32 protein-coding genes and 2 pseudogenes are annotated in these 45,537 nt (G+C 72.9%); 14 read left to right on the top strand and 20 right to left on the bottom strand.

What is annotated here, in order from left to right; all coding sequences use genetic code 11:
* A pseudogene (locus ACFFR3_RS29645) lies at positions 1–316 on the bottom strand (arsenic resistance protein); the annotation flags it as partial.
* Here ACFFR3_RS29645 and ACFFR3_RS29640 point away from each other — a divergent pair.
* The 6 genes from ACFFR3_RS29640 (at position 301) to ACFFR3_RS29615 (ending at position 5,949) form a co-directional block, all read left to right on the top strand.
* Positions 301–489: a hypothetical protein gene (locus ACFFR3_RS29640; RefSeq protein WP_345408196.1), complete on the top strand. Its 189-nt coding sequence runs from the start codon at positions 301–303 to the stop codon at positions 487–489. The pseudogene ACFFR3_RS29645 and the gene ACFFR3_RS29640 overlap by 16 nt on opposite strands.
* Positions 490–672: 183 nt before the next feature.
* Entirely contained in the window at positions 673–1,254 is a 582-nt protein-coding gene (locus tag ACFFR3_RS29635; RefSeq protein WP_364384474.1) for a hypothetical protein, read from the top strand.
* A 196-nt stretch (positions 1,255–1,450) separates the two neighbouring features.
* Positions 1,451–1,609 (top strand): hypothetical protein, encoded by a 159-nt coding sequence (locus ACFFR3_RS29630; RefSeq protein WP_364384471.1) that lies wholly within the window; start codon positions 1,451–1,453, stop codon positions 1,607–1,609.
* A 241-nt stretch (positions 1,610–1,850) separates the two neighbouring features.
* Complete coding sequence (locus tag ACFFR3_RS29625; RefSeq protein ID WP_364384468.1) at positions 1,851–3,830, top strand: phosphopantetheine-binding protein; 1,980 nt, start codon at positions 1,851–1,853, stop codon at positions 3,828–3,830.
* Positions 3,827–4,957, top strand: coding sequence for a saccharopine dehydrogenase NADP-binding domain-containing protein (locus tag ACFFR3_RS29620; protein ID WP_379484209.1), 1,131 nt, complete (start codon positions 3,827–3,829; stop codon positions 4,955–4,957). The genes ACFFR3_RS29625 and ACFFR3_RS29620 overlap by 4 nt, the downstream gene beginning before the upstream one ends.
* 32 nt (positions 4,958–4,989) lie before the next feature.
* Positions 4,990–5,949 (top strand): NAD(P)/FAD-dependent oxidoreductase, encoded by a 960-nt coding sequence (locus tag ACFFR3_RS29615; protein ID WP_345408186.1) that lies wholly within the window; start codon positions 4,990–4,992, stop codon positions 5,947–5,949.
* A 56-nt stretch (positions 5,950–6,005) separates the two neighbouring features.
* Here the strand turns inward: ACFFR3_RS29615 and ACFFR3_RS29610 are convergent, their stop codons facing one another.
* From ACFFR3_RS29610 to ACFFR3_RS29585, 6 genes are read right to left on the bottom strand one after another with little or no spacing between them, the layout of a single operon-like run.
* Positions 6,006–8,513 carry a methyltransferase gene (locus ACFFR3_RS29610; RefSeq protein ID WP_345408184.1) on the bottom strand — a complete coding sequence of 836 codons (2,508 nt, stop codon included), beginning with the start codon at positions 8,511–8,513 and terminating at the stop codon, positions 6,006–6,008.
* Positions 8,503–10,944: an ABC transporter ATP-binding protein/permease gene (locus ACFFR3_RS29605; RefSeq protein WP_379484208.1), complete on the bottom strand. Its 2,442-nt coding sequence runs from the start codon at positions 10,942–10,944 to the stop codon at positions 8,503–8,505. Before ACFFR3_RS29605 ends, ACFFR3_RS29610 begins: the two co-directional genes overlap by 11 nt.
* Positions 10,931–11,884, bottom strand: a complete 954-nt coding sequence (locus ACFFR3_RS29600; protein ID WP_345408182.1) for an ABC transporter permease — start codon at positions 11,882–11,884, stop codon at positions 10,931–10,933. Before ACFFR3_RS29600 ends, ACFFR3_RS29605 begins: the two co-directional genes overlap by 14 nt.
* A complete protein-coding gene (locus ACFFR3_RS29595) occupies positions 11,884–13,410 on the bottom strand; it encodes an ABC transporter substrate-binding protein (RefSeq protein ID WP_379484207.1) in 1,527 nt (508 codons plus the stop codon). Before ACFFR3_RS29595 ends, ACFFR3_RS29600 begins: the two co-directional genes overlap by 1 nt.
* 30 nt (positions 13,411–13,440) lie before the next feature.
* Positions 13,441–19,968: an SDR family NAD(P)-dependent oxidoreductase gene (locus ACFFR3_RS29590; RefSeq protein WP_379484206.1), complete on the bottom strand. Its 6,528-nt coding sequence runs from the start codon at positions 19,966–19,968 to the stop codon at positions 13,441–13,443.
* Positions 19,965–23,828: a non-ribosomal peptide synthetase gene (locus tag ACFFR3_RS29585; protein ID WP_379484205.1), complete on the bottom strand. Its 3,864-nt coding sequence runs from the start codon at positions 23,826–23,828 to the stop codon at positions 19,965–19,967. Before ACFFR3_RS29585 ends, ACFFR3_RS29590 begins: the two co-directional genes overlap by 4 nt.
* Before the next feature lie 367 nt (positions 23,829–24,195).
* Between ACFFR3_RS29585 and ACFFR3_RS29580 the strand changes: the two genes are divergently transcribed.
* Together ACFFR3_RS29580 and ACFFR3_RS29575 are read left to right on the top strand one after the other, a co-directional pair.
* Positions 24,196–24,495, top strand: coding sequence for a hypothetical protein (locus tag ACFFR3_RS29580; RefSeq protein ID WP_345408166.1), 300 nt, complete (start codon positions 24,196–24,198; stop codon positions 24,493–24,495).
* A gap of 206 nt (positions 24,496–24,701) precedes the next feature.
* Positions 24,702–25,019 (top strand): hypothetical protein, encoded by a 318-nt coding sequence (locus ACFFR3_RS29575; RefSeq protein WP_345408164.1) that lies wholly within the window; start codon positions 24,702–24,704, stop codon positions 25,017–25,019.
* 300 nt (positions 25,020–25,319) lie between these two features.
* On the opposite strand, the gene ACFFR3_RS29570 is transcribed toward ACFFR3_RS29575, so the two are convergent.
* A complete protein-coding gene (locus ACFFR3_RS29570) occupies positions 25,320–25,754 on the bottom strand; it encodes a hypothetical protein (protein WP_345408162.1) in 435 nt (144 codons plus the stop codon).
* A gap of 91 nt (positions 25,755–25,845) precedes the next feature.
* Between ACFFR3_RS29570 and ACFFR3_RS29565 the strand changes: the two are divergent.
* Positions 25,846–26,043: pseudogene (locus tag ACFFR3_RS29565) on the top strand (DUF4158 domain-containing protein); the annotation flags it as partial.
* A 242-nt stretch (positions 26,044–26,285) separates the two neighbouring features.
* On the opposite strand, the gene ACFFR3_RS29560 reads toward ACFFR3_RS29565, so the two are convergent.
* On the bottom strand, positions 26,286–26,876 hold the full coding sequence (locus ACFFR3_RS29560) for a TetR/AcrR family transcriptional regulator (protein WP_364384439.1): 591 nt from the start codon (positions 26,874–26,876) through the stop codon (positions 26,286–26,288).
* 76 nt (positions 26,877–26,952) lie between these two features.
* On the opposite strand from ACFFR3_RS29560, the gene ACFFR3_RS29555 reads away from it, so the two are divergent.
* Positions 26,953–27,990, top strand: coding sequence for an FAD-dependent monooxygenase (locus ACFFR3_RS29555; protein WP_379484204.1), 1,038 nt, complete (start codon positions 26,953–26,955; stop codon positions 27,988–27,990).
* A gap of 218 nt (positions 27,991–28,208) precedes the next feature.
* Here the strand turns inward: ACFFR3_RS29555 and ACFFR3_RS29550 are convergent, their stop codons facing one another.
* Positions 28,209–28,538: an MFS transporter gene (locus ACFFR3_RS29550; RefSeq protein WP_345408156.1), complete on the bottom strand. Its 330-nt coding sequence runs from the start codon at positions 28,536–28,538 to the stop codon at positions 28,209–28,211.
* A gap of 78 nt (positions 28,539–28,616) precedes the next feature.
* Positions 28,617–29,090 (bottom strand): DUF6653 family protein, encoded by a 474-nt coding sequence (locus tag ACFFR3_RS29545; RefSeq protein WP_345408154.1) that lies wholly within the window; start codon positions 29,088–29,090, stop codon positions 28,617–28,619.
* Positions 29,091–29,212: 122 nt separating this feature from the next.
* Between ACFFR3_RS29545 and ACFFR3_RS29540 the strand changes: the two genes are divergently transcribed.
* Entirely contained in the window at positions 29,213–29,695 is a 483-nt protein-coding gene (locus ACFFR3_RS29540) for a GbsR/MarR family transcriptional regulator (RefSeq protein ID WP_345408152.1), read from the top strand.
* Between the two features lie 378 nt (positions 29,696–30,073).
* Here ACFFR3_RS29540 and ACFFR3_RS29535 read toward each other — a convergent pair whose 3' ends face one another.
* Positions 30,074–31,579: an FAD-dependent oxidoreductase gene (locus tag ACFFR3_RS29535; protein WP_345408150.1), complete on the bottom strand. Its 1,506-nt coding sequence runs from the start codon at positions 31,577–31,579 to the stop codon at positions 30,074–30,076.
* A gap of 229 nt (positions 31,580–31,808) precedes the next feature.
* Positions 31,809–34,733, bottom strand: a complete 2,925-nt coding sequence (locus ACFFR3_RS29530; protein ID WP_379484203.1) for a helix-turn-helix transcriptional regulator — start codon at positions 34,731–34,733, stop codon at positions 31,809–31,811.
* A gap of 133 nt (positions 34,734–34,866) precedes the next feature.
* Here ACFFR3_RS29530 and ACFFR3_RS29525 point away from each other — a divergent pair, with 133 nt between their 5' ends.
* Genes ACFFR3_RS29525 through ACFFR3_RS29515 form a run of 3 tightly spaced genes read left to right on the top strand, consistent with a single transcriptional unit; the run spans position 34,867 to position 38,476 of the window.
* Positions 34,867–36,297: an MFS transporter gene (locus ACFFR3_RS29525; RefSeq protein ID WP_345408146.1), complete on the top strand. Its 1,431-nt coding sequence runs from the start codon at positions 34,867–34,869 to the stop codon at positions 36,295–36,297.
* 44 nt (positions 36,298–36,341) lie between these two features.
* The gene (locus tag ACFFR3_RS29520) at positions 36,342–36,974 is read left to right on the top strand and encodes a hypothetical protein (RefSeq protein ID WP_379484202.1); all 633 of its coding nucleotides are present in this window, start codon (positions 36,342–36,344) and stop codon (positions 36,972–36,974) included.
* Positions 36,971–38,476, top strand: coding sequence for a multicopper oxidase family protein (locus ACFFR3_RS29515; protein ID WP_364384416.1), 1,506 nt, complete (start codon positions 36,971–36,973; stop codon positions 38,474–38,476). Before ACFFR3_RS29520 ends, ACFFR3_RS29515 begins: the two co-directional genes overlap by 4 nt.
* A gap of 62 nt (positions 38,477–38,538) precedes the next feature.
* On the opposite strand, the gene ACFFR3_RS29510 is transcribed toward ACFFR3_RS29515, so the two are convergent.
* From ACFFR3_RS29510 to ACFFR3_RS29480, 7 genes are all read right to left on the bottom strand, one after another.
* Positions 38,539–40,155: an ABC transporter permease gene (locus ACFFR3_RS29510; RefSeq protein ID WP_379484201.1), complete on the bottom strand. Its 1,617-nt coding sequence runs from the start codon at positions 40,153–40,155 to the stop codon at positions 38,539–38,541.
* The gene (locus tag ACFFR3_RS29505) at positions 40,152–41,042 is read right to left on the bottom strand and encodes an ABC transporter ATP-binding protein (protein WP_364384410.1); all 891 of its coding nucleotides are present in this window, start codon (positions 41,040–41,042) and stop codon (positions 40,152–40,154) included. Before ACFFR3_RS29505 ends, ACFFR3_RS29510 begins: the two co-directional genes overlap by 4 nt.
* 8 nt (positions 41,043–41,050) lie before the next feature.
* Positions 41,051–42,259 carry a cytochrome P450 gene (locus tag ACFFR3_RS29500; RefSeq protein WP_345408137.1) on the bottom strand — a complete coding sequence of 403 codons (1,209 nt, stop codon included), beginning with the start codon at positions 42,257–42,259 and terminating at the stop codon, positions 41,051–41,053.
* Positions 42,260–42,268: 9 nt separating this feature from the next.
* Positions 42,269–42,925, bottom strand: a complete 657-nt coding sequence (locus ACFFR3_RS29495; protein ID WP_345408135.1) for a TetR/AcrR family transcriptional regulator — start codon at positions 42,923–42,925, stop codon at positions 42,269–42,271.
* A 380-nt stretch (positions 42,926–43,305) separates the two neighbouring features.
* A complete protein-coding gene (locus ACFFR3_RS29490; protein WP_364384404.1) occupies positions 43,306–44,346 on the bottom strand; it encodes a PP2C family protein-serine/threonine phosphatase in 1,041 nt (346 codons plus the stop codon).
* 115 nt (positions 44,347–44,461) lie between these two features.
* Positions 44,462–45,253 carry a potassium channel family protein gene (locus ACFFR3_RS29485; protein ID WP_379484200.1) on the bottom strand — a complete coding sequence of 264 codons (792 nt, stop codon included), beginning with the start codon at positions 45,251–45,253 and terminating at the stop codon, positions 44,462–44,464.
* Positions 45,254–45,284: 31 nt separating this feature from the next.
* Positions 45,285–45,537 (bottom strand): glycine betaine ABC transporter substrate-binding protein (locus ACFFR3_RS29480; protein ID WP_379484199.1); only part of this gene is annotated, 253 nt, incomplete at its 5' end.

Below are 45,537 nucleotides of genomic sequence, written 5' to 3'. Positions count from 1 at the left end.
TGATGGTGTGGCCTTGCAGGGCGAACAGGATGACGATGGTGAACAGCAGTCCGTGCAGGGTGATCGGGCTGATGCGCGGCAGGAAGCGCTGCTCGTACCAGGCTCTGCCCTTGGCGCGTTCGCCGAGCTTGCGTGAGGCGAAGGCCGAGACGTCGAGCGCGGCCTGCGGCAGGCCGAGCCAGCCGGGCAGCACCTGCAGGTAGAACCAGCCCAGCGCGCCGAAGGCGATCACCTGGAAGATGGAGTTGAGCGCGACTCGCTCGGCCGGTGCCGTGGGTCTGGCAGCCTGGGTGGACGTAGATGCTGTGCTCGACCACGCCCACATTCACCGGACGGGACGACACCGCAGAAGCCGCCACCCAGCCGAGCACCTCGCCGCAGTCGCCATCGGTCGCCACGTACCGCAGATGCGGCAACCGGCTCGTGGTGAAGCCCTCCCAGGGCGCGGTGGTCTCGAAGCTGGCCTGGCCGGTGTCCAGCCCGGCCTGATAGATCGCCAGCATCTGCTCGGCGTCGCTGTCGCGCATCGGCCGGATCTCCAGGCCGGGCCCGATGGCGGGCTTGACGGTCTGGACGATGGCCGAGTGCACCCCGTCGCCGTGATCGGCGGTCAACGTGATGTCGACCTGGACGAAGCCTGCCACGGCCAGCAGGCCCCGGTACTCCTGCACGGTGAGCGATCCGGCCGCGCAGCCGATACGCCGCAGGCTGGGCTTCTTCCTCGTACGACGCCGCCGGGCCGTACTGGGGCTGGCCCTGGCGCTGTTCGTGCTGGCCGGAGCCCTGGTGGCGGAGGCGGTGCCGCGGCTGTCGCTGGCCAGGTTCGAGGCGCCCGGGTCGGGGTTCGACCGGGCGGCGGCCCAGCCGGCCGCGCGGTTCGGCGCCGACAGCCCCGCCCTGATCTTCCTGGTGACGGCCCGCAGCGGCACCGTGGACGACCAGGTCGTCGCAGCCGAGGGCCACGGTGCTGCCCGCGCTGGTGCCCGGGAGCACCGCCGGGACCGAGCTGCTCGAGGTGCGCTCCGGCGGCGAGGAGGTGTTCCGGGCCACGGTGCCGCTGGCCAGGGGTCGCCACGATCACGCGTGCCCGGCGGGCTCTCCCCGCCGGGCTCACCATTGACCCGCATTGACACGTCGCGCTCCGAGCCCGGCTGCCGAGGAGGCGGCTTCGATCCGGCTCCACAACAGGCTCACGATCAACGCCTCTTGGACCGATTGATCGACGCTACGCAATTCCCCGGAAACCATCACTGAACGGCGTGAAGTCAGGAGTTCAACGACGGGCGACCAAGAGCGCCGTCCGTCTCCGCTGTCTCTGGTAGCACTCCCAGGAGTCGTTCCCGTCCCGGCAGGTCGCCGGGACGCGCCGGTTCGCGGTGGCCCGGCCAGCCGGAGAACGCGGGCTGGCCGCACTGACCTGCGACTTCGTCCCGCTGATCAGCGGGAGCCGGTGGCGGTGATCGGCGGCAGGCACAACGTCACCGCCCCCGGCGAGCCCTCACGCTCACGCCGGCCGCGCGCCCGCGCCCTGCTCTGGGGCGACCTCTACCCGGCCGTCGTCGCCTCCTTGCCGCCGGCCGCCGAGGTGCCCCTAGCGAAGCCGGCCTGACAGCCGATCAAGCGGTTGAAAGGTCTGCGGATCAAGGACAGCGCCCTGAAGGACGCGTTCCGAGATGGAGCCTCCTGCACCAAGAACGACAACCATTGTCATTGTGCCATGATCGCCGCAAACCGTCCATCGCTATAGAAATGATTATCGTTTGCATCTATTCTGGCGGGGCACCGATGGACGGACGGCGGGCCTGCCCGCGCGTCGTCCTTCCATGAAGACCCGGTTGATCGGAGATCGCATGTCCTTGTCCCACGCCCCGCATGACGACCTCGAAGCCGAGCTGAGCCGGATCTGGGGAGAGTTGCTCGACGTGGACCCCGAGGAGATTCCTGCCGACGCCGCATTCCTGCGGCTGGGCGGCGACTCGGTCCTGGCCGTACGCATGTCGGCCATGGTCCGCAGGCGGATGGCGGTGGAGCTGGCGCTGTCCGACGTGACGGTGGAGATCACCTTGGCCCGGCTCGCGGAAGCGATTCGCCGGCGCAGGGCCGGCGGGAACGGAGCACAACGCGCCCTGCCGGTGGAGATCGAGCGTCGTGCGGACCCGTCGGCGCCGTTCCCGCTGATGCCGCTCCAGCAGGGATACTTCGTCGGGCAGCACGACGGCTGGGAGCTGTCGTACGAGTCGGCGCACTTCTACGCCGACTTCGGGCTCGCCGGCCTGGACGGCGACGAGGCCCCGGAGGCGCTGGAGGACGCGCTGGCGCGGCTCGCCCTGCACCAGCCGATGCTGCGGGCACGGATCACCCCGCAGGGAGAGCAGTACGTCCTCGCGCCCGACGCGCCCGGCGGGATCCCGCGGCCCCGCGTGTACGACCTGCGCGCGGCCGGCCCGCAGGAGGTGCAGGCGCACCTGCTGGCCGTCCGGCACGAGATGCGCACCACCGGGCCGAACCCGCTGCACGGACCGGGCCTGGACATCCGGCTCAGCCTCCTGCCCGGCGATCGAGGGCGGCTGCACACCGGCGAGAGCCTGCTCATCATGGACGGCTGGTCGGCGACCCTCCTCAACCGCGAACTGCTCACCCTGGCCGCCGATTGGAACGCCGTCCTCGCCCCACTGGACGTCGACTTCGGCGACTACGTGACCTCGCTCGGCCGGCTGCGTGACAGCGAGCCGTACGCCGCGGACCGCGACTGGTGGCACGCACGACTCGGAGACGTGCCGCGCCCGCCCGCCCTGCCGCTGCGCGCCGACCCCCTGGACGTGCGGGCCAGCACCATGGAGACCCTGGAGAACCACGTGGCGGCGGACCGCTGGGCGGCGCTGCGCGACCAGTGCGCCCGCCGGGAGGTCACGCCGTCCGCCGCGATGCTGACCGCCTTCTCCGTGGTGCTCGCCCGCTGGGCCGGTCACCGGCGGATGCTGCTCAACTCCCTGCAGCTCAACAGGCTGCCGTTGCATCCCGACATCCATCGCGTCATTGGCGCGTTCGCCACCACGATGCTGATCCCGCTGGAGCCGGCGCGGGGCCGTACGTTCGCCGAACTGGCGGCGGAGACGCAGCGGACCTTCACCGAGCACGCGGCGCACAACCTGGTCTCCGGCGTGGAGGTGTCACGGGAGCTGGCCCGGCGGCGTGCCACCACCCGCCCGGTCGCACCCGTGGTCTTCCAGAGCACCCTCGGCATGGACGCGGCGATAGGCGCGCAGGCGGAGTCCGCGGGACCGCTGGGCGATCTGAACTTCGACGACTTCCACCAGCAGCTGCGCACCCCGCAGGTGGCGCTGGAGGCCCGCTTCTACGAGCTGCGCGACGAGCTGGTCCTCGTCTTCTCGCTGGTGAAGGAGCTGTTCGACACCGAGCAGGTGGACGCCGCCTTCGCCGACCTGCTGGCGCTGGTCGAGACGCTGGCCGACGAGGCGGGCTGGGACCAGGTCGTCGACCTGCCCGCCGCGGCGGCTGCCGAGCCCGCGCCCCGCCTGACGCTGGACCGGCTGCCGGAACCCGATACCGACCATGGTGACGGTCCGCCGGTCGACGAGCTCGAACAGCGGATCTGCACGGTCTGGGAGGAGGTTCTCGGCGTCCCCGTGCTCGACCGGGGCGCCGGCTTCTTCTCTCTCGGCGGCGACTCGCTGCTGGTGGTCCGCACCTTGGCCCGGATCGCCAAGGAAACGGGCGGCGCGCCAAGCGTGCGCGAGTTCCTCAGCGCCCCCACGGTGGCGGGCGTGGCGGCGGCGGTCCGGGCACGCCTGGCGGACGCGCGGCCATGACGGTGATCGGCGTCCTCGGCGGCGCGGGAACGGTGGGCCGGGTGGCCGTGGACCGGCTGGCCGGCGAGAACCTTGGTGAGCTGCGCATCGGCGGGCGGGACATCGACCGGGTGCGCGCCGTCTGCCGTGCGACGCCGGGTGCGGCCGTTCCCCGGCGGGTGGACCTGCGCGACCCCGATGAACTGCGCGCCTTCTGCGCGGGCTGCCGGGTCGTGGTCAACTGCGCCGGGCCGTCCTACCAGGTGCTCGACACCGTGGCAGGGGCCGCGCTGGCGGCAGGAGCGGACTACGTCGACGCCGGCGGGGACGTGACGGCCATCGGCGCCTTGAAGTCCGCCGCCCCGCCGGAACTCGCCGAGCGGGCGGCGGTGTTCTCGGCCGGGGTGATGCCGGGGCTGTCCGGGCTGCTGCCGCGCCTGCTGGCGACCGGACCCCTGGCCCGGCTGGACGGCTACGTCGGAGGCGCCGCCCGCATCAGCGCCTTGTCGGCGGTGGACGTGCTGCTGACCCGTGGCCCGCGCTTCGGCACCGCCCTCGCGGCCTGGCGGGACGGACGGATCGCGCCCGGTGCCCTGGCCCCCCTGCATGAGGTGACGTTGCCCGGCTTCGCCGGGCGGGTGCACGCCTGGCCGTTCCTGTCGGCCGAGGTCGCCGGACTCGCCACTGAGCTGGACGTCGCCGAGGTGCGCAACTACACCGTGTACGTCACCGACGCCATCCCCCGGGCACTGGCGGCGGCGTGGGCGGACGACGCGCCCATCGAGGAGCACGTCCCCTCGGTCGTGGCGGCGGCCGAGGCCGACCTCGCCGCCACCGGCCCGTACTACACGCTGCTCTTCCAGGCCGTGCCCGCTCCAGGGCCCGCTCCAGGGCCCGCTCCAGGGCCCGCTCCAGGGCCCGCTCCAGGGCCCGCTCCAGGGCCCGGACTTATGGCCCCGCGCCGCCTGATCCTGCGGACGCCGGACTCGTACGCGCTCAGTGGCGTCGTCGCGGCCATCGCCACCGGCGAGGTGCTGGGCGGCCGGGTCAAGCCGGGCGCCTGGTCCGCCGCCGAATGCCTGGACGCGGCCGCCGTCTTCGCCCGGCTGGCCGGAGACCCGCTCGTGACGCAGGCCGAGATCCGCTAGCGCCCCTCCGTTTCCGAGCATGAAGGATGAAAATGATCAACGGTAAGAGCCAGACGAGATACGACGTAATCGTGGTCGGCGGCGGCCCCGCGGGGCTGAGCGCCGCCCTGGTCTTCGGACGGCAGCGACGGCGGGTCCTGGTGATCGACGGGGGCAACGTGCGCAACGCGCCGGCCTCCGAGATGCACATGTATCTGAGCCGTGACGGGTTCCCGCCCGCGCGGCTGCTGGAGCTCGGCAGAGCGGAGCTGGCGGCCTATCCGTCCGTGGAGCTCCGGCGGGGCGCCGTGCGGTCGGCCCGCGGCAAGAAGGACGACTTCGAGGTCGAGCTCGACGATGGAGCGGTCATGTGGGCGCGGCGGCTCGTCCTGGCCACCGGGCAGGTGGACGAGCCGTACCCCATCGAAGGGCTGAAGGAGCGGTTCGGGCGCGGCGTCTACCACTGCCCGTTCTGCCACGGATGGGAGACGCGCGACCGGTCCCTGGCCGTGATCACGCGCGTCCCCGCGGAGAGCTCGCTCGCGCTGTACGTCGCCGACCGGTTCAGCGACGACGTGGTCCTGTGCACGCACGGCCCGCTGGAACTGCCCCCTGTGCTCGCCACCAAGTTCGGCGAGCAGGGCGTCCGGGTGATCGACACCCCGATCGTCCGGGTGACGGGCGAGCCAGGCGCCCTGGAGCTGCACTTCGCCGACGGCAGCACGCTGGCCCGCCAGGACCTCTACCACCGTGCGCCCACCCGGCAGCACTCGGCGCTGGCCGCCGAGCTGGGCTGCGAGCTCAACGCCGACGGGACCGTCCGGGTGAACGAGCTGCAGGAGACCACGGTGCCGGGCGTGGCGGCGGCGGGTGACACAGCCAAACTTCCCGCCGTCCCGGACGCTCCCACGCTGGTCTCGCTGGGCGCCGCGGACGGGGTGCGCGCGGCGGTGTGGATGGACGGCGACCTGTTCCGTTCCGACCTCGGCCTGACCCGTTCTGACCCGTCCTGACCTGTCCTGACCTGGGGGTGGTGGCCGGAGCTCCAGGCTCCGGCCACCACACCGGCTCACCCCCGGCGGGCCACGAACAGGTGCAACCCGGTGGCGGCGAGCGGGTGATCATCGCCCGGCAGCGTGAACATCGGGTCCAGGCCCGCCTCGCTCAGCACCTCGAGCCATTCCTCGCGGGTGAGGAACACCCGGTCCCCGGCGTCGCGCGGATCGCCGGGATCGAGCCGCGGCCCGCCGGTTCGCGGCGACATCAGGAACTGCATCGAGGTCAGGATGGCGGGCATCTCCCGGCAGGTCTCCACGAAGACGAACAGACCGCCCGGCGCCAGCAACCGGCCGAGTGCGGCGACCGCGTCCGGTGCGTGGCGGGCGTTGTGGAGCACGTTCGCCGACAGCAGCACGTCCTGAGAGCCTGGCGGCACGCCCTGACCGGCCGGGCCGGCGTTGATGTCGAAGAGCGCGAACCGCACCCCGGGCCGGTCACCGAAACGTTCCTGCCCCAGTGACAGGAAATAGCGCGACACGTCGGTGAACAGGTAGTCGATGTCCTGGCCGGTCAGCGCCCGCAGCGCGTCCACCGTCGTGCCACCGACCCCCGCGCCCAGCTCCAGCACCCGCAGCGGCTCCGCCCGTCGTCCGGCCGCCCAGCGCAACGTCTCTCCGGCGGCGGCGTTGAGGTAGCGGTTGACGGTGTTCTCCCGGTACGCGCCATCGGCCGTGCTCATGTCGTCGCCGGCGAACAGCAGCGCCTGCACCGGCACCTCGTCGCGCAGCAGTTCGGGCAGCCGGTTCATGGCGGCCAGCAGGAACCGGGTCGTTTCCGCCGGATAGCCGATCGCGGCGCCGTCGGCCTCCAAGCCCCGGCCCGCCGCGACGACCTCGTCCCTGCGCACCTTGCGCAACCCGTGGAAGCGGCCCTGCGCGTCGCGACGCAGCAGCCCTTCGCGCGTGAGCGCCTCCAGCCAGCGGCGCAGGATCCACCCGTGCCGCTCAGCCACCTTCAGCGCGTCCATGATCTCGCCGGCCGTGGCGCCGTCCCTGATCAATCCGGCCGGACGCAGGGTGCACGCCATCGCCAGCAACGCCGCCTCGTCCAGCCGGTGCAGGAAACCCGGCAGCCGCGCGGCGTCCACGTTCGCGACCGCCTCGGCGGCCCGCGCGGCGGCGCGTCGCCGTATGTCCGCGTCCCCGTCCTGATCCTCGCCGGTGTCGGTGGCGGGTGGCTCGACCACGACGGCGATGTCGCGCTGGGAGGGCACCGACCGGCGCAGGACGGAACGCGAGATCTCCTGGAGCCGGCGGTGGGTGAACGCGATGAACGGGTCGTGCGCCGTCCCGCCCACAAGCTCTTGCACCGGCCGGGCCGCGGCGTCGGCCGGGCCGGCCACGCCCAGCGTCGCCGGGTCGCCGGGATCCGCCACCACCGCGGCGCCGGGACCGGCCGCGGCCCGCAGCAGGGACGGCGCCACCGCTCCCGGCCGATCGGGCCCGAGCACGGCGTTGGGGATGCCGCGCACGTGCACCGGCTCACCCGACAGCAGGGCCGTCAGCGCGCCGAGACGGTCGTCGCCGGGCAGCGACGTCCAATCGACCTCCTTCGGCACGGGAGGCGGGCCGGCGTCCACCCGCAGCACCGCGTCGAAGCGGTAACGGGTCAGCTCCGTGTCGTCGGTCATGGTCTTGGGATGGACCCGCAACCGGGCGGTCCGCCCGCTGTCCCGGGCCAGGTCCGCGGCCAGCCGCGCCAGTAGCGGCGGGTCGAACAGCAGTTCCTCGTCGCGGGCGGCACGGTCGGCGGCCCGCCGCGCGATCTCTCCGGCGGCGGTGGACGGGGCGGTGGCTTCCTCCACCCAGCGGGCGTAGGCGTGCAGCAGCCGGGAGTCGCGGACGTCACCGACGATCACCGAGCCGCCCGGCGCGACCAGCCCCATCACGTCGCCCAGCACCACCCGCAGGTAGTCCACGCCGGGGAAGCACTGGGTGACCGAGTTCAGCACCACGCAGTCGGGACGGCCTCCGGGCGCGCCGATCTCCTCGAGCGCGGCGCGGACCGCGGGGGTGTTCGCCTCGTGGGCCGCCGCCCGCACGATCGCGGTCCGGGGAAGGCCACGGGCACGGAGGGCGGCGACGGCGGCGGCCGAGACATCGGTGCCCACGTAGCCCTCGACGTGATCGAGCAGGCGGTGCATCAGCAGCCCCGTGCCGCTGCCGAGTTCCAGGATCCAGCGCGGACCGGTGCCGAGCACCAGGTCGACGGTGTGATCGATCCACTCGCGCATGTGGGCGATGGGCAGCGGGCGGCCCGTGTCGGATGCGCGCCAGCCGGACAGGTCCAGGTCGGGGGCGTGCCGGGCGTCGTCGTGGGTGTAGGTCCAGTCGTAGACCTCGCCCCAGTGTTCCAGGTACTCGGTGACCAGGCCGCCGACGGGCCGGATGGTCAGGGCGGAGTGGTCGGGGCGGACGTGCAGGCGACCGTCGGCGCCCGGCCGGGCTTCGCCGATCCAAGGGTGGGCGAGCAGGGTCAAGGCCGCTTCGGCGAGCGGGGATTCCGGATCAGGGTGCACGGGTGTGGGTCTCCGTTCCGATGGCTTCAAGGGACAGCCGGTGGCCCGCCAGGTACAGCACGCGGTCGGCGCGGGCCGCGACCTCGCGGTCATGCGTGACCAGCAACACGGCCAGGCCGCCGGCGCGCAGGCGTTCCAGCAGGCCCAGCAGCCTGGCGGCGGTCACGCCGTCCAGCGCTGAGGTGATCTCGTCGGCGAGCAGCACGGTGGGGCCGGCGGCGAGCGCGCGGGCGAGCGCGACGCGCTGCCGCTGCCCGCCGGACAGTTCCCCCGGTCTGCGGACGGCCACGGCCGGGTCGAGCCCCACCTGCCGGAGCAGCCGCGGCACTTCGGCGTAGGCGTGGGCGCGGGGGAGCCGGCGAAGGACGCGCGCCGGCCGGGCGAGCGCCGTCGCCACGCGGTGGGCGGGGTTGAGCGCGCCGGCCGGGTCCTGGCCGACGAGCTGCACGGCCCGCAGCGCCGTACGGGGCCGCCGGTCCAGCGGCCAGACGAGGGGAAGCCCGCCGGACCACAGGCCGCCCGCCTCGGGAGGCAGCAGGCCGGCCAGCGCGCGCAGCAGGGTGCTCTTCCCGGCGCCGGAGGGCCCGAGGATCGCGACCAGCTCGCCCGGCCACAGGGTCAGCCCGGCGCCGGCCAGCAGCGTCTCGCCGCCTCGCGTCAGCCGCACCCCCTGCATCTGGAGCAGGGGCTGCTCGCCGCGAGCGGGTCGCGCGGCCAGGAGAGCGGAGCCGGGGGCCGCGATGCCCGGCACGACGACGGACGAGAGAGCGGGGGCGCGCTCCGTGGTGTCCGGAACTCCGGCGATCGAGGGAGCCGGGGCAGAGCCGGTGGTCGACGGGGGGCTCGTGGGCGGTGCGCCGATGGTCAGGACGCGGTCGGCGACGCGGGACACGAACTCCGCGTCGTGGGAGATCACGAGGGTCACCGACCGGCCGTCGCCGCGGCGCCGTCCGATGGCCTGGACGACCAGGTCGAGGGCGGCGGGGTCGAGCCCGCTGGTGGGCTCGTCCAGCACCAGCAGGCCGGGTTCGCCGAGCAGGGCGCGGGCGAGCGCCACCCGCTGAGCCTGGCCGCCGGACAGCTGGTGGGGCGGGCGGTGCCACAGCCGGTCGGCGTCCAGGCCGAGCGCCGTCAGCATGGCCCGCACGTCGGCCGGTCGGCGAGAACGGTCCTCACCGACCAGGGCGCCCACCCCGAGCAGCGGATTCAGGGAGCCGGCCGGGTCCTGGTCGAGCAGGCCGGCGTGCGCCCTGCGCCACCGTCGCGCGGCCCGCCCGGGGCGTACCGGGCTCCCGCGCCAGGTGACGACGCCGTCCGTCCTGCGCAGCCCGGGACCGAGGATGTCGAGCGCGGCCCGGACGAGCGTGGTCTTCCCGCCGCCGGACGGGCCCGTGATCGCGACGACCTCTCCGGGACCGGCGTGCAGGGCGCCTCGCGTGACGATCGGCCGCCCGCGGCCGTCGGCGACGGTGAGCCCCGCGACCTCCAGCACGGCGCCCCCGGCCGTCCGCCCGGCCGTCCGCCCGGCCCGGGCCGCGGAGGGGCCGTCGCGCCTAGCGGGCACGGAGAGGTCGTGCCTGCCGGGCACGAAGGGGTTGTCGCGCCAGGCCCGGGGCACGGTGCGCGGGCCGGGCGAGGCGTCGAGCGCGGCCGACAGCAGCAGGGACGCCAGGGCGAGCACGGTGAGCGCGGCGGCCGGGGCCACCAGGGCCGCCGGATTGAGCGTCGCGCCCGGCAGGTTCTCCCGCAGCATCGATCCCCAGTCGGGCGCCGGCGGCTGCGGCCCCAGGCCGAGCATGCCGAAGGCGGCGGCCAACTGCACCGCCATGACGAAGCGGAGCACCACGTCCGCCGAGGCCAGCCCCGCCACCGACGGCAGGACCTCCCGCACGACGATCGAGACGGCCGTCTCACCCCGGCAGCGGGCCGCCTCCACGTAGTCGGTGTGGCGGGCCTGCCGTACCAGGTCACGCACCATCCGCAGGCCCAGCGGTGCGCCGCCGCACACCGTGCCGGCGACCACGGCGGCCGGCGCCGGTAGCGCGACGGCGAGCACCAGCGCCGTCAGCATGAACGGCGCGGCCAGCAACAGGTCGGCCAGCGCCGTCAGCCACCGCCCGGTCCGCCCGCCCGCCCAGCCGGCGACCAGCCCGCCCGCGACGCCCGCGAGAGCGGCCGTCATGGCCGCGACCAGCGCCGTCAGCGTGAGGTCGCGGCCCCCCGCCAGCACGCGCGACAGCACGTCACGCCCGGCCACATCGGTGCCGAGCGGCCAGGCGGCGCCGGGCGGCGCCCACGGCATGCCGATCGACGCGGCCGGATCGTGCGGCGCGAAAGCACCGCCGCACACAGCCGCCAGCACGGTCACCGCCGCCAGCCCCGCGGCCAGTCCCGTGGCCAGTCCCGTGGCCGCCCCGTCACGCCGGCGCACGGACACCTCCCCGTTCCTGATCCGACCACGCGCCGAGCACGTCCGCGACCGCCGACCCGGTCAGCACCACCACGGCGGCGAGCATCGCCACGGCCTGCACCACGGGGGTGTCACGGGTGCCGATCGAGCTGACCAGCAGCTCTCCCAGGCCGGCGTAGCCGAACATCATCTCGATCACCGCGGTCGCCGCGACCAGCGCGCCCCCCGTCATGGCCAGCACCCGCACGGCCGGCGCCAGCAGGAAGGGCGCGACGTGCCGCAGCGCCACCCGGTGGCGCGGCAGGCCGCGCGCCACCGCGTCCCGTACGTGCGGGCGCCGCACCGTGTCGGCGACCGCGCCGCCGAGCAGTCCCGCGCCGAACGCGGCGGCCGGCACCGCGAGCGAGAGCGCCGGGAGCGTCAGCCGCTCCACGTCGAACACCGGCGCGTCCGCGGCGGGCAGCAGCGACACCGGCGGCAACCAGCCCAGCACCACGGCGAACACGACGATCAGGCCGGTCGCGAACACCACCTGCGGGACCGCCGCCACCGCCGTCACCACGGTCGACAGCGGCTCGCGCCATCGCGGCGCCGCCGTGCCGACCAGCCAGGCCAGCAGCAGCGTCAGCGGAACGGCCACCGCCAGCGCACAGCCCGCCAGGGTGAGCGTGGCGGGCAGCCGCTCGGCGACGATCTGGGCGACCGGCCGGTCGGTGACGAGCGAGGTGCCCGCCTCGCCCCGGCACAGCCCCGCCAGCCAGGACAGATAGCGCTGCCAGGCGGGAACGTCCAGCCCGAGCTCGGCCCGCAGCCGTTCGAGCTGCTCGGCGCCGGCCCGGCCCCCGGTACGAGTCCGCGCCGCGTCCGAGGGCAGCAGCTCCGTCGCGCAGAACACCAGCACCGACACCGCGACGAGCAGGACCAGCGCCCGTGCCAGCGCCACACCGGCGACACGTGTCATCACCCGTCCAGCCGGACCTGCTCGATGAAGGCCAGGTCGAACCCGGGTCCGTCAGGCAGGCCGGAGACGCGCGACGAGGTCAGGTCGAGGCCGTCGCCGAGACCCCACACCACGTATCCGCCCTCCTCACGCAGTTCGCTCTGGAGCTTTCCGAGCGCCTTCCGCCGGCGCGTCTCGTCCTCGATCGCCATCGCCTCGTCGTAGGCGGCGTCCCACTCGGGGCGGTGCCAGGCGGTCTCGTTGGTGGGGGAGTCGCTGAGCAGGGAGACGCGGGCGACGTCGGTGAACGGGATGCCGCCGAAGAAGCCGGTGTAGAAGTCGCTCTGGGCGAACACCTTGGTCCAGTAGGCGTCCGGCGGCTCGGTGGTCACCCGCACGGTGATGCCGGCCTCGCCGAGCTGGCCGGCGAACAGCGTGGCGGCGGTGTCCATCCCCGGGTAGGAGGTGGTGGTGGCCAGCTCCAGGACCAGGCCGTCGGCGTGTCCGGCCTCCTTGAGCAGTTCCTTGGCGCGGGCGACGTCCCTCGCCCGCTGCGGCACGCCGGTCGGGCTGGAGGGATCGGCCGGGGTCAGCAGGTCGTTGCCGAGCTTCCCGTACCCCAGGAAGACCTTGTCCAGCAGTTCCTGGCGGTCGGTCGCGAGTTTGATCGCCTCCCGCACGCGGGGGTCGTCGAACGGCTTGCGATCCAGCCGCATCACGAACGGGTACATGGTGACGGCCGGGCGGTGCACGACCTTCAGGTTCGGGTTCCCCGAAACCTGGCGGACGGCGGCGGGGCTGACGCTGCTCGCCACGTCCGCCTGACCGGAGATCACCGCCTGCGCGCGGGCCTGCGGGTCCGGTACGGCCATGAGCTCGATCCGCGGCGTCGGCGGCGGGTCGCCCCACCACCGGTCGTTGCGTTCGAGCACGGCCCGCTGCGCGTTCCCGCTGGTCATCCGGTACGGGCCGGAGCCGGTCACGGGGCGGTCGAAGGCAGTGGTGCCCTCGGGAACCACGAACGTGAACGACGCCAGCGCCCGCGGCACCTCGGCGTACGGCTTGACGGTGACGAGTTCGAGGGTGTGCTCGTCCACGACCCGGGAGGCGTCCATGTCGAACATCGCCATCCGGCCGAAGTTCTCGGCGGCCTTGTCCGCGATGCGGCGCAGCGAGAACAGCACGTCCGCCGCCCGCACGGGCCGGCCGTCGGTGAAGGTCACGCCTTGGCGCAGCCGGATCGTCCACGTCGTGAGCTTGTCGTCGGCCTCGAAGGAGGTGGCCAGCCGCGGCTCCAGGGTGCCGTCCGGCTGGAGGGTCGCCAGGACGTCGTACATCAAGGCGAAGCGGGTCAGGTCGGACTGGTTGCCGACTCCGCCGTGCGGATCGTAGATCGCGGTGGCGGGGGCGCCGACCGCGACGTACCGCAGCGTCTGGACGGTCTGACCCGCCGGGGCGGCGGAGCCGCCGGCATCGCCGCCGCATCCGGCCGTCACCATGGCCAGACCGAGCGCGAGAGCGCCGAGGCGTGCGGGCAGGGAGATCATCAAAGGGTTTCCGTTTCTCGTGCGGTTCGGTCAGTATCGGGCGAGCACCCGGTTGATCAGCTCGGCGAGCCGGGCGATGGCGGGCGGGCGCAGCACGCCGTAATGGTCGGTGTCCAGCCCGTGGATCTCCAGCGGGCCGGCCAGATGGCGGCCCCAGCCGAGGTCGGGCAGGTCCGGCGGGGTGTCGTCCACGCCCATGCCGATGCCGGAGTTGCGCGACGCCCGCCGCTCCGCCCGGACCAGCAGGGCGGTCGCGGCCGGGTCGGCCAGCCGCCGGGGCGTGTGGGCGCCCAGGCCGCGCAGGTGGCGGGCGAAGACGGCGACCCGTTCCCGCGGGTCCTCGCCGCGGCCCAGGAGCCGGTGCGCCCGCAGCCGCGCCGCGACCGTCTCCCACCGCTCATCGGCAGGTGTCGCGAGCAGCGCCGCACGCTCCTCCGGCGTGCCGACGCCCAGGTCGAGCCCGAGGTACGCCTCGAACGCGCCGAGCTGCCGTGCGGCCGCCTCGGCCATCTCGTCGCCGGGCAGCGGCGTGATGTAGGTCGGGTCGTTGGAGTCGACCATCAGCAGCAGCCCGACGGCGGCGCCGTCCTCGTGCAGCTGACAGGCCACCTCCTGGCCGAGGCTGCCGCCCATCGACCACCCGCCGAGCAGATAGGGCCCGTGCGGGCGGTGCCGCCGGATCGCCTCCCGGTAGCGGCGGGCCAGTCCGGGCAGGTCGTCCGGGGCGGGTGCCCCGGCCAGCGCGGGGTCGGTGAGCGCGACGACCGCGAACCGCTCGTCGAGCAGCCGCGACAGCTCGGCGTAGCACAGCACGTCCCCGCCGGACGGGTGGAGGAGGAACAGGGTCCGGTCGCCCGTGCCCTCCCGCATCGGCACCACGAGGTCGTCGTGGCCACCGGACACGGCGGCCGGCTCACCCCGCGCCGGAGGAACGACGCTCTCGTCCCACGCCGAAGGCTCGATGGCCAGGCGGCGCACCCGGGCCGCGTACCGGGCGAACATCTCGTCCACCTCCGCGTCCGGCAGCAGCCCGGCGACGGCATCCCACTGCAGCAGCAACTCCTCGCGCTGCACCAGCACCTGGTGGTCCAGCCACGTCTGCGGAGTCTGGCTGAGGGCGTGCACCTGCTCGCCCACCCACTGCAGGTCGGGCCGGCCGCCGACGAGGTCCTCCAGACCCAGGGCGCTGGTGAACACCACGGGCACGGAACCGGCGCGGCCCTGCCCGGAGGCGCGTTCGGCGAGGAAGTCCAGCGCCGAGTAGGCGCGGTGGTCGAGGTCGGAGAAGAGCCGGTGCTGGGTCCGCTCCGCCTGCTCGGCGAACGTCCCGGCCGCCCGCCGGTCCACTTCGTGCAGCAGCAGCGAGGTGAAGTCGCCGACGACCCTCTCGACGTCGGAGTGGATCGGCGGGCGGTCGAACAACGTGAGCGTGAGGGCGAAGTGCGCGCTCCCCGACCACGCCGCCAGCGTCTCGGCGTAAGCGGTCAGCAGGACGGCGGCGGGGGTCAGCCTGCGCCGGGCCGCCTCCAGCGTGAACTCCGTCCACTGCCCGGCCGTCAGCCGCGCGGTGCGGCGGACGAACCGCGGAGCACCGTCGGGCACGGTGACGGGCAGCGGTGCGGGGCCGGGCAGCGTGTCCAGCCGGGCCCGCCAGTAACCGGCGGCGCGCCGCCAGTCGTCGCCTGCGCGGGCCCGTTCCAGGGCGCGCACGCAGGCGGCGAAGTCGACGCCCGGCTCGGGCAGCGGGGTGCCCGGGTGCTGGTAGAAGTGGCGGACCTCCCGATCGATGATCCAATAGCTGCCGGCGTCGCAGACCAGCACGTCCACGCCGATGAACAGCCGTACGCGTCCCTCCGGCAGCAGGGCGGCCTGGATCTGCACCAGCGGCCAGCGATCGGCCGGCCCCGGATCACGGGAGATCCGTTCACGCAGCCGCGCCAACCGCTCGGCCGCGGCCGTCGCGCCGGCTTCCCTCAGGTCGTGCACCCGGATCCGGTACGGAGGCACGTGGTCGAGGACCTTCAGCCGCCCCTGGCGGGTGACGATCGCGCGCAGCATCGCGTGCCTGGCGATCACCTCCCGCCAGGCGCGCTCGTACCGGGCAAGGTCCAGATCCGGACAGTCGTACTCCAGGTAGAACTGGCAGGCTATGTCGCCCAGCGCGTAGCCGCCCTCGCGGCCCACCCAGTAGGCGTGCTGGACGCGGGTCATGGGGAAGGTGCCGTCCGTGTCCTCCTCGCGTGCCGTTGTGACCTCGGGCTCGGCGGGCCGGACCGGCTCGCGGACGGTCAGCAGCCTGGCGAGCGCGCCGACCGTGGGGTTGGCGATCAGGTCCCGCAGCCGCAGCCGCACCCCGTGCGATTCCCGCAGCAGGGCGAGAATCCGGGTGGCCAGCAGGGAGTGCCCGCCGAGGGCGAAGAAGTCGGCGTCGGCCGAGGTCACCGGCACGCCCAGCAGCTCCGTCCACAGCTCGGCCACCGTCCGCTCGGCGGGGGTGAGCGTGCTCTCCTGCCCGGGGCCGGCGCCCTGCCGAGGTGGCGGGGTGTAGGCGGCCTGGGCGGCGCGTTCGCTCAGGCCGGTGGTGGAGACCGCGACCACGGGCGGGCGGGTGCGGCGGCGGGTCACGATCCGGTCCAGCGCCGCCATCCCGGTCCGGGCCCCGAGCGCGAACGCCAGCCGCACCGTCCGCTCCGTCCCGTCGGGGCCGACCTTCCAGGCGTCCCACACCACGCTGACCCATCGGGTCGCACCGGTGCCGGTCTCGGCTTCGGCCAGGGCGTCCAGGTAGCGGTTGGCCGCGCAGTACGGTCCCATGCCGATGCCGCCGACGAGGGTGCCCGCCGAGGACATCAGCACCACGTCGCGGGGCCTGCGCTCGGCCGCGATCCGCTCGACCGCCCCGCGTAGCGCGAGCGCTCCGGCGATCTTGGCGTGCACGTGCTCCGTGACCTGGCCGGGGCCGGCCGCGCGCAGCGGGCGCAGGTCGGCGGTCGCCACCACGCCGGCCGCGTGCACGACCAGGTCGATCGGCCCTCCGGCCGACAGCTCCCCGAGCAGCGCGGCCGTGCCCTCGGTGTCGGCGGCGTCCAGCCGCCGGACGTCGACGGGCAGTCCTTCCTCGGCCAGCGCGCGCAGGGACGAAGCGCGGCTTCGGGCGGCGGGATCGGCGTCGTCGGGGGAGGGCCGCCCGCTCCGGGAGGTCACCACCACGCGCATCCCCTTACGGGCCAGATGAGCGGCGGTGGTGAGTCCGACGTCGCCGAGCCCTCCGATGATCAGCGCCGTGCCGCCCGCGGAGGCGTCCGGGGCCGGTGCGGGCCGCCAGGGGCTGATCGCCCGCAGCCAGCGTGCGCCGCCGCGCAGGGCCGGCTCGGCTCCCGAGTGCTCGGTGACGAGGAGGTCGGCGAGTTCGGCGGGCACCGCCTCGGCCAGGTCGGTGTGCTCGTCCACGTCCAGCACGCGCCAGCGCACACCCGGCTGCTCCTGGGCGATGACCCTGGGCAGGGCGTGCAGCGCCGCGGTGGCGGGATCGGGTCGGTCGGCGCCGCTGACCCGCTGCGCTCCCCGGGTGACCTGCAGGAGCACCCGGGCTGACCGCTCTCCGGTGAAGAACCTCTCGGCCAGCCGGGCGTGCGTCAGCACACCGTCGGTCACCGCCTCGGGATCGGCGCGGTGCGTGGCCCGCCGGCCGGCCAGCACCACCACGCCCGTCCACTCGGTGCCGGGACACTCGTCCGCGCGTGCCGCGGGGATCGCCTGAGCACCGGCCGCGGACAGCGCCTCGACCACGGCGGTGACCTCGGCCTCGTCGTCGCCGGCCACCGCCCACCGGCCGTCCGGCGCGGCCGCCGGATCGAGGGGGGCGACCTGCGTCCAGACCGGGATCTGCAGCGGCTCGTCCTCGTCCGGCTCCTGCGCCGCGGTGACGGATCGGGCGGGCCGCTCGGGAGGATCGATCCACAGCCGCCGCCGCAGGAACGCCTGCCCCGGCAGCGCGACCCGCCGGCGCCGGTGGTGCATCGCCGCGAAGTCGGGCTCCACGCCGTGCGTCCACAGCCGGCCGGCCGTTTCGCGAAGGGCCGCCAGATCGCTGTCGTCCCGGTCGGTCGCCAGAGTGGTCAGCGCCGCCCGCAGCCGTGGCAGGCGGTGGGCCCGGGTCAGGGCCGCCAGCGCCCCGCCGGGCCCGACGTGAAGGAGCACGACCGGCGGCCCTGCGGCCGGGTCCACGGCTGTGCGCAGTGCCTGGGAGAACCGCACCGGCTCGCGGAGCTGCCGCACCCAGTGGCCTGCCGTGCACAGCTCCGTGAAGACCGCTTCCCCTGTCAGCGTGCTGACCACCGGCACCGCCGGTGTGGCGGCGACCAGCCCCGTCGCGGCCGCCTCCAGCCGGGGCAGGGCCGGTTCGACGAGCCGCGAGTGCGCCGCCCCGTCGAACCGTAGCCGAGCCGGCTCGTGTCCGGCGTCCCTCAGCGTCTTCTCCAGCGCCGCCACGGCCGGCTCCGGGCCGGAGACCACGCACGCGCCGGGGGCGTTCAGCGCCGCCAGGTCGATGTCCGGATGGCGGCGCAGCAGGTCGCGGGCCTCGTCCTCGCCGAGCGGCACGGAGAGCATGGCACCGTCGCCGGCGGCTTCGGCCATGGCCAGGGAACGGACGGCGACGAGCCGTACCGCGTCCGGCAACGGCAGCGCTCCGGCGACCACGGCCGCGGTGTACTCGCCGAGGCTGTGCCCGAGGACCACGTCGGGGCGTACCCCCCAGGTCTCCAGCAGCCGGGCCGTCGCCAGGCTGACCGCGAACAGAGCCGGCAACCCCGGCACCGGCCCGCGTACGTCGTCCTCCGCGCCGCGGATGACCCCGCGGATGTCACGGCCCAGGTGGGCGGAGAACAGCTCGGCGCACTCGTCCACGCACGCGGCGAACGCCGGCTCGGCGTCGTACAGGGTGGCGCCCATGCCGGCACGGGCGCTGCCGCCACCGGGAAAGGCGAACACGAGCCGCGGCGGCACGTCGGGCACGGCGACCGGCGCCGCATCGCGCAGCGCGGCCGCGAGGCTCCCGTCCTCGGCGACCACGCTGACCCGATGACGCTGGTGGCGACGGCCCTGCTGCAGCGTGTACGCCAGGTCCGCCGGCAACAGGGCGGGCGTGCTCTGCGCCCAGGCGGCCAGATCGGCGACCGTCCGCTCCAGTGCCTCGGGGGTGTGCGCCGACAGCACCACGGGGTGCGGCCGGTGGTCGGCGGGCGGCTGGGGCCGCTCGGGCGCGGGCCCGACGACGACGTGGGCGTTGGTGCCGCCGATGCCGAACGAGCTGACTCCGGCCAGCTCGGGACCGTCCCACCGGCGCGTACGGCTCACCACCTCGAACGGCGACCCCGCCAGGCCGAGCAGCTCGTTGACGGGCTCCGCATGCAGCGAGGCGGGCAGCACGCCATGCCGGATCGCCAGCACCGTCTTGATGAACGACGCGATCCCGGCCGCGGAGTTGGCGTGCCCGAGATTGCTCTTGACCGAGCCCAGCCCGCACCAGGCGGGGCCGGCGTCGCCGAACACCTGGCGCAGCGCGGCGACCTCGATCGGATCGCCCAGCCGGGTGCCGGTGCCGTGTGCCTCGACGTAGCCGATCTGACGGGGGTCGACGCGGGCGACCCCCAGGGCCTCGGCGACGGCGCGGGCCTGGCCGCGTACCGAGGGGGCGGTCAGCCCCGTCTTGTCCGCTCCGTCGTTGTTGACGGCCGATCCGTGCACCACCGCGAGCACCGGGTCGCCGTCGTCCAGCGCGTCACGCAGCCGCCGCAGCACGAGCGCGCCCACGCCCTGGCTGTAGACGATGCCGGTGCCCTCAGCGGAGAACGGGCGCACCTTGCCGTCCTCGGAGTAGATGCCGTCGGGAGTGGCCAGGTATCCCCGGCCCTGCGGGACGATCAGGGAGACGCCGCCCGCCAGCGCCGTGTCACACTCACCCGACAGCAGAGCCTGCACGGCGAAGTGCACCGCGACCAGCGACGTCGAGCAGGCGGTGTTGACCGAGACCGCCGGGCCGGTCAGGTCCAGCCGGTAGGCGACCTGCGCGGGCAGGTAGTCGGTCTGCGTGGAGATGGCCGTCTGCAGGCTGCCGCCCGGATCCTCGCCGCCGCCGGTGGGGTCCCAGCGTCCGTACAGGTTGGCCGCCAGGTAAGCGCTCGGCGCCGCCCCGGCGAAGACCCCCACCGCTCCGGCGCCGCGGCCGCCTCCGTGCCCGGCCTGCTCGAGCGCCCGCCAGCAGATCTCCAGGAACAGCCGCTGCTGCGGGTCCATCAGCGCGGCCTCGCCGTCGGTGAGACCGAACGGCTCGGGATCGAACAGGTCCTGGCCCTCGATCAGCCCGGCCACCGGCACGTACGCGGGGTCGCGGCGCAGCCTGCCGGGCACCCCGCGCGCGGCCAGCTCGTCGTCGGTGAGCCACGTCAGACCTTCACGCTCTTCGACCAGCAGCCGCCACAGTGCGTCCGCGTCGGGCGCGCCGGGGAAACGACAGGCCAGACCGGTCACGGCGACCAGGTCGTCATGGGCGTTCATCGGGTGCCCTCCTCGGCCTTGAGCCGGGCCAGCCGCCTGGCCTGGGCCCGCCGCGTGGCGTCGCCGTTCCCGGCCGGCGACGGAGGCGGGACCGCCGCGCGGCGTTCGGTGATGTGCAGCGCGAGCGCCCGGACCGTGGGGTGGTCGAACAGGTCCACGACGGTCAGGCGCGGGTCGAGCAGCTCGGTCAGCCGCACGTGGGCGCGGACCAGCGTCAGCGACGTGGCCCCGAGCCGGAAGAAGGGCACGCTCGGATCGACGTCCGCGCCGTCGAGCAGCTCGCTCAGCACCCGGCTCACCACCTGCTCCACCTCGGCGTCCGGCCGCACCGCCGCCGGCCTGCCGGGCGGCGCCGCGAGCCTGGTTCCGGCGTCCGGCACCGGCGTGCCGGACGGGGGCGCGGCCCCCGCCTGCGGTCCTGCCGGATGGGGTCGGCCGGGGGGCGTGCCGGGGCCCTCCGTGTCCGGCGTGCCGGGCAGGACCGGCAGCTCGATCAGCGTGCCGTCGGCGGCCAGCCGCTCGCCGAGCGTCAGGCCGCCGGGCGCCGCCGTGCGCAGGCGTTCCGCCCAGCCTCCGGCCGCGGCCATGGCGCGCGCCGGGGACAGCGTTCCGGCGGCGATCCGCACGGTGATCTCCAAGCCGTCCTCGACCGCCTCCCGGATCAGCGCGACGAAATCCGGCTCATGAGCCGCCGGTGCGGGCGCGGGCGGAGCGGCCGCCTGGCGCCGGTAAGGGTTCGGCAGCGTCTTGTAGTCGATCTTGCCGTTGTCGGTGAGGGGGAACTCGTCCACCAGCACGAACCGGCTGGGCACCATGGAGTCGGGCAGGCGCTCCCGCAGGCGGGCGGCGATCTCCTCGTCGGCGGGCGGCCGTGCGGGATCGGCCGCGGCCACGTACGCCACCAGCCGTGGCCGGTCGTCCGGGCCGCGCACCGACAGCGCCACCGCGTGCTGAACGCCCTGGACGCGGCGCAGCACCGACTCCACCTCGCCCAGCTCGATCCGATGCCCGCGGATCTTGACCTGCCGGTCCATCCGGCCCAGGAACTCGATGGTGCCGTCGAAGCGCCAGCGTCCCAGGTCACCCGTGCGGTACAGGCGCCGGCGCAGGACCGCGTCGGTGATGAAGCGCTCGTCGGTCTGCCGCGGGTCACCGACGTAGCCGCGCGCCAGCCCGTCCCCGCCGATGTGCAGCTCACCGGCTCGTCCCACCGAGCACGGGCGCCCTTGGTCGTCCAGGATGTGGAAACTCTGGCCGGGCAGCGCGCGGCCGTACGGGATGCTTGCCCAGGACGGAGACACCTCGCCGATCGGGTGGCAGATCGACCAGATCGACGCCTCCGTGGCACCGCCCAGGCTGATCACCTGGGCGTCCGGCGCCAGGGTACGGATGCGGTCGGGCAGCGTGACCGGGATCCAGTCACCCGACAGCAGGACCAGCCGGAGCGACGCGAGCGCCCGCCGGGCCCGGTTCGGGTCGATCTCGGCGTACTCGACCAGCATCTCCATCAGCGCCGGAGCGGTGTTCCACACCGTCACCCGATGGCGTTCCATGAGGTCTAGCCAGTGGCCGGGGTCGCGCCCGCGGGCGGCGTCCGGCAGGACGAGCGCGGCGCCCGCGCCCATCATCCCGAAGAAATCGTGGACGGACAGGTCGAAGCTGAAGGCCGACAGCGCCAGCACGCGGTCCTCGGGGCCGACGGGGAACCTCTCGCTCATCGCGTCGATCGTCGTGCGCGCGGCCCTGTGCTGGATGCCCACGCCCTTGGGCCGCCCGGTCGAACCGGACGTGAAGATCACGTAAGCGAGGTCGTCCGGGCTCGGCCGGCGGACCGGTGCCGACGGCTCCTCCTTCTCCAGGTCGGGCAGCCGGTGCACGCTCACCGTGCCGGGCCAGGAGGCAGGCCCGCCATCCGGGGGCACCAGCGCGTGGCGGATGTCGGCCTGCTCGCAGACGGAGGCGATCCGCTCCTGCGGCCAGGCCGGTTCGACCGGCACGTATCCCGCGCCGCTCGCGCAGACACCGAGCAGGGCGGTCACCTGGTCGACGCTCTGGGGGAAGGCGACCGCGACGAGATCGCCGGGGCCGACGCCCAGGGAGGCAAGGACGGCGCCGATGCGTTCCGCCCGCCCGGCCAGCTCTCCATGGGTGAGGTCGCCGCCCGCGGCGAGCAGCGCATGCCGGTCGGGCATGGCGCCGACCACGGCGCGCAGGGGATCGGTCAGGAGGGGACCCACGTCCGAACGGCCGTTCAGCGGCTCGTCGGCCAGGAACGACGGGTCCCAGCCGAGGGCGGCGTCGTGCCAGGCGCCGGGCTCGGCGGCCAGCCGGCGCAGCAGCCGGTGGTGCGCGTCGCGCATGCCTTCGACGAACCCGTCGGCGAACAGCCCCTCGACCGCGTCCCAGCAGATGCGCAGCCTTCCGTCCTCGTCGTGGACGATGTGGTCCAGAGCCACCTGAGGAGTTTGGGAGACACCGAAGACCTCCTCGCCCAGCCAGCTCGCCGGCGAGTCCTCCGGCGCCAGGCCGATGCCGCTGGTGAAGACCACTGGATGGTCGGGGGTGAGCCGGGCCGGCGTCGCGGCCGCACGCATCACCTCGACGGCCGAGACGGCACGGTGCTCCAGGTCGGTCCAGAAACGCCGGTTGACCTGAGCCGCGAAGTCCTCGAACCCCTTCCAGCGCCGCAGGTCCGCCCGCGGGAGCTCGACGAGGACCGTGGTGGTGAAGTCGCCGACGACGTGTGCCAGCTCGGGATCGTCGGGGCGGTCGAACAGCGTGGTGTTCAGGCAGAATGCCTCGTCGGCGCCCCAACGGGCCAGCACCAGCCCGAACGCGGCGAGCAGCACCCCGGTGGGGCTCAGCCCGCGCCGTGCCGCCTGCTCCTTCAGCGCCTGCCATTCACCGCTGTCCAGCTCGGCGTACGTGCGATGGAACCGGTGAGCGTGCACGTGCGCCAGGTCCTTCGCCCACGGCAGGCGCGGGCCGGGTGGCAGCGACGCGGCCCGGTCCCTCCAATACTTTAGGTCGCGTTCCCGTCGTCGCGCCTCACCGGGATCGGCCTGCCGGTGGCGGACGACCTCGGCGAAGGCCGTCGGTATGGAGGGCAGTTCGGTGCCGGGATCGGCGACGAGCCGTCCCCATTCGGACATGATCTGCATCCACCCGCTCATGTCCAAGGCGAGGATGTCGGTACCGAAGAAGATCCGGGTGCGGCCGTGGGGCAGGAAGGCCGCCCGGACGTCGAACAGGGGCCACCGGTCGGCGGGGCGCAGCTGGTGGGAACATTCGTGGCGCAGCCGGCGCACGCGCTCGCGCACCTCGTCCGGCCCTGCCCCGCGCAGGTCCTCCACGGCGATCTCGTACGGGCCCGCGTCCGGCAGGATGTGCTGACGGCCCTGCCGGTCGACGATCATCCGCAACATGGGATGGCGTCGCACCAGCCGGTTCCATGCCCGCGTCAGGTTCGCCAGGTCGGCCTCGGGATCGCCGGTCTCGCGGTCGTACTCCCGGTAGTAGTAGGTGGCGACGCCACCCAGCGGGAAGGCCGGATCCCTGCCGATCCAGTAGGCGGTCTGCAAGGGGGTGAGGGGGAAGCCCTCCTCTTCGGTCGTTCCTTCCGGGTCGGCCATGCCGGCCGTGACGGTGCGGACCGTCGCGGCGCCGAGAAAGGCCGTCATCGGCAGGTCGAGGCCGAGATCGCGGAGCCGTCGACGCAGCCGGACGGCTGTGAACGACTCCAATCCCAACGTGGTCAGCGCAGTGTCGGCGGCCACTTCCGCGGCCGGGAGCCCAAGGACCTCTGCGACGAGATCCGTGACGTCCTCAACGGATACGGGGGAGGGGGGCGCTTCCGGCATGGGTCTCCTCCAGATATACGCACGACGGCCAAGAGCAGCACAGTCTCACTCAGATGTGCAGTGATAATCATTATCATGTTCTTTTGTCCGCCTCTAGAGCCTGTGCTCGCTATCGGCCTGTTTGGAGGAGAAATGTCGGCTTCGGGGTGGCTGCGCAGGGTGAGCGACGCCTCCTCGACCGGAGCGCCGTCGCGGCCTCGCGCAGGTGAGCGTCTCGCACCTCCTGCCGCCGAGGGCGCGAGCGCGGCTGGGGCCGCCGTACCTGAGTCAACACATCCTCAACGAGTCCTCCACATGCCCCGCCTTACCGTCGATTCCGCAAGGTCAGACAAGGTGTTCATCCATCTCAGGAGAGGAAGCGATCGTCATGCGGGTTCGTATGACCATGGCCGCACTCGCCGCAGCCGCGGCGGTCTCGCTGGCGCCGGGCGCGGCGGGCATCTCGGCGGCCTCCGCTCGGCCAAGCCCTGCCGTCACGAGCAGCGTCTCCGCCTCCCTCACCGCTGCTTCGACCGCAGCGGCGAAGTGGCACTTCATGGGAGTGTTCGCCGTCAAGCAGGCGTGCCAGGTCGCGGGGCGCTACTACAAGGCCATCGGCTACGCGAAGGACTACAAGTGCAACAAGATCCTGGTGGGGCCGCTCCACCGCCTCTACATCCGGAGGTGAGCCGGCGCGGCGGGCCTCCCGACGGGAGGCCCGCCGGGGATCAAAAAAGCCTCACTGACGGACCATTTCTTTTCCGGACCATGAACCAACCCCCCTGCGGCCGGCCCGTCAAATGCCCGCAAAAACCCGATGCCATTCACTATGGCCATCCGTCAATGCTGTGGCTATCATCAAGCGGTGATGATCGACTCCGCAGGAGGTAGTTGATGGGTCGCATCAAGAAATTCGCCGTTTCGGCGGCCGCCGCGGCCGGGATCGCCGCCGCGACGACTCTCCTTTCGCCGGCTTCTCCCGCTCAGGCGGCGATCTGCAGCACAGACGCGCAGATCGGCACTCCCGGCGGCACCGGCTGGGCGCTGTGCAGCGGCACTGGAGTGACGCAGACGCGGGTCGTGCTCTTCTGCCAGAACAGCAGCGGTGGCTACACCACGCTGTACGGCCCATGGGTCGCCGATTCCGTCAAATCAAACGCTAAATGCAGCAGCACTTCGTGGCCGATCTCGGTCGGATATCAAACGCTTTGATCCGCCACCGGCTCATGGACGCGATAAATAGCGTTAATCGCGTCCATGAGCGCAGCACTGGAATGCGCCGGAAATAGGCCGCACACCCGGTCGGGCGGGTCCGGGCGCGCTCAAATCCATGGATGTACCTGTCCCGGTCCACGGGGGACGGCGGGCCTGTTTCGGCCCACAGGCGCTTCTTGGTCTGCGCTGCTTCGATGGGGCAGGCGTCCCGGACGCCATCGCCGCCGAGGTGTGGCCCGTGGCGGCGTGATCACCACGCTTCTCGCCGTGATCCTCTCTGCAGGCCGTCACCCGCATTCAGCCCGCGCTGACGGACCTCCTGCGGGCGCTCGTCCCCGTACGCCGAGGGCTCCTCCACGGGCCGCCCCCGGCGAAGGCGTACCTGACGCCCCGCCTGGCCGATGGCGCGGGGCCTACTTCGACTCGACGCGTCCGATGGGCGGGATGGCGGCGGCGAGCGCCGCGGTGGCCCGCGTCCACGCCGGGTCCTCGGGGTAGAGCTCGCTGCGCAGGTAGGCCCAGATGAGCGCGCGTACGGCGCTCGGCGTCGAAGATCTCCGGGAGGGTCTTCGGCCCCGGCGCCGCCGTGTAGGCATCGCCGCGCCAGTCCTGCCGGTCGGAGAAGGAGGCGTTCCAGTCCTTCTCGCCGACGACGACGAGCACCTTGGGCGTCATGCCGGTGAAGTCGGTGCCGGTGAGGGCGGCGTGAGGCTGCGCCGCCGGGCCGTTCATGTCCTCGTCGCGGCCGGGGCGGCGATCATGGCGCGGGCGCCGAAGCGGTCGTCGACGGGGCGTGACGAGCATCCGAACGAAAAGTCCCGTCTTGAGTGATGGTGAGGCGGCCGGCGGCTTCTCTGGTGCTCCGTCGCGGGCGGAGCTGGAGCGGTTCTTCTACCTGGACGACGCGGATCGGGCGCTGATCGCCGAACGGCGTGGGACACACGCCCGCCTCGGCTTCGCCCTCCAGCTGACGACAGCCCGCTACGTCGGGCGCTTTCTGACCGACCCGCTGGACGTGCCGACGAGGTGCTGGTGTGCCTCGGCGAGCAACTCGGGATCGAGGATGTCCCGCACACAGATCGGCTGCGTCCACGGGAATGATGTACGAGTTCGGCCCCGTCATAGGCGTGGTGCCGTGAAATGAGGATGAGTGTCCCTTCCGCATGAGGACGGCTGACAGGGCCCGCGCTGACCTCTGGCACGGCACCTTGGTCGGGACGGTTTCCAGTGGAGTCGTTCGGGTCTTCGTGTCGTCGAACGGTGTCATCGGCCTGCTGGGGGATACACGGTGTCGATGAGGTCGGTCAGGAACGCGTCGAGGTCGTCGAGGCCGTACGCCGTGAGCGTTTCGGGCGGTTGGGTGAGCAGGTACGTCAGCGCGCTGTTCACGCACATTGTGACCATGGCGGCGCTTCGCCGGGTCGCGGGCAGGTCGGCCGCTTTGTGCGCTTCCAGGTGCAGTGCCAGGTCGGCGCGGGTGAGCTCAGCCATCGTCTCCTGCAGGCGCGGCCGACGCGCGGCCTCGGCATGCAGCTCGATGTAGGCCAGGACTCTGGACCTGTTGGCCGTGAGGGCACGGTCGAGCAGTTCGCGTAGCAGCGCGACCAGGTGCCTGCGCCCTTGGATGCTGGCGGCTTTCATCACCTGAAGATCGGCCCAGTAGCGCTCGACGCAGCGCTCGGCCGCCCCCTGCAGGAGGGCGTCGCGGTTGGCGAAGTAGTTCTTGGCCGTGCCCTCGGGCAGCCCGGCCTCGTGGTCGACTGCTCGATGGGTCAGCCCTCTGCCGCCCTGACGGGCCAGCACCTCAATCGCGGCGTCACGCAGCAAGTCACGCCGATCCCGGTTCTCCGCCATGGCCCTCATCATCGCAGCTTGTCCGTTCACCACATTAGTGGTACCACAGATGTGGTACTCGATGAAGGGAAGAGCGATGAACGGAACCGCCGCGATCGTCGGAGCCGGAATCGGCGGACTGGCGACCGCCATAGGACTGCGCAGGATCGGCTGGGAGGTGACCGTGCTCGAACGCTGGCCGGAGATCAATCCTGAAGGCACGGCGCTCGGCATACGTCCCGACGCTCAGGCCGCCCTCGCCCAGCTCGGCCTGCGCGAGGAGCTGCTCCGCCGTACCGTCCCCTATCGCCAGGCCGTCATCCGTACGCCGCAGGGCGAGCGGATCGCGGACCTCCCGTTGGAACGCATCGAGCGCAAGGGCGGCGCTCCCGTGCTCATGCTGTCCAGGACCTCCCTGATGAACATGCTGGTCGACGCCTTGGGGGACACGGCGATCAAGACCGGTGCGAAGATCACCGATCCGGAAGCTCTGCGTGGGCGGCATGACCTGGTGGTGGGAGCGGACGGGCTGCGCAGCACCGTGCGTGAGGCCTGTTTCGGTGCCACGGTGCGGCCACGTTACGCCGGGATCGTGGCATGGCGGGGCGTCGCGCGGTTCAACCCGCCGTCGTACGGCGAGACCTGGGGGGCCGGACAGGTGTTCGGCATCACGCCCCAGGAACCGGGGGCGACCAATTGGTACGCCGCGGTGGCGACACCGGAAGGCCATCGGGAGACCCTCGACGAGCTGCGCGCCCGCTTCGCCGGCTGGCACGACCCGATCACGCGCCTGCTCGCCGAGGCCGATGAGGAGGCCGTGCTGCGGCATGAGATCTACGACCTGTCCCCGCGCCTGAAGTCCCTGATCGCCGGCAACGTGGCGCTGGTGGGTGATGCCGCGCACGCCATGACCCCCTCCCTCGGGCAAGGCGCGTGCCAGGCGCTGCTGGACGCGGCCGCCCTCACCATGTGCCTGGAGAGCGCCGGCGACGTGGGATCGGCGTTGCGTGCGTACGACGCCCGGCGCAGACGGCCTGCTCAACGGGTCGTGGCCATGTCCCGCCAGATGACGAGGTTGGCCGGCCACCACCGGGAAGGCCCCCGCAACATCCTCATGCGCCTGCTGCCCGCCTGACTCGCCTTCACCGATGGCCGGGCGAGGGTGGTGAGCAGTACGGAGACGTTCGCCGTGAGCAGGACGACCGCCGTGGCCGCGGCGGGCCAGGACGATGGTGGTGCGGCGGCTTCCTGCCCGGTCATATGTGCGCCGTAGAAGATGGTGGCGTTCCATGCACGGGTCGCCGCAGGCCGCCGTGTGACATCCGACACGTAAGTCATGCAGAGACTGCTCCCTCAACTTCTCGCGTCCGGGGCGGATGAGCAGTCAAGCCGAGGCCGTGCGCGACTTTCCGGAGTCGGGTACAGCGAAAGCCCGGAGATCAGCAGGCGCTGGCGGCCATAGCGGTCGGATAGGTCGCCTGCGGTCAGCAGCAGGCCGGCGTAGGCGAGGGTGTAGGCGCTGATGATCCATTGGATGTCGGCGGGGGTGGCGTGGAGCGCGCTCATCAGCGCGGGGACGGCCAGGTTGAGGATGGTGTTGTCGATGACCAGGACGAGCAGGCTCAAGCAGAGCGCTACGAGGATCCACCAGCGGCGCGGGTGCGCGGTGCCCGGGACGTGCATGAGGCTCTCCACACGTAGGGGGCGGGCCGAGGGTTGGTGCCGGTACAGCCGGTGCTGTGGTGCGCCGGCCGTACCGGGTCACCGGCTTTCGCTCTGGTGCTGTTCGTAGAGCAGGCCGTAACGGTCGATCCGCCACAGCTGGGCGAGCACGAGCAGTACGGTGCCCAGCACGACCGGCCAGATCTCCAGGGCGATCAGTCCCCAGGCGATGAAGGCGAAGCCGATCAGGCCGGCCACGATGAGCAGCCGTAGCACCACGCGATGTGCCGCCGGAGCCTTGCCGTCGACGTGGAGTTGCTCACCGTAGATGCCGCGCGCCGCCCAGTTGGTCGGCTCGACCGCCGCAAACAGATGGACGTTCAGCCAGAGCCAGATGACGACGAGGGCAACACCGGCCAGTGACCACCAGCCGATCCACTCACGGCTCCAAACGGCCAGTTCGAAGGCGGGAATAGCGGCGAACCGGGTCCAGACGCTCCATGGATTGGCGTGTTTCTTCCATGCCTGGGCGGTCATGCCGTGCGCGCCTGCGACCACGTTCTTGGGCTTCACTGCTGGCTCTCCTAGGGCGTCAGGGAGGTCGCCATGGCGCGATCTCCGCGCCTCAGAGAGTATAGAACTTTCAGATATCTGTAAATTCTCTGAGAACTTGGAGTGATTGATAGAATTCAGGCATGGACACCGATCAGCGGCTGCGCGAGGCCGCCGAGAAGCTGGCGCTGACCCTGGCGCAGGGCGGCATGCAGAAGACCACCGCGCGGGTGATGACCGCCCTGCTCTACACCCGGCAAGAGTCGATGACCGCCGCCGACTTGTGCGAGCAGTTGTCCATCAGCTCGGGTGCGGTGTCCACCGCGGTCAAGCAGCTGATCCCGCTCGGCCTGATCGAACGGGTGCCGGCCCCCGGCAGCCGCCGCGACCACTATCGTTTCCGCCAGGGGGCTTGGGCCAGCTTGATGTCACAGCAGAACGCGATGCTGGCCACCATGAGGGATGCCGCCCAGGAAGGCCTGGACGCGGCGGGCGACGACGGCATCGCCGGCCGGCGCCTTCACGAGATGAAGGACTTCTATGCCTACATGACCGAGCAGCTGATCCCGCTCATCGACAGCTGGCGCGAACGCTATGCCGCCCAGCATGCCCACGCTTCCCGGTAGCGGCTGTCAACGGCCTGACGACGCCCGGTTGGGGCTCATGACAGGCTGGTGAACGCGCACCTGCTGTTTCGAGTGTCGGATGCACCCCTGCCTGCTCATGCGGGCCGCTGCCGAACGCTGCCGTCCGTCCCTTGGCCGAACCGTTCTCGTCGAGAAGGAGGGCAGGGCCGGCCAGGATGGGCCGGTGGTGTGGACCTGGCTCCTGGCGGCCCCCTTCAAGCGTGAAGAGGTAGACGTCACGGCTCGCTTGCGCCGCTCCGAACAGGGAGGATCAATCGGATACGGCGTATCGGCCCAGGTCTTCGCGCGCCGGGGTTCGGGGGAGGCCGCGCTGCGGGGCTGGGGCGAGAGCAGCCGAGTAGATCTCCGCACGGCGGATCAGAGTCGGTGGAGGACCTCGCCGAGCGCACGGGCCAGCTCTTCCTCATCGTGGGCATCGCTGCGCCAGGCCACGAAGCCGTCCGGCCTGACCAGCGCAGCACCCTCAGGGCCGATGCCGTGGGCGCGGGCCACCTCCTCCTCCACCACCTGCACGTCGGCGTCCGGGCTCCGCCACGCGGGGGAGGGGGTGAGCAGGACGAAGGCGGAGCCGTACAGGTCGAGGGTGGAACGGCCGCCGGCGAGCGGAACGTGCGGCGCGCGGGTGCCGGGCGTGCCGTCGAGCAGTCGCGGTTGCACGGGCTCGCCGGGCCGCTCCCCGTCCACGGGGTAGCGATATCCCATGGAGACCGCTCCGTAGTCGATGACCTGGGGCCCGCGGCCCGGCCCCATGCGGGCGCCGAACCTGGCCAGCGCCTGCCCCATGGTCAGTTCCCCGACCGGCCGCCGCTCGGCCTGGTACGTGTCCAGCAGCCCCGCCCCGGCCCGGCCGGTGATCACCCAGGCGAGCTTCCATGCGAGGTTGTGGGCGTCCTGGATGCCGGCGTTCGCGCCGAGCCCGCCCGTGGGCGGCCACACGTGCGCCGCGTCCCCGGCCAGGAAGACCCGGCCGCGCCGGTAGCTCCTGGCCAGGTGGGCGCCGATGGGGAAGGCGAGCACCGTCAGGTCGGTGCCGGGAATCTGGGGGTGCAGTCGCACCTCGGCGTCCGGCAGCCCGGCGGCCTCGCGGACCATGGCGGCCACCCGCTCGTCGTCGTAGTCCTCGGCCGCGCCGTCCAGGCCGGTGCCGAAGACCCAGCGCCTGCCCTCGGTGTCGTGGGCCATGAGCATCGTGTACGGGCGGGGCCGCTGCAGGTAGGCGATGCTGAGGGTGCGGCCGCGCAGAGCCGGGTTAAGGTCGGCCTCGACGATCGCGGTCAGCGTGGTGAACATCGGGCCGGGCCCGTCCACCTCGATGCCCAGCCGATGGCGTACGGGGCTGTGAAAGCCGTCGGCGGCCACCAGGTATCCGGCCCGCACGCTCTCGCGCACCCCGCTCGTCCGGTCCAGGAGGGTGGCCGTCACACCCTCGCCGTCCTGCTCGAACGCGACCAGCTCGGTGCCGAAGCGCAGGTCGGCGCCCAGCTTGCGGGCCTGGTCCCGGACGATGACCTCCAGCCGGTCCTGGTCGATCGGGCCGAAGCCGCACGGGCTCGACCCGGACCCGTCGTCCTCGTCCGGCTCCTCGGGGGAGGCGTGCTCGCCGGCGAGGGTGTCGGCCACGACCGGGGTCCAGGTGAATCCGCCGCCGACGTAGGCCGCGTCCCTGATCGCCTGCTCCAGCCCGGCCTGCCGGTAGAGCTCCATCGTGCGCGGGGTCAGGCCGCGGGCGCGGGGATGGGTCAGCAGGTCCGGGTGACGCTCGACCAGCGTGCAGCGGACGCCGTGCCAGGACAGGAACAGCGCGGTGGTGAGGCCGGTGATGCCGCCGCCGACGATCAGGACGGGGACGTTCCGCTCGCTCATGATGATCAGTTCCTTTCGTGCCGTCCGTGACGGGCCGGTGGGTCCGTCACGGACCGGGGCCGTATCCGTCGCGCAGCCGCTCGCCGCGCCCGGTCATCCGTAGGGGCGAGCCGGGCGGGGTGGTGCGGAACGCGGTGGCGATTCGTATGCCGGTAGCCTGTCCCGGGCCGCCGGCCGGCCACATCCGGCACATGCCTTATCCGAGTCCTTAGTATCGGCAGGCGGGCACTCAGGCCCCGTCGAACAGGCGGAGCCGATGCGCGGTCGCGGCGGCCTCGCCCCGGCCGGCGACGCCGAGCTTGATCAGGATGCTGGACACGTGCACGCTCACCGTCTTCGCGCTGATGAAGAGCTGCTCACCGATCTGCCGGTTGGTACGCCCGGCCGCGACCAGCCGCAGCACCTCCGTCTCCCGGTCGGTCAGTCCCAGCCGTTCGAGGGCGCCGTCGGTGGCGGCATCGTCCGGCCCGAGGGGCAAGTGGGCGTTGCGCGCCAGCACCCGTACCTCTTCCAGCAGCGGCGCGGCCCCCAACCGCTCGGCCACCTCGGCGGTCGCCCGCAGCCGGGCCGCCGCGCCCTCCCGGTCTCCGGCGGCCAGCAGCCGCTCACCCGCGCGCAGCCCGGCGCAGGCGGTCTCGAAGGGCCGCCCCAGGCGCTCCCATCCCGCCGCCACCTCGGCCCACTGCTCCACGGCCGCGGCTTTCGAGGGCGGAGCCTGGACGAGTTCGGCGGTCACGTGGGCCGCGTACTGAGCGTGCAGGGGGGTGTCCGCGGGGAGGCGGGTCCGCGCCGCGCGGAGCTCGCCGGTCAGGCGCGACTGCCAGGACGGCGTGGCCACCGGGCGCAGCAGGGCGGCGATGTTCGCGGCGGTGAGCAGCAGGGGCCAGGCCGCGGGCGTACCGGCCGCGGCCAGGGCGCCGGCGAGCAGCTCGCAGGCGTGGTCCGGACGGTCGTCGCGCACGGCCAGCGTGGCCGCCACCGCCACGGCCTGGGCATAGGGTGCCTCGGGTGGCCCGCCCAGCAGCGCGCCGGCCGCGGCGGACTCGGCGCGGGCGGTGCTCCACTGGCCGCGGGACAGGGCCGTACTCGCCAGGAGCAGGTGCAGCCCGACGCCGGGCGCCCCCTGCGGGTCGCGTTCCAGCGCCGATCGTGCCACCGCCTCCGCCTCGTCCCACCGGCCGGTGGCGGCCAGCGCTGTGGCCAGGCTGCTCGCCAGCAGGGCGCCCAGCGTGCGTTCGAGCCCTGCCTGGCGGGCGGCGGCCATCCCCTCACGGGCGGCCTCGCACGCCGCCGTGTGACGGCCGACCGCGTTGCGGCTCTCCGCGATGTTGAGGCAGGCGCGGGCGACGCCCACGAGATCGTCCTGGCCCCGGGCCAGCTCGCGGCCCTGCGCCAGGACACGCAGCGCCTCGTCGTGGTCGCCGGCGACGTTGAGCGCCCAGCCCAGGGTGGTACGGGCGTTGCCCTCCAGCGCGGCGTCGCCGTGGGCGGCGGCGAGCCGCGCGGCCTCGGCGGCGGCGTCCTGGCCCTGCCCGGCGGCTCCGCGCAGGGTGAGCACGACCGCGGTCAGGTTGCGGACCCGTGCCCGGTCGAGGCCGGATAGCTGCGGCAGCAGCGCGTGCGCCTCGTCCACGGAGGTCACCGCGCCGTCGCGGTTCAGGTCGTGCATGACCATGCCGCGCTGGGCCAGCAGCAGCGCCACGCGCGCGGGCTCGCGTACCCGGTCGGCCTCCGCGAGCGCCCGGTCGATCAGGTCGAGAGCCTGGAGCGGCTCGCCGGCCCATACGGCGGCCGTGGCGGCCGTCTCGAACAGGGCGAGCCGGCCGGCGGCCGGGCGCTCCGCCTCGGGCACCCGGTGCCACAGCTCCAGGGCGCGTTCCAGCAACTGCGCCTGCTCGGCGTGGGCGGAGAGCCGCTCGGCGACCTCCGCCGCGCGCAGCGAGGCCGCCAGCGCCTCCGCGGGCGCGCCCGCGCCGTTCCAATGGAACGCGAGCTCGGCGGCGTGCCGGTCCGGCGGGACGAGCCCGGGGTCGGCGCGCAGCGCCTCGGCGTACGCGCGGTGCAGGCCGACCCGCTCGGCGGGAAGCAGCTCGTCCACGACCGCCTCCAGGACCAGCCCGTGCTGGAAGGCGTAGCCATCCCCGTCGGCGGTCAGCACCCGGGCCTCCGTGGCCGCCCGCAACGCTTCCAGCAGCGCGCCCGCGTCCAGCCCTGAGGCGGCGGCGAGCAGGCCGTGCGGCACGCTGCGGCCGCCCGCCGCAGCGACCTCCACCAGTTGCCGCACCTGAGGCGGGAGCCCGCGCACCCGGGCGAGGAGCAGATCGCGCAACGACTCCGGCAGGGTCTCCGCGCCTGCGCCAGCGCCTGCCCCAGCGCCGGCCTCAGCGCCGGTCCACGTGACGGTCCGCGCGCCGGCCTCCGCCAGCTCGACGGCGTACAGCGGGTTGCCGCCCGAGCGCCGGTACACCTGGTCGGCGAGCACCTGGTCGGCGAAGGCCGGGTTCGCCGCCGCGACCAGCTCGGCGATCTCGGCCCGCGACAGCGGCTCAAGGCGCGCGTGGCGCACCTGGTCCAGCCTCGCCCATCGCGCCAGGAACGGGCGCACCGGGTGGCGCCGGTCCAGATCCGTTCTGCTGGTGACCACGAGCAGCGTCGAAGCGGGGCGCGCGGGCCGGACCAGCACCTCCAGCAGGTCGCGGGTGGACCGGTCGGCCCATTGCAGGTCGTCGATCAGCAGCGCCGTGGGCCGGGCGCCGCCGAGCCGCCGCAGCAGCGCGGCGAACAGGTCGAACAGCCGGGCCTGCGACTCGGGCGGGCGCTCGCCGGGGTTCAGCTCGGGCAGCAACCGCAGCAGCCCGTCCACGCCCGGCAGCAGTGCCTGCAATTCGCGCGGGCCGGGGTCGTCCACCAGCTGCCTGAGCACGGCGGTGATCGGCGCCAGCGGCAGTCCCTCGACCCCCAGCTCGACGCAGGCGCCCCGCAACACCCGGAACCCGGACCGGCCGAGGTCGGCCTCCAGCCGCTCCAGCAGCCGCGTCTTGCCCATTCCCGGCAGGCCGCTCACCACCACCGCCCGCGGCTCGCCGGCCCGCGCGTCCCGCGCGGCCTTCCCAACGGATTCCAGCGCCGCGTGGCGCCCTACGAACGCTGTCATCGGCCGGAGTCTACTAAGGCCCCTCGAAGCCGAATCTAAGGCATCGGACAGGACATTCCCCCGAAGCGGAACGTATCTGCTCAGCGCGAGGCTCGTTCGGCGTCGATCGTTTCCCGCCGATGAGGAGCCTCTGATGACCGAGCAGACCACCGTGCCCGCGACGGCCGGGTCCGGGCACCCGCGCCGCTGGGCCGCGCTGGCTGTCACGTTACTGGCCGTGTTCATGGACCTGGTGGACATCACCATCGTCGTCGTCGCGGCCCCGGCCATCCAGGCCGACCTGGGGGCCCCCACCGCCGCCGTGCAGTGGATCATGGCCGCGTACGCCCTCGGGCTCGGCCTGCTGCTGATCACCGGTGGGCGGCTCGGCGACATCTTCGGCCGCAAGCGCGTGTTCCTGGCGGGCGTCGCCGGCTTCACCGCCGCCTCCGCCGCCTGCGGTCTGGCGCAGACCATCGGGATGCTGATCGCCGCACGGGCGGTTCAGGGGGCCGCGGCGGCCATGATGGTGCCGCAGGTGCTGGCCACGATCCAGGTGATGTTCCCGAGCGCGGAACGCCCGAAAGCCCTCGGCCTGTACGGCGCCGTGAACGGGCTGGCGGCCGCCGCCGCGCCCATCGCCGGCGGTCTGCTGGTCGGCAACGACGTGTTCGGGCCGGCCTGGCGCTCGGTGTTCTGGGTGAACGTGCCCATCGGCCTGGCCGCGCTGCTCGGCGCCGCCGTGCTGATGCGCGAATCCCGCTCGCCCCGGCCGCCCCGGCTGGATTTGCCTGGGGTCGTCCTGGTGGCGGCGGGCCTGCTGCTGGTGCTCTACCCGCTGATCCAGGGACCGGAGTCGGGCTGGCCGGGCTGGACCTGGCCGATGGTGGCCGCCGCCGTCGCCGTGCTCGCGGTGTTCGCCCGCCTTCAGGCGCGGCGGGAGCGCCGGCGGGGGCAACCGCTGGTGCCGGTCTCGCTGTTCCGGCAGCGCTCCTTCGTGGCCGGGCTGGCCGTGGCGTTCGCCGTGTTCTCCTCGGTCACCGCGCTGTTCCTGGTGCTCACCCTGCAGCTCCAGCAGGGCCACGGCCTGTCCGCGCTGCAGGTCGGGCTGACGTTCCTGGCCTGGCCGCTGGGCCTGGCCGTGACCTCGGGCCTCGCGGTACGGCTCGCCGCGACGGCCGGGCGCCGGCTGGTGGCCTGCGGCGCGGCGGCGCTGGCCGCCGCCATGGTGGCGCTGATCGCCGGGATCGCCGTGGCCGGAGACGCGCTGACCGGCTGGCACCTGGTGCCGGGCCTGCTGGCAGGCGGCGCCGGTTTCGGGCTGGTCGCGCCGATCCTGGTCGACATCGTGCTGTCGGCCGTGCCCCACCAGGACGCCGGCGCCGCCTCCGGCGTCGTCAACACCGTCATCCAGGTGGCCGGCGCCACCGGCATCGCCGCGGTCGGCGCGCTGTACACCACGGCGCTGGCCGCCGGCTGGGACATCGACACCGCCGCGCAGTGGTCGCTCGGCTACGCCGTCGTGGCCTTCGGCCTCGGCCTGTCCCTGACCTGGGCGCTGCCCGCCAGGCCGCGCACGCCCTAGATCCGATCCCTCGTAAGGAAAGCACCGTACCGAAAGGAACCGTCATGACCGCATTCGCCTCCGCCGAAGGTGTCCGGGACGAGCACGTCGCCGTCCCCCTGCCGGACGCCCCCTCGGTCGCGCGGCTGAGCTTCGACAATGGGCTGGAGCGGGTCACCCTGGGCCCGCGGCCCGGCCTCACGGGCCTGCTGGAGGCGCGGTTCGGCACGCCGCTGCCGCTGGTGTGGGCTGCCGACGCCAACGTGCACATCGCCTACCCGGCCGGGGCGCGACTGCTGCGCCGCACCCGCCCGTCCGCCCTCGCCCTCAACCCCGCCGTGCCGTGGGCGCTGGACGTCCACGGCGGTGCCGCGCACTTGGACGCCGACCTCACCGGCCTCGACGTGCGGTCGGTGACGTTCCACTCGGGCGCCGCGCACGTACGCCTCGTGCTGGGCCGCCCCGCCGGTACCCGGGTCATCCGGCTGGCCTGGGCCGAGGACCTGCGCGTCGAACGCCCCGCCGGGGTGCCGGTCCGGGTGGCGTTCGCGCGGGCCGTCACCAGGCTCAGCCTGGACGACCAGTGGTACGGCGCCGTCGGCGGAGGTCTCACGCAGGCCACCCACCGCGGCGACGCGCCGGGGTACGAGGTGGTCGTGGCCGGCGGCGCCGACACCGTCACGGTGGTCGCCGCGTGAAGCGCCGCACTGTTCTGAAGGCCGGGCTGATCGCCGTACCCGCCGCCTCCGCCGCAGCGCTCGGCGGTGCCGGGTTGTGGTGGGCCGGAGCGGATCTGAACACCGCCGGAAAGGTCCGGTTCGTCAACCGGCTCGCCATTCCGCCGCTGGCCCCCTCGCGGCGGGACGGGGCCGGCGGCCGGGTGTTCGACCTGCGGGCGAGCGGGGGCGAGCACCGGTTCCGAGCCGGCCGGCCGACCCCCACCTGGGGGATCAACGGCCCCTACCTGGCGCCCACGCTGCGGGCGGCGCGCGGCGAGACGGTGACGGTCCGCTTCCGCAACGACCTCCCGGAGTCCACCACTCTGCACTGGCACGGCATGCACGTACCGGCCCGGATGGACGGCGGACCCCACCAGCCGGTAAGGCCGGGCGCCACCTGGTCGCCGACCTGGACCGTCGACCAGCCCGCCGCCACGCTGTGGTACCACCCGCACCCGCACGGCCGTACCGCCCTCCACGTCTACCGGGGGCTGGCGGGGCTGTTCATCCTGGACGACCCGCACCCGCACGGCCTGCCCGACCGGTACGGAATCGACGACATCCCCGTCATCGTCCGCGACCTCAACCTCACCGACCACAACGAGCTGGACGAGCGGGACCGGGAACAGGGCGGTGTCGGCATCGTGGGCGACCTCGTCACCGTGAACGGCACCCCGGCGCCGTACCTCCCGGTCACCACCCAGCGGGTCCGGCTGCGGCTGCTCAACGGGTCGAACGCGCGGATCTACCGCTTCGGGTTCGGCTCCGGGCGGACGTTCGCCCTGGTCGGCACCGACGGCGGGCTGCTGGCGGCGCCGTACGAGACCGGACACGTGCAGCTCAGCCCGGGAGAACGGGCCGAGATCGTGGTGGCCCTGCGGCCCGGGGAACGCGATGTGCTGCGGAGCCTCCCGCCCGAGACCGGCCTGAACCTCTGGGACCGGCGCTGGACCGGCGGCGACGACACCCTGGACGTCATGGAGCTGCGCGCCGCGCCGCGGCTCGCCCGGTCATCGCCCCTCCCGGCCCGCCTGGCCGAGGCGCCCAGGCTCGTGACCGATCCCGCGACGCCGCCGGTCCGCCGCTTCGAGCTCTCCGGGTTCACCATCAACGGCAGGTCGATGGACATGAACCGCGTCGACTTCGCCGTCCCCCAGGGCGGCACCGAGGTGTGGGAGGTCACCGCCATCGACGACGCCCCGCACAACTTCCACGTCCACGACGCGCAGTTCCAGGTGGTGTCGGTCGGCGGCCGGCTCCCGCCCCCGGAACTGCGCGGCTGGAAGGACACCGTCCACACGCCGCCCGGCGTCCCCGTACGCATCGCTCTGCGGTTCCGCGGAGAACCGGACCCGGCGACGCCCTACATGTTCCACTGCCACATCCTCAACCACGAGGATCAGGGCCTCATGGGCCAGTTCGTCGTCACGGCGCCAGGCCGGTCCGCGAACCGGCCTCCGGCGACCCACCACGAGCATTGACGGCCGGGCTGCGGGAACGATCGGCCGGGGCGGCGCGGAGCGGTTGCCCGGATCGTACAGGCCTATGCGCCCTTCAGATCGCGGCTGCGGAAGCCGTACAGGCCGAGGAGAAGCAGGCCCGCCGCGAGCGCGGTGAGCATCACCAGCGGGGCGAGGCGGAAGTCCTCGACCGGCAGCCGGGGAATGTGGTCGAACGGGGACAGCCCCCGAGCCCAGCCGGGCAGGTCCGCGCCCCAGAAGCGTACGACGACGCCGAGGGCGAGCACGGCCCATGTCAGGGGGACGGCCCTGGGCGCGAGCCCGAACAGCGTGGCCGCGACCCCCAGCAGGAAGAGGATCTCCGGGGTGCGGGCGAGCACGGCGGCGGCCGCCGCCCCCGCCCGGGTGGCGTCATCGAGCGCCAGGGCGGTGCCGGCGGCCATCGACAGACCGGACACCATGAGCAGCGCGACTGCGGCGAGCCCGGTGGCCAGGAGTGAAGAGCCCAGCCAGGCCCATCGGCTGGTCGGGGTGGCGAGCAGTGGCGTCACCCGCCCGCGGTTCTCCTCCGCCCGCAACCGCGTCGTCGCCTGGGCTGTGAAGATTCCGACGAGGAAGGACATCCCGACTGCCATGAGGCTCAGGTAGCCGCCCACCACGTCCGCGCCGCCGCCGAGGATCTCCTCGGCCACCCCCTCGCGCATGGAGCCGGCGAGCCCGCCGAACACCAGGCCGGCCGCGATCAGGGACCCGCCCCACCACAGGATGGAAGCGCGCTGGAGCCGGAATGCCAGCGCGAGGGGTGAACGCAGCCCGCGGGCCGCCCGCGCGCGGCCGGGGCGCGAGGCCACCAGCCCGGCGCCGAGGTCCCGTCGTGCCGACAGCGCGTATGCGACCGCTGCCAGAGCCGTGCTGAGCAGTACCGCCAGAGCCAGTGGCCACCAGCGCCCGTCATCCGCCACTCGGGTGAGCTGCGCCCACCCCATGGGGGAGAGCCACGTCAGCCAGCCGCCCTGAATGTCTTGGACGGCGCCTACGGCACGAAGCAGCCACACGACGGCCAGCACGGCGCCGGCGATTCCGACCGCGGCTCTGGAGTGCTCGGTGAGCTGCACGCTCACCGAGGTGACTGCGGCGAAGACAAGCCCCATCGCGGCCGTGGCCGCGCCGAACAGTAGCGCGTCGCCTGGCGTCATCCCGACGCCCACCCCCGCCGCGGTCAGCAGCAGGGCCAGCAGCACGTTGGTGAGGACGGAGAGGAGGAGCGCGGCCGTGAGTGCGGCCTGCCGGCCGACGACCGCTGCGCGCACCAGCTCGGCCCGGCCGCTCTGCTCCTCGGCGCGGGTGTGCCGGGCGATCAGCAGCATGCTCATCAGCGCGGCGCCCAGCAGAAACTCCGGGAAGTAGGCGTTGACGAGATATTTCAGGACCGTGGGGTTCTCCATGCCGAACATGGGCCCGGAGAACAGCCGCAGCATGGGGACGTCCATCATCTTCGCACTGGCACGCAGGGTTTCCGCCGTCGGGTTCGTGGCGTTCGCCACGCTGGCGAAGTATGGGAGGAACAAGGCGATTCCCAGCGTCCACGTGGGCAGCTTGACGCGGTCCCGGCGCAGGGCCAGCCGCAGCATCGCCCTGGTGCCTTTGAAGGCGCCGCTGGGAGCGGCGGCCGTGACGCGGCCGACGGTGGTGGCGGTCATGCGGCCGCTCCGTTGCCGTAGTGGCGCAGCATGAGCTCCTCCAATGTGGGGGGATGGCTGGTCAGCGCCCGGATGCCGAAGGCGCCCAGATGCTTGATGGCGCCGTCCAGGTGCTCGGCGTCCACGCTGAACCGCACCTGCCCGTGCTCGGTCTCGGCGTTGTGGACGCCCGGGAGCGCGGCCAGGCCGCTGACCGGGGCAGCGGTCACGGCTTCTACCGTGGTGCGGGTGAGGTGACGTAGCTCGGCCAGCGTGCCCGCCTGGACGATCTTGCCCTGTCTGATGATGCTGACTCGGTCGGCCAGCTTCTCCACCTGGGAAAGGATGTGGCTCGACAACAGGACGGTGCGCCCGGCCGCGCGGGTCTCCGCGACGATCTCCTGGAAGATGGCCTCCATGAGCGGGTCGAGACCCGACGTCGGCTCGTCCAGGATGAGCAGCTCCACGTCGGCGGCGAAGGCGGCCACGAGCGCCACTTTCTGCCGGTTGCCCTTGGAGTAGGTGCGGCTCTTCTTGGTGGGGTCGAGTTGGAAGCGCTCGATCAGCTCTGCGCGGCGGGTCTCGTCGAGGCCGCCGCGCAGGCGGCCGAGCAGGTCGATGGCCTCCCCGCCGGTGAGGTTCGGCCACAGCTCGACGTCGCCCGGCACGTACGCCAGCCGCCGGTGCAGCTCGGTGGCGTCCGCCCACGGGTCGCCGCCCAGCACCTCGGCGCGGCCGGAGTCGGCGCGCATCAGGCCGAGCAGGATCCGGATGGTGGTGGACTTGCCCGCCCCGTTGGGGCCGAGGAAGCCGTGGATCTCCCCTGTGCCGACGGTCAGGTCGAGCCCGTCCAGTGCACGGGCGGGGCCGAATTTCTTGACGAGGTCGCGGGTGGTGATGGCGGCCATGACAGGGCTCACCACTGGACCGGGAGGCGCTTGGGGCCGAAGAAGGGGGAGTCGTCTTTCATGGGGATCTCCTGTGCGGGCGCCGCGAGGCGCAGCCGGGGGAATCGGGTGAAGAGTGCTTGTATGACCACGCGCAGCTCGACACGGGCGAGCTGCTGGCCGAGGCACTGGTGAATGCCGTGCCCGAAGGCCAGATGGCCTCGTGCCGGTCTGGTGACGTCGAACTCGTGCGGGCGCTGGAAGCGGGCCGGGTCGTGGTTGGCGGCGCCGACCAGCAGTTCCACGGTCTGGCCCTTCTTGATCAGTTCGCCGCCTACCTCGACGTCCTCGAGCGCCGTACGGAGCATGCCACCGGGCCCGGTGAGGTAGCGGAGCAGCTCTTCGACCGTGTTGTCGATCAGGCTGGGATCGCGGCGCAGCGCCTGGAGCTGCCGGGGGTGCTCCAGCAGGGCGAACGTGCCCATCGCGAGCATGCTGGAGGTCGTCTCGTATCCGGCGGCGAACAGCAGCAACCCGATGGAGGCCAGCTCCTCGTCCGACAGGGCGCCACTGTTGATCACGCCGCTGTAGACGTCGCTGGTGGGATGTCCGCGCTTGCTCGCGATAAGGGGCGGGAAGAGGCCCAGCATGGTGGCGTATGCCTGCTGGATCTGCTCCTGGGTGGAGTCCGCGTCGAGCGCGGTCGCCGCGGCCTGCCGGAACGTGGGAATGATGGGGCGGGGCAGGCCCAGCAGCTCGCAGATGAGCAGGGTGGGCACGGGAACACACAGGGCGGTGACTAGGTCGGCGGGTGGCCCGGACGTCTCCATGTCGTCGAGGCAGCCGTGAGCCGCCTCGGCGATTCTCTCTTCGAGCCCCCGCATCCGGCGCACGGTGAACTCTCCTGCGAGGAGCTTGCGGTAGCGGGTGTGCTCCGGAGGATCCATGCGGACGAACATGCCGGGCGGGGCGGGCGCGGTGAACACCGCCTGTGCGTTTGAGTTGGGCATCATGACCGGTGGATGGGCCAGCTCGCGCCGAATACTGAAACGGCTGTCGGCGAGGATGGCGCGGACCACGTCGTAACCGGTGGCCAGCCAGCCCGGATGTCCGTCGGCGAAGATCAGGGGACGGAGCGGGCGCTCGTTCCTGAGCCTGGTGAAGATCTCTGGTGGGTCGAAAGGGCTGGGCCGGCTGACACGTGCTGACCAGGTCAACTCGATGCTGTCCTGTGTCATGTGGCACTCCTAGGAAGGCGATGAGGGCATGCTGTCCCGGAGCCTTTCGAGGGCGTCTCGCATCGAGGCGGCCGCCTCCGGGGTGAGCACGGGGTGGGAGTAGATGTCGAGGAGAGTCACCGCGAGCAGATGCGCGCCTTGCGGGGTTGCCAGGTCGACGCCGAGCCCGCGGGAGATGTGCTGGTGCAGGATCGGGACGGCCAGCCCCATCGCGGTGCCGACCGTCGCACGGGCCTTGCGGCTGGCGAAAGGGGGATCCGGGCGGGCCTTGTCGGCCTCCTCCAGCCACTCCTCGCTCATCCTGGCCATCTCGTCGAACAACGGCGCGGCCCATCCCTCGGCCAGGGCCCGCGCGAGATACCGCTGGTACGGACCCAGCTTGGCCAGAGCGGTACCGACCGGGTTCACAGCGGTGCGCGTGGAATCGATGCGTGCCTCGTCGTTCATCCGGCGGATCTCCTTGACGAGATAGGCGTCGCATGCCTCGCGCAGCGCCTGCTTGGACCCGAAGTGATGGCGCACCAGTCCTGAGGAGACCCCGGCCGTCTCGGCGATGTCACGGATCGTCGCTCCCTCGAACCCGTACTCACCGAAGCGCCGCATCGCGGCATCTCTGATGCGCGCGCGAGCGGTCAGATCTTCCAGATCCGCCTCGATCCTGGCCATCACCCGAACTCCTGCCTACTCAGACGTACACGAAGCTACTCAAGCGAGCTATACACTACACAGTTGTGTAGTACTCGTCCACCGAGATCATCGAGTGCGGTGCGCTCATGACGACGCCGCCGGGCGATCCGCCGGGCTGTCCCCGAAATCCCGGCGTGGAAGGGGTTGATGTCGGACCACGTAAGCCTGAGGCGGCAGCGACGTGATCTCAGCGAATTGCTGTCAGGTGGTCGTGCTCGAACTGGGTGAGCACGAGTGCCGCGCGGGTGATGTCACCGATTCCGCTGGGGCTCATGGTGATGTGCTGGAGGATCCGCCGGCGGCCTTTGAGCGGGCGCTGCCGCGTTCGCCGAGGCAGCGCAGGGCTCGTAGGCCATGCGTCACCGGGCGTGCCTGCGCAGCAACAACATCGCCGCGTCATCGGGAAGCGGCCCACCGGTGTGGGCCACCAGGTCGGCGCGGAGCGAGTCGAGCGCCTCTTGCGGCTCGTCCGACCGCAACAGGTGAAGGCGGTCGTTCAGGGGGTAGAAGGTTCCGCTGTCATCGCGGGCCTCCACCACGCCGTCGGTGAACAGGAGGATCCGGTCACCCTCCAGGAAGGGCACGCGGTGCGCCTTGGGCCGGTCGGTGCCGAGCGGGCCGAGCCCCAACGGGAGAGCTTCCGCCGGGGGCTCGACGGTGCAGGCCTTCCCCTCGGCGGTGAGGAGGAGAGGAGCGGGATGGCCATGGTTGAGTAAGACGATCTCGCCGGGTCTCACCTCGGCGATGATCGCGGTCACGAACTTCTCGCCGCTCAGGTGCCGGGACAGGCTCGACTCCAGTCGCTCGCTCACGTCGTCGAGCGCGGGTTCGTCGTAGGCGGCCTCGCGGAAGGCGCCGAGCACCCAGGCGGCGGTCTCGACCGCGTCGAGCCCCTTGCCCTGGACGTCCCCGACGAGCAGTCGCACCCCGTGGGGCGTGATGACGACCTCGTACAGGTCGCCGCCGATCCTCGCCTCGGCCGCCGCGGAGGTGTAGGACAGGGCCACCTGCAGGTCTGCCGCTTTGCGGGGGACCGGCCGCAGCAGGACGCGTTGCGCGGTCTCGGCGACGAGGCGGACGCTGGCGAGTTCGCGTTCGCGCTTCAGCCTCAGGTGGCTGACGAGCATGCTCGCTCCGGTGGCGCTGACGATGGTGGCGATGGTGAGGTTGTTCTGCCACTTCAGCAGGGAGCCGTTGTAATAGGCCAGGGGTATGCAGATGGCGAGGGCGACCGCACCGATCAGGGCGGTGCGCCGCACGCTGCCGTAGACGGACCCGAAGCTCGGCCCCAGGGTGAGCAGGGGAAGAAAGCCAAGCGCCGGCCCGGCCATGAGGTCGATGAGCGCCACCGGGGCCATCACCATGAACGGCAGCCAGCGCAGCGTCCACTGTGACCTCATGCGGCGCCCCCGAACCCCATCTGCCCTCCCGTGGTAGGCCGCCGCCTCTCATCCTTGCATAGTGCAAAAAAATGCGGGAGGCCGCGGCGCAGATCTTCGGCTGCCTCGCCCCGGCTCACCGGTCCGGGGCCGTGGCGCCGCTCACGTCGTCGTCCTGCCGTCGGGTGATCTCGTCCAGCCGGTCGCGCACCTCCCGCAGCTCGGCCAGGACGAGCCGGAGGTCGGCCTCGTTGCGCGTCTCCGCGGCCGAGGTCTGCTGGAAGCGTTCGATGAACCAGGCGGCGATCGAGGCGGTGACGACGCCGAGCAGCGCGATGCCTGAAAGCATCAACGTCGCCGCGATCAGCCGGCCCTCCAGCGTCGTCGGATACAGATCTCCGTAGCCCACCGTCGTCATCGTCGTCAGCGACCACCACAGGGCGTCGGACAGGGTGACGATCGTCGGATCGGCGGAGCGGCGTTCGGCGTCCAGCACCGCGATGGCGCCGACCAGGGCCAGGAAGCAGGCCCAGCCGCTGACGTACACGGTCACCCGCATGCGTAGCGGCAGCGTGACCCGGCGCATCAGTGCGGTGAGCAGCAGCAGCGAGCGCAGCACGGCCAGCGGCCGGAGCAGCGGCAGCAGGACGACCAGCAACGCGGGGATGTGGGTGGCGATGAAGTGCCCGCGCCGGTCGGACAGCCACACCCTGATGGCGTAGTCGGCGGCGAACAGCGCCCAGGCTGTCTGCTGGGCGCGTTCCAGCCATCGGTCGGCGTTCTCCGGCAGCTGGGGCAGCACGATGGGAAGTGCCCAGCTCGCCAGGAACAGGAGGCCGACGCCGAGCAGCACCGGATCGGTCCGGCGTTCCCAGGCGTGCAGGCGCCGTGATGGCGGGGGTGCTGGTGCTGTGTGGGGCTGTTCCATCCTCGTCCTCAGGGTGCGGGCAGGCGGGCTGTCAGGCGGCGGGCGAGCTCAGGAAGCCCTCCTTGCTCAGCCACTCCTCGCTGACCTTGTCCGGCTCCTTGCCCTCGACGTCCACCTGCGCGTTGAGCTGCTGCATGGTGTCGTCGTCGAGCTTGTCGATGACCGGCTGGAGCACCTTCTCCAGCGCCGGGTACTTGGCGAACGTCTCCTGCCGCACGGTCACTGCGGCGTTGTAGACCGGGAAGAACTTCTTGTCGTCCTCCAGCACGGTGAGGCCGAGCGCG

The sequence above is a fragment of the Nonomuraea salmonea genome (assembly GCF_042428605.1).
GTDB classification, from domain to species: domain Bacteria; phylum Actinomycetota; class Actinomycetes; order Streptosporangiales; family Streptosporangiaceae; genus Nonomuraea; species Nonomuraea salmonea.
This window is presented reverse-complemented; position numbering and strand designations above follow the sequence as displayed.

Excerpts from the sequence above, each read along its gene's own strand:
- ACFFR3_RS29590 (WP_379484206.1), bottom strand. The coding sequence starts at position 19,968 with ATGAACGCCCATGACGACCTGGTCGCCGTGACCGGTCTGGCCTGTCGT.
- ACFFR3_RS29535 (WP_345408150.1), bottom strand. The coding sequence starts at position 31,579 with ATGAGCGAGCGGAACGTCCCCGTCCTGATCGTCGGCGGCGGCATCACC.
- ACFFR3_RS29485 (WP_379484200.1), bottom strand. The coding sequence starts at position 45,253 with ATGGAACAGCCCCACACAGCACCAGCACCCCCGCCATCACGGCGCCTG.
- ACFFR3_RS29555 (WP_379484204.1), top strand. The coding sequence starts at position 26,953 with ATGAACGGAACCGCCGCGATCGTCGGAGCCGGAATCGGCGGACTGGCG.
- ACFFR3_RS29580 (WP_345408166.1), top strand. The coding sequence starts at position 24,196 with ATGCGGGTTCGTATGACCATGGCCGCACTCGCCGCAGCCGCGGCGGTC.
- ACFFR3_RS29595 (WP_379484207.1), bottom strand. The coding sequence starts at position 13,410 with ATGATCTCCCTGCCCGCACGCCTCGGCGCTCTCGCGCTCGGTCTGGCC.
- ACFFR3_RS29530 (WP_379484203.1), bottom strand. The coding sequence starts at position 34,733 with ATGACAGCGTTCGTAGGGCGCCACGCGGCGCTGGAATCCGTTGGGAAG.
- ACFFR3_RS29490 (WP_364384404.1), bottom strand. The coding sequence starts at position 44,346 with ATGAGGTCACAGTGGACGCTGCGCTGGCTGCCGTTCATGGTGATGGCC.
- ACFFR3_RS29550 (WP_345408156.1), bottom strand. The coding sequence starts at position 28,538 with ATGCACGTCCCGGGCACCGCGCACCCGCGCCGCTGGTGGATCCTCGTA.
- ACFFR3_RS29520 (WP_379484202.1), top strand. The coding sequence starts at position 36,342 with ATGACCGCATTCGCCTCCGCCGAAGGTGTCCGGGACGAGCACGTCGCC.
- ACFFR3_RS29510 (WP_379484201.1), bottom strand. The coding sequence starts at position 40,155 with ATGACCGCCACCACCGTCGGCCGCGTCACGGCCGCCGCTCCCAGCGGC.
- ACFFR3_RS29560 (WP_364384439.1), bottom strand. The coding sequence starts at position 26,876 with ATGGCGGAGAACCGGGATCGGCGTGACTTGCTGCGTGACGCCGCGATT.
- ACFFR3_RS29615 (WP_345408186.1), top strand. The coding sequence starts at position 4,990 with ATGATCAACGGTAAGAGCCAGACGAGATACGACGTAATCGTGGTCGGC.
- ACFFR3_RS29570 (WP_345408162.1), bottom strand. The coding sequence starts at position 25,754 with ATGAACGGCCCGGCGGCGCAGCCTCACGCCGCCCTCACCGGCACCGAC.
- ACFFR3_RS29525 (WP_345408146.1), top strand. The coding sequence starts at position 34,867 with ATGACCGAGCAGACCACCGTGCCCGCGACGGCCGGGTCCGGGCACCCG.
- ACFFR3_RS29505 (WP_364384410.1), bottom strand. The coding sequence starts at position 41,042 with ATGGCCGCCATCACCACCCGCGACCTCGTCAAGAAATTCGGCCCCGCC.
- ACFFR3_RS29495 (WP_345408135.1), bottom strand. The coding sequence starts at position 42,925 with ATGGCCAGGATCGAGGCGGATCTGGAAGATCTGACCGCTCGCGCGCGC.
- ACFFR3_RS29500 (WP_345408137.1), bottom strand. The coding sequence starts at position 42,259 with ATGACACAGGACAGCATCGAGTTGACCTGGTCAGCACGTGTCAGCCGG.
- ACFFR3_RS29640 (WP_345408196.1), top strand. The coding sequence starts at position 301 with ATGCTGTGCTCGACCACGCCCACATTCACCGGACGGGACGACACCGCA.
- ACFFR3_RS29585 (WP_379484205.1), bottom strand. The coding sequence starts at position 23,828 with ATGCCGGAAGCGCCCCCCTCCCCCGTATCCGTTGAGGACGTCACGGAT.
- ACFFR3_RS29575 (WP_345408164.1), top strand. The coding sequence starts at position 24,702 with ATGGGTCGCATCAAGAAATTCGCCGTTTCGGCGGCCGCCGCGGCCGGG.
- ACFFR3_RS29540 (WP_345408152.1), top strand. The coding sequence starts at position 29,213 with ATGGACACCGATCAGCGGCTGCGCGAGGCCGCCGAGAAGCTGGCGCTG.
- ACFFR3_RS29625 (WP_364384468.1), top strand. The coding sequence starts at position 1,851 with ATGTCCTTGTCCCACGCCCCGCATGACGACCTCGAAGCCGAGCTGAGC.
- ACFFR3_RS29620 (WP_379484209.1), top strand. The coding sequence starts at position 3,827 with ATGACGGTGATCGGCGTCCTCGGCGGCGCGGGAACGGTGGGCCGGGTG.
- ACFFR3_RS29600 (WP_345408182.1), bottom strand. The coding sequence starts at position 11,884 with ATGACACGTGTCGCCGGTGTGGCGCTGGCACGGGCGCTGGTCCTGCTC.